Source organism: Leptolyngbya sp. PCC 6406 (assembly GCF_000332095.2).
GTDB lineage: Bacteria > Cyanobacteriota > Cyanobacteriia > Phormidesmidales > Phormidesmidaceae > PCC-6406.
This window is the reverse complement of the sequence record NZ_KI913949.1, coordinates 689,620-746,452: the sequence shown is the minus strand read 5'-3', so window position 1 is coordinate 746,452 and position 56,833 is coordinate 689,620. Positions and strand designations below refer to the sequence as shown.

Sequence of the window (56,833 nt, the reverse complement as noted above, 5' to 3'; positions counted from 1 at the left end):
GCTTGCGCCTGTTCCTTGGCCTGCCGTTCCTGTTCTCTAGCCTGCCGTTCCTGTTCCTTGGCCTGCCGTTCCTGTTCTGTATCAGTGGGCAGAAAATAACCGGACTCGTCGCACCACCGCAGCCAATGGCTGGGAATGCCCTCAAAGATGCCTTCCCAAACGCCTAACCCAACCTTTAGTCTCGGTAGCCAGATCTGGGGATTGCGGTCCTGGAGGCGCTGTTCCTGATATTGGCCACCTTCAAGCTGAAAGTATCGCAGTTGGCGGGTATGGCGGCTGTAGACCACATAGTAGGGAATGCGCAGGTACTGCTCATAGACCCAAAACTTGCTGGGTGGGCGGTCTTCTCCATCGCTGCTAGCCCTGGAGGAAAGGACAACGCCATCGGCAGCACCATCGGCAGCACCGTGAAACCGCCCTAGATCCTCAGCCTCGGTGCCGGGGGAGAGAAACTCAACGACTACGGAAGGCGCTTGCCGCTCTTGCCAGATCACATAACTACGCCGGAATTCTTGCCCATCGTAGAGACGGGGCACACCCACCGCGAGGAACCAATCGGGGCGCTTATACCAGAGGGGACGCTGAACGTCGTAGTAGAGGTTCAGGTCAGATCCGGTGAACCAATCGTCACGGCTGTAATCCCTCAGTGCCAGGGTACGGCTGAGGAGTTGGGGTTGTAAGTCGTGGTACTCGTCAGGCAATCCCGGTTCCCCTACCGTTTCACTCGGTAGATCATACATGGTGGGCAGGGTTTCCCGAGGTGAACGCGGGGGGTCGGTTTGGGGGACGGCGTGCCCGGTAATCAGCGTCTTCATGGGGGCAGGGTTAGCTGAAGCGGCGGGGGTTGAATATTGCGGCAGGGATGCGGTCATAGTGTCTCTTTGACTCGCTTGACCCTAGTTTAACTGGGATAATGATGACGCCTCTGCCCAAATTCGGGACAGGATTTGAGCTGGAACACGTTTCACGTGGTCATGAATTCCGTGGATCGCTGAAGGGATCCCTGAGTAGCCCCCTGGAGAGATTGCGTCATTATTCTCTCTACAATGGGAGCACTAACATACCGAATTTGCCTGTGCTCTCTACGACGCCTTCTGCCCTTGTGCTCCCCGACATCCCTGATCTGTTAACCGAGACCCTAGACACCCTGGATATCCCCGCCGACTGGGTGGGCATTCGGGCTGTGGTGGAACGGGGTACCCAGCGATCGCTGCGGGATGGCCTGCCCGAAACCAATCACCGCAGTTGCGATCGCGGAGCCATGGTGGAGGTACTCGTCCAGGGGCAACTGGGCTATGCCGCCACTAACAATCTGACAGTAGCAGGGCTACGCACAGCGGCAATGACCGCTCTCCAGCAAGCCCAAGCAGCGGCAAGTTGGGGGCTATATCCCTTCCCCGCCGAGGTGCGACCCCCCGTTTCTGGCATCTACTATTCCCCCGTGACCACCCCCCTGGATAGGATGACCGCAGGGGCAGTAAATGACCTCCTAACCCGCATCTGCCAGGGGCTGAAGGTATCCGACCAGATTGTCCAGGCCCAGGCCAGCATCAGTACGCGGGAAGTAGAGACCTGGCTCGTCAGCACCAAGGACAGCCACATTCACCAGCATTTTTCCTTCCTAACCTGCCACTTTGGGGCCACTGCCCAGGATGGCCCAGTGGTACAAACCCGCAGCTACAACGGTCCCAGATCTCACTGCTACCAGGGGGGCTGGGAGCACCTAGCCCAGGATGAAACCCTGTGGGCAGCAGTGAACCAGGTAGGGGAACAGGCAGTGGAACTGTTGACCGCAGCGGATTGCCCAGAAACCACCACCACCCTAGTGCTGTCGCCGGATCAGATGATGCTGCAAATCCACGAGAGCATCGGCCATCCCCTAGAGCTAGACCGCATCCTGGGGGATGAGCGCAACTATGCCGGGGGTAGCTTTGTGCAGCCGGAGGATTTCGGCACCCTCCAGTACGGCTCAGACCTGTTAAATGTCACCTTCGACCCCACAGTGGAGCAGGAATTTGCTAGCTACGCCTTCGACGACACCGGAGCGGTGGCAGAGCGCCAGTACCTGATTCGTCAGGGCAAGTTGGAGCGGGGGCTGGGCAGTCTGGAAAGTCAGACTCGCCTGGGGGTGCCGGGGGTGGCCTGTGCCCGTGCCACCTCCTGGGATCGGCCCCCCATTGACCGCATGGCCAATATCAACGTAGAACCAGGAAATCTCCCCTTTGCTGACCTGATCGCCACCATTGAGGACGGCGTCTACATGGAGGCAAATCGCTCCTGGTCCATTGACGACCAGCGTTACAAGTTCCAGTTTGGCTGCGAATACGCCCGACGCATCCGCAGGGGCCAACTGGCGGAAACCCTCCGCAATCCCAACTATCGGGCCACCACCCCCCAGTTTTGGCGCAGTTTGGTACAGGTGGGCGATCGCGATACCTGGCAAGCCTTTGGCACCCCCTTCTGTGGCAAAGGGGAACCTAATCAGATCATTCGGGTAGGCCACGGTGCCCCCGTTTGTGCCTTTGCCAATATTGAAGTCTTTGGGGGCGCAGGGTAGAGATGGATTGGGAAACAACCTTTAATCAACTGGTGGACGCCCTCTTCTCCCAACGCCAGGGGGAAGAAGCGATCAAGCTGACCCTAGTGGCAGAGGACAGTCAATTCACCCGATTTAACCAGGGACGGGTGCGGCAGACGGGCATCGTAGTCAGCGGCGAGATCACCCTGACCCTAATGGTTTCCCAGCGTACCGCTAGTGCTTCTGTGCCCTTTACCGGAGATAAGGGCACGGACTGGTCCCTATTATCGGCAACGCTGGAGGAGTTGCGTCAAGAGCTACCCACGCTCCCGATAGATCCCTATGGGGTGTTACCGGAGGGCTCTGCCGCCAGCCGGGAACTGTACCCCGGTCATCTGCTTCCAGCGGAGCAGGTGGCCCCCACCCTCATGTCCCCTCTGGCGGGATTGGATGCGGCGGGACTCTATGCGGGGGGGCGATCGCTGCGGGCCTATGCCGATTCCGAAGGCCAGCGCCACTGGTTCGAGACAGAAACCTTTACCCTGGACTATTCCCTATTCACCCCGGATGGGCAGGCGGTGAAGGGTACCTATGCGGGGCGCGACTGGGACGACAATGCCTATGCTGCCACCCTAGCGGAATCTAAAACCCTGCTGGGGCGCATGGTTCCAGGGCGCAAAACCCTGGAGCGGGGTCAGTATCGCACTTACTTGGCTCCGGCAGCGGTAGCGGAACTTGTGGGTATGCTCTCTTGGGGCGGCATTGGGGAAGGCTCCATCCGTCGAGGGGGCAGTGCCCTAGGGCGGCTCCAGCGCTGTGAACAGACCTTGTCCCCCCAAGTTCATCTAACGGAGGACTTTTCCCAAGGACAAGTCCCACGGTTTAACCAATATGGGCAACTGGCTGCGGTGATGTTGCCGTTAATCCAGTCGGGGCGCTTGGTGAATACCTTGGTTAGTGCCCGGACTGCGAAGGAATACGATATTCCCACGACCTATGCAGAAGGAGGGGAATATCTGCGATCGCCAATTTTGGCCCCCGGTACCTTGGCCACGGAGGCGATTCTAGAGATCCTAGATACGGGGCTCTATGTATCAAACCTGCACTATCTGAACTGGAGCGATCGCCCCCAAGGCCGCATCACGGGCATGACCCGCTACGCCTGTTTTTGGGTGGAGCAGGGGAAAATAATCACGCCGATTGAGAACCTGCGGTTTGATGAAAGCCTGTACAACTTCTGGGGTGACTATCTCATCGGCCTCACCCAGGAAACCACCTTTGTGCCCGCAGTGGGCAGCTATGGCTACCGTGACTTAGGCGGCACCCAGGTGCCGGGAATGCTGCTGGATCGCTTCGCCTATACGCTGTAGCGCCCCCTGCTTGCCTGACAAGAGTCCTGTGGACGAATTTTTGTCGGGATGCTGATCTACGGTGGGCGATGCCCACCCTACGCTTAAGCTTTCCTTGGCAACAACGCGTTTTTTCGTTTACCCGTTTAATAGGCCAAGGTTTCTAGGGTCTCTCTCAGATATCGCCGCACGAGCTTATCTAAGGATGGATCCTGGAGGATCTGAGGAACCTGCTCTCGACGCCAGCGCTGGAAGCCGGAGCTAGTTGCGATCGCATCCTTGAGGCTAGCCCAGATTTGGGCATCGTCTGCACCACTATGCACTGCTGCGGAGGAAGAAATGGCCATACGCTTTCCCCTAGAAATCTCCTCTAGAATAACGCAGACAATTCCCTGGCATTGTGCGAACAGCGACAGTTTGGGGAGTGGGGCAGCTACCCATCCCCCCTCAAAAATCGTTATGGTTCAGGGGAAAACCTTTGCCGTAGGAATCGAGGATCCAATTCGATGGATACCGTTGTTCTCTCCCGGATGCAGTTTGCCCTGACCGCCATCTTCCACATGCTGTGGCCGGTGCTGACCACAGGGATGGCCATCTACCTGGTCATTGTCGAGGGGATGTGGCTCAAGACCAAGAATCCTGTCTACTATCACCATGCCCGCTTTTGGGCCAAGCTCTATGTGCTGAACTTTGGCATTGGTGTCGCCTCGGGGTTGCCGATGGAGTTCCAGTTCGGCACCAACTGGGCACCGCTTTCTGAGGCTACTGGAGATTTCCTGGGCAGCATTCTGGGCTTTGAGGGAGCCATGGCCTTCATGCTGGAGGCGGGCTTTTTGGGGATTATGCTTTTTGGCTGGAACCGGGTGCCCCCGGTGATGCACTATGTGGCCACGATTATGGTGGCCTTTGGGGCTAATCTCTCTACCTTCTGGATTTTGGCGGCAAATTCTTGGCTTCAGACTCCGGCAGGGGGGGATTTCACTGCTGGCGGAAAGTTCATTGTGCGGGATTATTTTGAGGCGATCTTCAATCCCTTTATGGTGAATAGCGTGGCCCACATGTTTATGGCGACGCTGGAGACTTCGCTATTTGTCATTGGCGGCATTAGTGCCTGGTATCTGATTAACAAGCGCCATCCAGAGTTTTTCGCCACCTCGTTCAAAATTGTCTTGGCTAGCGCGATCGCAGTGGCTCCCCTGCAAATCTACATCGGCCACCTCAGTGGCGAGCAGGTGTACCACATGCAACCCACCAAGCTGGCGGCCATGGAGGCCCAGTGGGAAACGACTCCGGCGGGGGAAGCAGCGGACTGGAGTTTACTGGCCCTGCCCAATGACAAGGGGGAGACCAATACCTGGGAACTGACTATCCCTGGAGCCCTCAGCTATATCCTGGAGGTTAAGCCCACGCTCTCTACCCCCATTCAAGGACTGCGGGACTTTGCCCCAGAAGATCGGCCCCACCAGATTGGTCTGATCTACTATGCCTTTCGCTTGATGATTGGCATTGGCTTCTTTCTCACCGCATTGATGGGGATCACGGTGCTGCAATGGCTGCGGGGGAAACTGGCGGCAGATGCGATCGCAGATCAAAAGTGGTTGCTGCGAGCCTGGATTTTTTCCGCACCCCTGGGTTACCTGGCGGTGGAGTCGGGATGGATTGTCCGCTGTGTCGGACGGCAACCCTGGACCGTCTATGGCCAAATCCGCACCGTTGATGCCGCCTCCAACCTGCCCGCTGGGGATATTCTGACTTCCTTAATTGCCTTTACCGGCGTCTATCTCGTCCTATTCTTCGCCGCCCTCTACTTCGGAAGTCGCATCATTCGCCAAGGGCCGAACCTAGATTTACCCCTGCCGCTGTCGGCAACGATTGATCTCGACGCCCCACCCACCCCCCAGCCCAATCAACGTCCCGCCGAAGTTCAGCAATAATTTCACCCTCACTTGCCCCTACTAGGAATTCATTCAATAGGGGCCGAGAGATGGACAACCCCTAGCCTAAGTCAAGGGCGTTTCTGCGAGGAGGGGCTGTATAGCCCAAGGGCATTCAAGAAAAGCCTTGGCGAAGCCGGCACTGGTCGCCTAAGAGGTGATAGCGTAGAAGCCTCTTTTGGTGAGGATTTCATGGGTTGAAATAGGCTGCTTGCAGTATCCCATGGCCAATAGCCCTCCGGGCATGGCTTCGCTAGGGCCGAGGTGGTTTTCCCCAGACTGTAATGGGGGGCGACACCAGTTGAAAATCAATCGTTGCACCGCTATGTTTGGCTTTCTCTCTAATCAAACAGACCTTCTACGGTTTGGCGAAAGACAATCAGAGCGTGGGTTTCTTGAAAGGGCTTCAGCGCTTCCAGTAGCTGATCGGAAAGTTCTGAAGTAACAATGGTTTTGATTTCAATATTGGTGTTGTAACCTGCGATATCTCCCATGCGTCTACCGTGGCTCCCGGCCCCTTTAGCAGGGACAATTGTGTAGCCAGACACCTCAAGTTGGGTGAGCAGATAAATCAGCCGATCTTGCAAGACCGCTTCACCAATAATGGTGACTAGAGTGCCTTTAATCAGAGAAGATGACATATAAACCTCTAAAAGAATTGTGTTGAAACGGCCTCGGTGTATCGGTTAGGGATCTGCGGGTTAATAGTGTCCCAAGTAACCAGGTTTTCTCCCGAAGGGAGAAAGCCCGATCAGCGGGTACGTTATTTTCCTACGATTCCCTTAGTGTCAGGTCACGGGAATAGCCTGAACTTGGTCGAGGAGATGATGCAGGGTCTTGCCTTCGAGTGCTTCGGTTTCCAAGAGCTGCGTGGTGATGGTTTCCATCAGATCGCGGTTGTGTCGAATAGCCTCTAGGGCTTGCTGGTGGGCGGTTTCAACAATGTCTTTGACTTCACGATCGATGGCCTGGGCGGTTTCTTCGCTCATGGAACGGCGGGCATTGGGCATACCCTGATCAAGGAACATCGGTCGCGCCCCCTGTTGGTAGGCCAGTGGTCCCAGAACCTTGCTCATGCCGAAGGTGGTGACCATTTGTTCAGCCAGATCCGTAGCCCGCTGCAAATCATTGGAAGCCCCGGTGGTAATGCTGTTAAAGACAATTTCTTCCGCCGACCGCCCCCCCAGCAGAGTGGCAATCTGCCCCCGCAGTTCGGCTTCATCCATTAAGAACCGATCTTCTGTGGGCAGTTGCAGGGTATAGCCCAGGGCGGCCATCCCCCGCGAGACGATGGAGATTTTCTCCACTCGACCGCTCCCTGGCATCAGCGACCCAACGAGGGCATGGCCGACTTCGTGATAGGCGACGATTTTCTTTTCTTTGTCGTTGAGGACGCGGCTTTTCTTTTCCAGACCGGCCACCACCCGTTCGATGGCTTCGGAAAAGTCGGTCTGAGCCACCGCTGGCCGTCCGCTCCGAGCGGCTAGCAGGGCGGCTTCGTTCACCAAGTTGGCGAGATCAGCCCCAGCGAATCCAGGGGTGCGAGTTGCGATCGCATGTAAATCCACATCGTCTCCCAGCTTCACCTTCTGGGCGTGGATCTTAAGAATGGCCTCTCGTCCCGATAGCGCAGGGCGATCGACCAGCACTTGGCGGTCAAAACGACCAGGACGCAGTAGGGCGGGATCGAGAATTTCGGGGCGGTTGGTAGCGGCCAGCACAATCACCGTGGCATCCTCGGCGGCAAAGCCATCCATTTCTGAGAGCAACTGATTCAGCGTCTGTTCTCGCTCATCGTTGCCACCGTAGAAGCCATTGCTGCTGCGGGATTTACCAATGGCATCCAGCTCATCAATGAACACAATGCAGGGAGCCTGCTTTTTCGCCTGCTCAAACAAATCCCGTACCCGCGAAGACCCAACCCCCACAAACATTTCCACAAACTCAGAGCCAGAGATGCTGAAAAAGGGTACCCCCGCCTCCCCAGCCACAGCTTTCGCCAGCAGAGTTTTTCCTGTTCCTGGTGGCCCTACTAGCAAAACTCCCTTGGGAATGCGTGCCCCAATCTGCGTATAACGGCCTGGAGTTTTGAGGAAATCCACAATCTCCACCAACTCCGTTTTGGCTTCCTCAACGCCAGCAACATCGGCGAAGGTGGTCTTGGCCGCTTCTCCCTCGACATATACTTTGGCCTTGCTTTTACCAATAGAAAGCATTCCCTGGGGACCGCCACCCCCAGCACCACGACGGATAAAGAACTGCCAGATGCCCACGAAAATCAGCGGCGGAATCACCCAACCTAGAACATTCCCAATCCAACCATTCTTGGGTGGCGGGGCGGCGGCAAATTCCACTCCCTTTTCCTCCAGTAGTGTGGGCAGACCCAAATCGAAAATGGGCGTTGTGGAATAGACCTGCCCTAGGTCTTCGCCGCCGATTTCCGTCTCCGGCTTCAGTTGGAATTGAATCTGATTTTGTCCCACCTGGACCCGTGCCACGTCGCCTTCTTGCACCTGATGAATGAACAAGCTGTAGGGCACACCGGGAATTTGCGGGCCTAGGATGCTGGGCAGAATAAAGTTAGCGGCTAAGAATCCTATACCCAGAATCAGAAAAATATTATTGAAGGGCCGAAAACGAGGCGGGTTGGGCTTATCTTTTATCGCCATGATAATCACGTCACACAATTGCGTATCGCAAAAGTGTAACCGGGTGCTGTTTGATTACTTGGGTCGTTTGATGAACTACGACATTAAACGTTAGTTACATCTGTATCAAAGCCCGGCACTGCTCCCTAAAGGGGTGATGAGTGGCCAAAAGCCTTTGCCTAATGGGCTTCTGGCCGTTTGCGAGGAAAGCCCCTAAAAGCCTTGCCGGATAAGGCTTTTCAGGTTGTATCACCCCTTAGCAGTCCAGTGCCCAAAGCCCGCCCTGCCCCATAACTGTCCCCATACCAGGGCAATTGGTATAATGATGAACCCTCGCCAGGGCGACCGCACTACGGTATGGCATCGCGATGGTCAGAGACCGGCCCCAAGGGGCCATCGCACCCCCGATTCTGCCCATGACTCGGTTCATCCCTCAGCCCCGGTTGTAATAATCATGCCCCAATACACTGCCCTTTCCACCGCCACCGAGCTTGCCGACCTTGATGATCACCTCTCTAACCGCTTCATTGAGCTTGATCCCAGTGGCTATTTTTTGATCTACCTCGATCCGGCCCAGGGGTTGATCTGTGCCAAGCACTTCACTAACACCATTAACGACAAGGGGCTGGCCTGCGACCCAGAAACAGGGGAACCCCTGCCCTGTGGCGGCGAGGTCCAGCGCCAGCACAGCCAGCTTTACACTGGACGCACCGCCAAAGAACTCAGCATTGCCCTGTTTGAATCTTCCCCCACCTCCTGTCCAGTGAGCCGATTAGATCACGCTGCCTACCTAGGCCGAGAGTTTGTCCGGGCAGAAATCGCCCTCCTCTCCGGCCAAGACTATGTGCAGGATTAGGGTATCAACGTAGGCTGGGACAATATTGGTACCAAGGAATTTAGGAGTCAGAAGTCAAGAGTCAGGAGTCAGTACTCTCCTAGCTACTGACTTCTTCCTAGGAGATTAGTCCCGCTTTGAGTTGATACCCCAGGATTAGGCCATCTCCAGGAAAGAAAATTCCATTTTGATAAAGCTGAATGTTGCAAGGTGCCCTCTACCCCTTTTGGGGTGGAGTAGAGGGATTGTCCCGAAGGACTTGGGACAGCTTGCGACCCTGCGAATTGAACGCCCGCACCGGGATCTCGCGGATTTGGTGGCCAATCAGGGTCCAGAGGTAACCGTACTGGGGAAAGCGACGCAACAGCAGAATTTCCGCAAACACATAGAAACGGCCCTGCCGCTTGTGTTCTGGGGGATTATCTTCTGAACGCAACTGTTCGGGTTTAGGCATTTTGTGGCCGATGACCTTGCCCGCCTCAAAGAATTTCGCCTGGAGGGAAAGCCCCAGCAAGCGATCCAAGCACCAGAACGGCAGGTATCTTACTGGGCCAAAAAGCACCATTGCTTGCAGGATTTCTTGCAGTGCCGCCTGTACTAGCGTGTTTTTCCAGACTTTTTTATCAAAATTCTCCGTATGGCTACCTCGCTGATCGCGGCGGCCCCGCCAGAGAAAGGCCAAGTCAAAAGTATTGTTCAACGGTGCAATGGGAATCTCTAACAAATCTCCCTGGCTATGGCGGGATTGGGTACCCTCTCGGTAGCTACAGACTCCCATATTGGCCATGTCCGGCAACGGTTGCCAAGGAGCCTTGAGAGCTACTTCGTCGCCATAGTCCGCTTTTTTCGTACTCAGGCGCAAAACCCAACTTTCAGGAAATCGCTGAAAGTATTGGCGCGCTAGTTGCAAAATGGCGGGGGACAGATATTCGTCGCAGTTAATGGTCAAAACATAGGTGCCAGAGGCATTGAGCAGGCCCGTCAACCGCTGGATAATCTCGCCGCGAAAGGGGCTGATGAACTGCTTCAGACGCGGATCTGCTGGGGCATCGGGCTGGGCTCCTGGCGGATAGACTAGAATGAGCTCCACCTCGCCCTGGATCTTGAGAAAGGCGTCAAACCAGTCTCGGGGTACCCCTTCTCGCATGGGCACAACAATAGATAGGTAGGGCGCAACCATAAACATTTCCCCTGTCCCAGTATTGGCTTCCACGATACTGCGATGGCCCCTTGAGGTCGGTCTCTGACCATCGCGGCGTTGGCTTTAAAGTTCCCAAGAAAAGCTTCTTGGAACATTTACAGGATTAAAGCCGGATTTAATCCTATCCTTCGGCACAATAGAGCCGTTAGCCTAGAGGCCCCCTTGCTATCTCCATGAAGATTACGGCAACCCCCATTCCCGCCGTGCTGATCCTAGAGCCCCGCGTCTTCCAAGATGATCGCGGCTTCTTTCTTGAAAGCTTCAATCAGCGGGTCTTTCAAGAGACGACCCAACTAGACTACACCTTTGTCCAAGACAACCATTCCCGATCCACCCAGGGTATTTTGCGGGGACTGCACTACCAGTTAGAGCACACCCAGGGCAAGCTGGTGCGGGTAGCCAGCGGCAGCATCTATGACGTAGCGGTGGATTTACGCCGCAGTTCTCCCACTTTTGGCCAATGGGTGGGGACGGTGCTGAGCGCAGAAAATCAGCAGCAGTTGTGGGTACCCCCTGGCTTTGCCCACGGCTTCTATGTCATCTCCGATCAGGCCGATGTGCTGTACAAAACCACGGATTATTACCATCCCGCCTCCGAACGTACCCTGGCCTGGAACGATGCCCAAATCGGGATTGACTGGCCCCTGACTACCCCCCCAATCCTGTCGGCGAAGGACCAAACGGGGCTCTCTCTAGAGACGGCCCTGGAAACGGGAGAGGTATTTCCATGAGTCGGATATTGCTGCTGGGCAAAGGAGGTCAGTTGGGAGCCACCCTGTTGCCCCATCTCCAGACTTTGGGCACAGTGACCGCCCTGGGACGAGATCAGCTTGAACTATCCCAAAGCGACCAAATCGCCGCAGTGGTGGCGGACTATCAGCCAGAGGTGATCATCAATGCCGCCGCCTATACCGCTGTCGATCGGGCGGAAACGGAGGCGGAACTGGCCCAACGGGTCAATGGAGATGGCCCCGGTAAACTGGCAGCTTCAGCGGCGGCCCAGGGGGCACGACTGCTCCACATTTCCACTGACTATGTTTTTAATGGCCACCAGGGACAGCCCTGGCAAGAAGGGGATGATACCCAGCCCTTGAGTGTCTATGGCCGCACCAAGCTGGCGGGGGAGCAGGCTGTGCGGGCAGCCCTGCCAGAGGCCCACTGGATTCTCCGTACCGCCTGGGTCTATGGCACTCAGGGCCAGGGTAACTTTGTCAAAACCATGGTGCGGCTGGGACAAACACGGAAAACCTTGAGGGTGGTACAAGATCAGGTCGGTAGCCCCACTTGGGTGGAGGATTTAGCCGCAGCGGTGGTGGCTTTGGTGCGGCTGGGGGATAGGGCTCCGGCAGGTACCTACCACTACACCAACAGCGGCGTGGCCAGTTGGTATGACTTTGCGATCGCGATTTTTGAAGAAGCCCGCGCCCTGGGGCTCCCCCTAGCAGTGCAAACCGTACAACCCATCCCCACCTGTGACTATCCCACCCCCGCCCACCGCCCTGCCTACTCCGTCCTGGATTGCCAAAAAATCACCGCTCTCCTGGGTCACCCTGCCCCCCACTGGCGGGAAAGTCTGCGGATCATGCTGAAGGACTACCTACAAACACTGGCGAAAGAGGTGGGACAATGAAAGGCTTGATTCTCTCCGGGGGCAAAGGCACGCGCCTACGACCCCTCACCTACACCGGAGCTAAGCAGCTCGTACCCGTCGCCAATAAGCCCATCCTCTGGTACGGCATTGAGAGCCTAGTTAAGGCGGGCATCACCGACATCGGCATCATCGTTAGTCCCGAAACCGGCGGGGAAATCGAAGCTAGAACCGGGACAGGGGAGCAGTTTGGAGCCAAAATCACTTACATTTTGCAGGCCAGTCCCGACGGGCTAGCCCATGCTGTCAAAATTGCCCGTCCCTTTCTGCAAGCTGATCCCTTTGTCATGTACCTGGGAGACAACCTGATCCAAGACGGCCTCAAGGGCTTTGTGCAGCGATTCCAGGCCCAGGCCCTAGATGCCCTGATTTTGCTAAAACCCGTACCAAACCCCACCGCTTTTGGGGTAGCAGAGGTAGACCCCAAAGGCCGGGTGTTGCGGTTGGTGGAAAAACCCCCCATTCCCCCCTCGAACCTTGCCTTGGTAGGGGTGTACCTGTTTTCTCCCGAAATTCACACCGCCATCGACCACATTCACCCCTCAGCGCGGGGGGAACTGGAGATCACCGACGCCATCCAGCAGCTTATCGATAGCCAGCAAACCGTGGAAGCCCAAACCCTATCGGGCTGGTGGTTAGATACGGGCAAAAAAGACGACCTGTTAGAGGCCAACCGCATCATTTTGGATGAATACCTGGGGCCACCCCAGATTGAGGGCACAGTGGACGCCATCAGCCAAGTGAGTGGCCGGGTGAAAATTGGCATCGGTTCCCAACTCGTAAACTGTACCGTGCGCGGCCCAGTGGTGATTGGGGAAAACTGTCATTTGGAAAACTGCTTCGTCGGAGCCTACAGCAGCATCGCCGATGGGGTCACTCTGACGGATGTCGAGATCGACCACAGCGTTGTCCTCCAGGGAGCGCAAATTGTCGGCATTCACCAGCGCATTGTGGACAGTTTGATCGGCCAGCGGGCCAGACTCACCACCGCTCCCCAGCGGCCCAAGGCGCTACGGTTTCTAATCGGCGACGATAGCCAAATTGAGTTGACCTAGGGGGTCTTCGGTAGGGGCGCGGTCTCCGCGCCCAATGCAGGATGTTGCTGATAAGGAGAAATTGCAAGTGTCCCCATCAGGTCTGAAGCGACCATTGATAACCGGTGGAGCCGGATTTATCGGCTCTAATTTTGTCCATTACTGGCAGCAGCACCATGGCACGCCAGTCGTAGTGCTAGATGCCCTGGCCTATGCCGGGAATCGGGCCAATTTAGCCGATCTAGAGGCGGATCCAGCGGTGGCGCTCACCTTTGTCAAGGGCGACATCTGCGATCGCGCCCTTGTAGATCAGCTCCTGAAGGACCACGAGATCGACACGATTGTCCACTTTGCCGCCGAATCCCACGTAGATCGCTCAATTTTGGGACCAGCCCCCTTTATTCAGACCAACGTGGTGGGCACCTTCACCCTCCTTGATGCCTTCTATCACCATTGGGTCAGCCAGGGAAAACCCGAGCACCTGCGCTTTCACCACGTCTCCACTGATGAGGTTTACGGCAGCCTGGGAGAAAAGGATCCAGCCTTTTCTGAAACCACCCCCTACGCCCCCAATAGTCCCTACTCCGCCTCCAAGGCGGGCAGCGATCATCTGGTGCGGGCCTACCACCACACCTATGGTCTGCCCACCCTCATGACCAACTGCTCCAATAACTATGGCCCCTACCACTTCCCGGAGAAACTCATCCCCCTCACCATCGTCAACATTCTTTTAGGAAAACCCATTCCTGTCTATGGCGATGGCCAAAATGTAAGGGACTGGCTCTATGTCGAGGATCACTGTAGTGCGATCTCGGCAGTACTCCACCAAGCTTCACCGGGCTCCACCTACAACATCGGTGGCAACGCTGAGGTCAAAAACCTGGATTTAGTCGAGAATCTATGTGATCTAATGGAAGAGATGGCCCCTGATCTTCCGGTGCATCCCGTCCGATCCCTGATCACCTTTGTCCAAGACCGGGCAGGCCACGATCGCCGCTATGCCATGGATATCCGCAAGATTCAAACGGATCTCGGTTGGTCACCCCAAGTCACTTTCAAGGAAGGACTACGGCACACCGTTGCCTGGTATTTAGACCACCCCGACTGGTGGCAACCCCTCCTCACTCCAGACTATCAGGCGTTCTATGATGAGATTTATAGCTGATGGCCATGGGCCATAGAGGTTGAAATGGTGAATCTCACCGTCGCTATTTGCACCTACAACGGCGCATTACGCCTACCTGAAGTGCTAGATTGCCTGACAGCTCAAACTGTCTCCGAATTGATTTCATGGGAAATTATTGTTGTTGACAATAACCATCACTCATAGACAAAAGTGAGCTATGTCTTGCCAACTTGCATAGTCTTGCTGAACTCTCATTATCAATTCCAAGGGCAATCTGAATCATGGAAGAATCACCGAGCATTGGTGTTGTCATCCTTAACTGGAATGGCTTGTCAGATACGCTAAACTGTCTTGAGTCTGTTTATAAAAGCAATTACGAAAATTACCATATTATTGTCGTTGACAACAACTCTAACGAAGATCCAACTACGCCCATTAAAAACCAATTTCCTGAAACTATTATCATCAGAAACTCAGCCAATCTAGGTTTCTCAGGAGGATGCAATGCTGGTATTGACTACGTTATTAACCAGTCATACGACTTTGTTTTCCTGCTAAACAATGATGCTATCGTTGATCCTGAAATCTTTAGGGCTTTCATCCTAGCTAGTCAACAACACCCAGAGGGGGGAGCCTTTGGTGCTAAGATATACCGCTACGACCGCCCTGGAGTTTTACTCAATGCTGGAGGGAAATGGTCTTGGCGAGACGCTCGATACCTCAGCTTAGGCTTACATCAGGTTGATGATCATCAGACGTGGGAAGCAATTCAGGATACTGATTTCATCCCAGGCTGCTCCCTATTTATTAAAACCGAGATCATTCAAAAGATTGGTAGGCTTAATACGGATTATTTTCTCCTCTGGGAAGATCTCGAATTAGGAAAAGCAGTTCAACGCTTAAATTATCGACTTTTGATTGTGCCCCAAGCCAAAATTTGGCACAAGGAATCAGCTAGCTTTGTTGGGGGATTATGGGCTGCCCATAGGCAATACTTTGAATCCCGTAATCAACTGCTCTGGATAGAGCGTAATATTGGCTTTCCTCAAGCTCTACGTTTAACTTGGCCCCTGGCCAAGGGGCTTGTAAAACATCTAATCTATGCCTTAAACCCTGTCGGTAGCGCTCCCAGCCGCCGAAGTCATCATGCCTACCTAGCTGGGGTTCGAGATTATGCGCTACGACGTTTTGGTGACTGCCCAGCTTGGGTGCGAGAGACTCCCAAAACCTCATAAAAATACTGAATGTATTGCTCTGTAACGGTTTCCAGGGTGAATTGTTGCAAGTGCTGTGCTAAGGCATCATCGATAGGGGTGGTCAGTGAGGGGGATTCTAAAGTCTCCAGAATACTAGAGGCAATGGCATCAGGGTTTTCCACAGGTACCAATGCCCCAAATTTACCCTGACTCAAAATTTCCCTAGGCCCACTAGGGCAATCTGTTGAAACAACAGGTGTTCTTAAAGCTAGGGATTCAACTAGTACTGTTGGCAACCCTTCCCATCGAGAAGACAGCACCAAGACTGCTGCTCGAGAAATGTAGGCATAGGGATTCTGGACAAAGCCTGCAAAATGCACATGCTCAGCAACGCCAAGATCTTGTGCAAGGCGTTCGAGTGAGCCTCGTTCGGATCCGGACCCCAAAATCATGAGGCGAGCCGATCTGCTCTTGACAACCTGACTAAATGCCGTGATCAGAGTTTGAAAATCCTTTTGCAAGCCTAAACGCCCCACACCTAAAATCACAGGTGGTTCGCCCGGTTCTAGCCAAGGATGCTGCGGAGATATTGCGGCCTGAGCAAGCATCTCTGGGGTGATGACCGGATTGTAAATGACCTTAATCTGCTCAGGTGTCATGTGGGTCACCTGGGCTAAATCCATGGCAGCAGATTGGGAGACACAGATCACACCATCAGCCCAAGGATAGAACCAGCGAGCGAGCAAGGGGGAAAAGCGCTCGGCTTTACAATGCTTGGCATGGGCAGAGAGAGTATTATGTTCTGCCACAATTACCTTGGTTTTAGCCCCCGATAAACGGGTGGCCCAAATTGCAACTTCATTGGTGTAATGCAGAGCTGAAAGCAGGATCAAGGGTTGCTCTTGGCGAAGATAATTGGCCAATTTGGGCAGACCCTGGAGCAGACGAGGCGCTTTTAGGTCAATAATCCGAATACTTTCAGGGACTTCATCTAAATAAGCTCCTGCCTTGGTATTCAAAACCAAATCAACCTGAATTCCTTTTTGGAGAAGTCCCTTGGCAAGATTAAGCATTACCCGTTCTGCGCCACCACCAACCAGAAGCCTTAAATACATGGCAATCTTGAGGTTGGCCAAGTTAGGAGTAGCCCAAGCAGAGTCATCAGTGTTAGACATGGTTTAGCGCAAACTTGATATTGATAGGGCAGCGGATTCAGTCCGCCATTTTTTCCAAGGCTTCCTGGAGATGTGCCTGCATATCAGAGGGGGTGTTCATGGGTGGGGGTAGTGTTCTTTGCCGGAGATACCAGGCTTACGGAGCGGGAAATATTGAGACGATGGCATCTGGGATGTCATTTTTTTCTGTCCTTGGGTCTGAAAGGTGCTTTGCAAACCCAGGCATAGAAAATGGCACAGGAAATATAGGGGGCTAACCAAGCTACCTAGAAGCAGTAACCGTTCTCCATCCGCAATCAGGTCGTGCTGCCAGGGGGCATGGCGACAGCAGTGGCCAATGAGCTTGCGGCTATCATTCAGCCAAAACAGCGGCAGCATGGCGGCATATCGCCAGGGAGGATGGGCCAGACGGCGGGTATGGTGGCGGCTGAGGCCCGTGCGCCAGAGCAACTTATGCAGATAGGCCCGTTCTAAACGCTGGCGCGGAATATGGTGTTCGATCACCATGGCGGGGTTGTGCCAAATTTCCCAACCCCCGGCCCGCAGGTAGGAAAAGGCTTCGACATCTTCGCCCGGTAACCCTAGCCCCGTGACCCGGCCCTGGAGTGCCAGGGTCTTAGGCACTAGGGCCAACCAAGCAGCCCGCCGCACAACAGCCCCGGCCCCAGGGGGATACACCTGTTTATGAAAGCCCTCATAGTCTGGGCTACTGTAGCAGCGCAGTTGGGAACTGCCACCAATGGCCAGGAAACGACTAATGCGCTCAAAGCCCTCTGGTGGTGGAACTTCATAGCAGCCCTGAATCCGACTACCGTACACCCCTGCTTCTGGATGGGTTTGGCCAAAGTGATAGGCAGCATCAACCCAGTTCTGGGCAGGGGGATTGTCGTCGTCGAGGAAGCCCACCCACTGCCCCTGGGCGGTTTCTATCGCCCGCTGACGGGCAAAGCCTAGCCCTTGACGGGCTTCAAATTCGTACCGTAGGGGGATCTGGGTCGGCCATTCTCGTTGATAGCCTGCAACGATGTCGGCGGTCTGATCGGTACTGTTGTTGTCAACAACAATGATTTCCCAGGGACAGGGCTGGGTCAAGATCTGCGATGGCCCCTTTGGGCCGGTCGCTGACCATCGTAGTCGCTCCAATACCAATGGCAATCGCTCGGCACCGTTATAGGTGCAAATCGCCACGGTGAAATCCACGTCATCTGCCATGATCCCTCGGTGTTGATAGGATTAGCACTAAAAGTTTTTCGTCCTAAGCAGGGTAAGTTGGGGCAGCTTCATCATGACAAATACACCCGACTGATAAGGCTCAGCTTCATTCAACTTGTCACAATTTAGTATGCTGACGGATAGTAAAGGTTCACTCCCCCCCGGTCAAAAAACCTTGTTTAAACGGCCTGAGTTAGCAGCATAGGAACCGGATCAGCCGATAGACCTTTGCGTCTGAGAGCAATGACCTCGACTAAGTAAAGCCAAGGGGATAGAGGTTCCGGCGGCGACAGGTTTCAATCGCGGTTAGTAAAGCGGCATAAGCCTGACTGCCTTCGGTGGAGCGAGTGGCGTGGGGGATATATCGTCCGTCATCTGTTAGAGGCGGCTTTACCAAGGGGCCATGAATCAGGAATTCTTGGGTAAACGCTAGTATCGCCCAACGGCAACCCTCATGGGGCTTAAAAAAACTGGAACTTATCGGCCTGATGGCAAGGGGGGAGTAAACCTTTACGCCGCAGTGGTTTACTAGTTTGGCGCTATCTGTGGCAATCGCACCGTAACCAACCTTCCCTATGGAGCACGACTCCCTCAGCCAAGGCTATTTTCAAGATCGGAATGGAGATCGTGCTTCCCCTGACCCTATCTAAACCATTAATAACCTGTACTGTCCAGCGCTTTAGATAAATTCAAGATTAAACAGTCCAAAAAAGACAAGGTCGCCAGTAACCTACTGGCGACCTTGAAGAGCTAAACCTCTAGCGGAAGAGTCTAGGCTTCTTGGGTTTGACGCTTGAGCAGAGAGCCGCCACCTAAGAGACCCATGGCCACAAGACCCAGGATGGAAGCCGGCTCAGGTACGGCTGTCTTGGCCGCAACTTCAAAGGCAATACCTGTTCCTAGAGTGTCATGTACAGACAAAACAGCTTTGTCGAAATCTCCCTCAAACAGGACATAGGCATCAAAGTGGTAGTTGCCCGAGCTGTTTGCGGGTCCAACACCAGCCGCTGTCGCAATATCTGAGCCAGTGAAGACGAAACCTGTAGAAACACCACCCTTGAAGAACTCGACAACATTGTAGGTGTCAACAGATCCCCAGAAGAAGTCAAACGCACCCTTGAGGTCAAAAACTTCGATTGCGGAGGTAGCCCCTACAGGAACATTTTTCCGACTGGTAATGTTATAAGAGGTAACCTTGTCAGAATCATCCACAGTATCTGGCCCGCCGATATCGGAACCGGGAGTCAAGTAAGAGTTCTTAAGATCCCCAGCCGGGTCGATCAGCGCTCCGCCAGAAGTATTGTAGCCAGCAGCAGCTAGGTCAACACAAGTAGCGGTGGGGCACTGATAATCCAGGATACTAAAGGTAACAGCTTGAGCGGGTAGAGCGGAGAAGGCGACGGCGGCTCCAGTGGCTAGCCCAGTGAAAATGGCGAGATTTTTGATAGTCATAGCAGAAAGTACCCACAAAAAACGCTAAGGACAAAACTGATTTCGGAATCGACTGTGCAACTCAGGCAGCCGATGGTTAGTGAGGGGTCACCCCAGAAGAACACAATGCGATGCACACCCAATCCCGAATCGCTCCCATAAATTTTGTGTCAAACACATTAACCATTCGGCTGGAGCATTCATTCGGGAGCTCTACACCTACGCATCATAGTGACATCTCTATAAAGGATCTGTGAAGACGGGCTCGAAAATTAAAAAGATCAGTCAAAGATCAAAGCCTTACTCCTACAGGATCCACGGATGCGCCGCTGCTGATTACAGTATCCCTACGGTTTTATTGCGATCGCGTCATACCCTGCTGCTCCCTGAACCCTCCGTAAAAGTCCTGCCCCGGCTGTGGGCCACTAGCAGAAATCTTACGGAGAAACATGGGCTGATCTGACGAGAGTCAGAGGGTTTCTAGCAGGGGATCAATTTAGTGAGGAATAATCTCGGCCCTGGGCAAGTAGGCTTCCCGTTCGAGGTAGGGCCAATGCACTAGCACCAATGCCAACGGAGAACCGATGCTGCTTTCACCCAGAGGAGAGATAGCCAGCCCCAAAGATTAAACTCCGCTTCAATAAGAGTGGTTCGATAGCACTTCGGGTCCGAGGCAAGTCCTTAGGGAGGCTACGCCAAGGACCATCGCGGTGGGAATGTCCAAGACCCAGTATGGATCAGAGCCAGTATGGATCAGAGATAGTCTACCCTGAAAGCTTGCCCTCAAAGGTAGGGTGTGAGCCAACTTGGCAATACCGGGTTGGTGGGTAGTGGAACTGCCCCACAGTTTTGACCACGGCACGAATCCCGACAAAACCGATCCCGACAAATTCGGTCACAATGGACATATAGTAAGCGTGATCAGCAGGTGGGGATTGGCCATAGCAACTGAGCCCGTTCAACAGTCTTGGGGAGGCGCGATCGCAGTTCCCGCCCAAGAGTTCTCCCTCACCCCACTGTCAGTCCAATCAGGACAGCTACCCCAGGGGCTCCGGGGCAGCCTTTATCGCAATGGACCGGGACGTCTAGAACGCCAAGGCAGGCGCGTGGCCCACTGGTTTGATGGCGATGGAGCCGTACTAGCAGTCCATTTTGCCGGGGGAGAAGCCACCGCCACCTATCGCTATGTGCGCTCCGCTGGCTATGTGGCCGAAGAAGCCGCCGATCAGTTCCTATACAACGGCTACGGTAGCCTGGCCCCTGGCCCCCTCTGGCAACGCCTCAATACCCAGCTCAAAAATGCGGCTAACACCGCCGTCCTAGCCCTGCCGGACCGAGTCTTGGCCCTATGGGAAGGAGGCTGGCCCCATCGCCTCGACTTAGATACCTTGGCTACAGAGGGTATTGATGCCCTGGGGCAACTCGCCGCCAACGAACCTTACTCGGCCCATCCCAAGCGCCATCCGACCACAGGGGATATCTTCAACTTTGGACTGGTGGCAGGGGCTAATGCCACCCTGAATCTCTACCGCAGCGGAGTTAATGGGAATATTCTCCAGAAACAGGCTTTGCCCCTGAACGGCATTCCCCTCATCCATGACTTTGTACTAGCCGATCGCTATCTGGTCTTTTGTGTGCCCCCAGTACGATTGAATGCCTTGCCTGCGGTTTTGGGCTTGAAGAGCTTTAGCGATGCCCTGATGTGGCAACCCCGGCAGGGTACCCAACTGATTGTGATCGAGGCAGACACCCTAGAAGTCGTGAGTTGGGGTGAGACAGAACCCTGGTTTCAGTGGCACTTTGGCAAAGGCTACGTAGATGAATTTGGGGATATTGTGCTGGAGGTCGTGCGATACCCCGACTTTGCCACCAACCAATACTTGAAAGAAGTTGCCCAGGGGCACATCCAAACCTCGGCGGCAGGTCATCTGTGGCGACTCCGGATCAACCCCCAAGCGGGAACTGTTCAGGAACAGAGCTGCCTAGTTAACCAGTCCTGCGAGTTCCCCTCCCAGGGTGGGGGAGTTGATATCGCGCAGACCCCCACCTACCTTGCTATCCATCGGCCTGAACCTGCGAGCCCCCAAGGTGAACTGTTCGGCGCGATCGCTCGTTTTGATCCCCACTCCGAAACCCTTACGATTGCTGATGCTGGCCCTGGACGATATCCTGCGGAACCCCTATACGTTGCCGCTGATGATGGGGGGGGTTGGGTGTTGACCGTTGTTTACGATGGGACCGAACACCGCAGTGAAGTCTGGATCTACGACAGCGAACAACTAGAAGCCCCACCCCTATGCCGATTGGCGCTTCCCAGCGTTATTCCTCCGAGTTTCCACGGCACCTGGCATCCTAGAACCTAAAAAGACCTGGTTAGAAGCCTTTCGCAAGGGTTCCGCTTTCTGATAGCTTACTAGAGAGACTCGTCGGCTAAAGTGGCCCTGTAGCCGCCAAGCCGGAGGCCGCTGTGTTGGGAGAATAAAATAAATGCTGTTGATTCTATTCCAGTTATCGTTGTTTGCGCTGGTGCTTTTGTCCTTCTTGATGGTGGTGGGGGTACCTGTAGCCTATGCCTCCCCCCAAAATTGGGATCAATCTAAGCGATTGATTTTACTGGGCTCCGTTGTTTGGGGTGCTCTCGTCGTCGTGGTTGGCGGCTTGAACTATCTGGTGGCCTAATCCAGTCCATTTTCACATTTTGGGCTACGACCATATCCAGAACGGGGATTGATCTGGAATTCTTTTACAGTATTCCATCTGCAAAATCATCCCAGGGGTCGATTAGGTTTGCTGCTCTAGGGGTTTTATCCCTAGATCTGTTGATGAACATGCTGGACAATTCCTGAGCTGGAACACTCTTAGGCTGAAATCGCTGAACTGAATTTATGACTGTTTTTGAAGGAACCTTTGTCCAGGGCAAACCCTTGAGGATTGCCCTGGTTATTGGTCGTTTTAACGATCTGGTGGTAGAAAAGCTGTTGGCAGGTTGCCAAGACTGTCTCAAGCGCCACGGCATCAATGTTGATCCCCATGGAGATCAGGTGGACTATGCCTGGGTGCCTGGTAGTTTTGAGATTGCCATGGTGGCTCGACAATTGGCCCTCAGTGGGCGTTATCACGCCATTATTTGCTTGGGAGCCGTCATTCGAGGACAGACTCCCCACTTTGACTATGTGGCGGGGGAGGTGTCTAAAGGGGTGGCCGCCGCCAGTTTTCAAACGGGGGTTCCGGTTATCTTTGGGGTGCTGACGACGGACTCGATGCAGCAGGCGTTAGAGCGGGCTGGCATCAAGAGCAATCTAGGCTGGAACTATGCCATGAGTGCTCTGGAGATGGCAAGTTTGATGGGGCAAATCCACGAATTATCTTCACCTGGATCCTCCAAAAGCTTCTCGGCTGGCTCTGGGGATACCGCCCTACCGGCGTCCACTTTTCCCGTGGTAGCAAAGCCTTCGGCCTAACTCTAGCCGTGAAAGTCGTTGACAAAGTCACCATTTTTTGTGAGACTGGTGACAGTCAAAAATGACACAAGCGGGTATAGCTCAGTGGTAGAGCGTCACCTTGCCAAGGTGAATGTCGCGCGTTCGAATCGCGTTACCCGCTTTTTTAGAAAAACGGCTGGAACAGCGTTAGGATTGCTTCAAACTGTCCTTGGCTTGGCTGGGCATTCTGTGCGTTCTCGACGAAATCATAAGATTGACTTGCAAGCAGAGTATCCTTGCCCCTGTCGGCGGCGAGGTCGCCTGGTTCCCATTACGCTAACGGAGGCGTTTGGTTGCGATCGCTGCCAACAAATTTTTGTGGTTAAGGAATCGGGCCATCTCTTAGAGCAGCTCTCTACCCATTACCCCTACAAGCGGGTGTGGTATTGGACGGGGCAACAGTGGCGTTTAGACCGCTCCCGCTTGAGCCGTCAAATGCTACCTATGGTGTTAGTGCTGGTCTGTGTGGGGCTGTTTGTGCTTCTGCTAGCAGTCCTAGAGCCACCGACCACCATGGCGATGGCTCTACGGTTATTGATGGTGGCAGCGGTGCTATTGCTTTTTGTGGGGGTCTTTTGGCTGGCCTATCGCCGCTGAGACATTCTGCCACTATGGCTGCCCCCACCGCCTTCGATGTCTGAGCGCCTTTGGTTTCTTAGGTAATAGGTTTGATGCCCGACGATGTCATGATTTCTGTACAGTCCTTGGCCGATTTGGCAGAGGTGGTTCGACAGGGACGATGGGCAGCCCAGGGTGCTCCCTTTATGGCCCGTCAGGCAACCCTCTCCCGCCTAGCAACTGCCCTAGATGAAGCCCAAGATGACATCTTGGAAGCGAATACGCTTGACCTAGAAGCCAGTTTAGAAATGGCGGTACCGGAGTTGGTTCTGGACTGGCTGAGACTGACACCAGATCGCCTCCACACGGCTACCGCTACTCTTCGGCGGCTAGCAGCGCTGGATATCCCTGCCCCTCTCCTGGGGGGGTGGGGCATGGCTGGAACGCCCTATGGTTTAGATCGGGTCGCCCAACGGCAGTGGGTTCCCCTAGGGGTGATTGCCCTTGTCTATGAGGCGTTACCGGAACTGGCAGTGATCGCGGCGGGGCTTTGTCTGCACACGGGCAATAGTCTCTTGCTTAAGGGGGGAAATGAGGCCAGCCAGACTAATCTAACGATCGCAACTGTATTTCACACTGTCTTGGCGGAGAGTTCTCTGCACCCTGGGCTGATCCAGGCGATTTCCGCCCGTGAGGGGGAATCAGCCCGCCGCTGGCTGATGCAAAGCCCAGATTTGGATTTACTCATTCCCTATGGTCGCCCTAGCTTGGTACAGCAGGTGTGTCGAGAGGCCCAGGCCCCAGTGCTGGCTCCTGCCCTAGGCAACTGTTATCTCTACTGGTCCGTTTCAGGGCAGGTTAAAACTGTAGCGACGATGGTGATCGAGAGCCATCGCGGCAGTCCTGACCCAGTGAACTGTGTGGAAAAGGTATTGATCGATGACCAAGTGCCACAGGTTGCGATCGCGGAACTCCAGCATCTATTGCAGACAACATTGACAGTCAAGGTCTTGGAACCGGGTACGACACCGACCACCATGGGAGATGAGAGCTGGAAACACACCTCCCTACAGCGCACGGTATGGCTGTGCCGGGTACCGGATATGAGCACTGCGATCGCCTGGATTAACCGCTATAGCAGCGGTCATGCCGACAGTATCGCCACCGAATCCTATGAAGACAGCTACCAGTTTGCCCAGGGCTTACGCAGTGCCACTGTCTATATCAATGAGTCGCCTCGCTTTATCCGTAACCCAGCCCAGTCCGGGGCCATTGCTCTGGGTATGGCAGCTCAACACGGTCCCTATCGAGGTCGCATTACCCGTGAAGCATTTCTCGCACCGAAAAGCGTTATCCAAGGGCTATCTAGCCGCCTCTGATCCTTAGGCAGTAGCGCTAAGGAAGGGTATCAACTCAAAGCGGGACCAATCTCCTGGGGAGGAGTTAGGAGTTAGGAGCCAGAATCTAGGAGATTACTGGATTCTGACTCCTGACTCCTGAATTCCTCGGAGCCCATATTGTCTCGGCTTACGTTGACACCCCTAGAGAGGACTAAGCATCGCTAGCCAGCTTGATTTTAGAGGCAAGCCCCAGAGCCTTCAGTAGGCGGATGTGCATCCAAGTCAGATCAATTTCCCACCATTGCAACCCATGGCGGGCAGAATGTTGAAAGGCGTGGTGGTTATTGTGCCAACCTTCACCGTAGGTAAGCACGGCAACCCACCAGCAGTTCGTGGAGGCATCGTCGGTCTCATGGCTGCGGTAGCCAAACTTGTGGGTGGCGCTGTTGACCAACCAGGTGCAGTGGTACACCACAACAAGGCGAACGAAAATCCCCCACACCACAAAGGGCCAGCCCCCCATCAAATAAAGGCCGATCGCTAGGGGCAGTTGCATGGGCAGGAAGTAGCGATTACAGAACTGATACACTGGATCGCTGCTGATGTCTCGGGTAAAGCGATATACTTCCGCCTGGGAAGGGACTTCATGGAAAATCCAGCCCATGTGGCTCCACCAGAAGCCTCGCCCCGAGTTGTGATGATCGGCCTCTTGATCTGAAAAGCGATGGTGATGACGATGCAACCCCACCCACTCGATGGGGCCATGCTGGCAAGCCAAGCTGCCGCAGATCACAAAAAAGTACTCTAGCCACTTGGGCACTTGAAAACTGCGGTGGGCAATCAGGCGATGCCACCCCAAAGTAATGCCAAGACAGCCTGTGATCCAGTGGAGGGCAAGGGCAATGCCCACGGCCCCCCAGGTGGTATTACCTGGAATCAGGGCCAATAGGGTAAGGGCGTGGATCAGCACCATAAAGACCGCTGTCGGCCAGTTGATGCGGGGTTGGACGTTGGGAGTTGCAACAGTCATTCGAGAACGTCTCAGATTATGAACAAGTGAATGTTAATCCGCGAGAAAATAAACCCGCAGGGACTTTAACGCGAACTAAACCGGGATGGGACAATTGAAAACGCTAGAGCTTTCAAATCCGGAATTATTCCAAATTTTTTATGGAATCGACGCTCAGGTCAAGAAAAACCTGAGTCGAGTGCTGGCTGCCTTTCGAGAACACCGGGTGGGCAGCCACCACTTTGCCAGTGTCTCTGGCTATGGTCACGATGATCTGGGACGAGACACCCTAGATCAGGTGTTTGCCTCGGTGATGGAGGCAGAGGCTGCCGCCGTACGAGTTCAGTTTGTCTCGGGAACCCATGCGATCACCTGTGCCCTGTTTGGGGTTCTGCGTCCAGGGGACGAGCTGTTGGCGGTGGCAGGGAATCCCTATGACACCTTAGAGGAAGTTATTGGACTCCGGGGCCAAGGTCAGGGTTCCCTTATAGAGTTTGGCATTACCTATCGAGTCTTGCCGCTGGCGGCAACGGGACAGGTGGATTGGAATGGGCTGATGACGGCGGTGAGCGATCGCACCCGAATGGTACTGATCCAGCGATCCTGCGGCTATAGCTGGCGAACCAGCCTGACCATTGCGGAAATTGAGAACATCGTGGCTTTGGTGAAGCAGCAAAATCCTGGGACGGTCTGCTTTGTGGACAACTGCTACGGCGAGTTTGTGGAAACTCAGGAGCCTACGGCTGTGGGGGCAGATCTAATGGCCGGATCATTGATTAAGAATCCGGGGGGCACCATTGCCCCGGCGGGGGGCTATGTAGCAGGACGGGCGGATTTGGTCGCTGCTGCCACTTGCCGCCTGACAGCACCTGGCATAGGGGCCAGTGGAGGCTCCAGCCTACAACAAAATCGTTTGCTCTACCAGGGACTGTTTCTCGCCCCCCAGATGGTGGGAGAAGCCATGAAGGGTAATTATCTGATCGCCACCACCTTGGCGAATCTGGGATACCCTGTCAAGCCCGCCCCCGATGCCCCTCAGCGGGACGTAATCCAGGCAATAGAACTGGGCAGTGCTGACAAGCTTATTGCCTTTTGTAAGGCTATCCAGCGCCATTCTCCCATTGACGCCTATGTTGAACCTGTGCCTGCTGGAATGCCCGGTTATGACAGTGAGTTAGTTATGGCTGGAGGAACGTTTATAGACGGTAGCACTTCAGAGCTATCGGCGGATGGCCCCTTGCGAGAGCCCTACATTGCCTATTGCCAGGGAGGCACCCACTGGACCCATGTCGCGATCGCACTAGAGGCTGCCATCGAGGCCATTGGCCCAGCGAATTAGGTAGTTCCTCACCTCACCCCCTATCGGCGGGTTTCGCAAAATCGCTGATAGGCGTGGGTGGGGTGATAGAGGTGACAGTAGTCCACGATGCCCTTGAGCAGCCGCCAGGAAAATACCTGCTCTTGGACATAGGGCCGCCAGTGCTGCTTGAGACTACGATGGGCCTGCCGTAGGCGATAGGAGGGAATCGCTACGGAGACATGGTGGGGAATGTGGACGTTAATGTCATGACACAGCATCTCAATCCAGCGGGGATAGGTACAGTGGACGGTACCCGCCAGTTGGGCTTGGGCAGCCTGCCAAGACTCTGCGGGATGAAACTGAATATCCATGCTGGTATGGTGCACCAGGGTGAAGGTGCTCATCCAAAAGTGATACACCAGCCAAGGCATCAACCAGAATTTCACCAAGCCCCACAGACCCGTGGTGGCAATCAGGGTGGGGAAGGCAATAGCAGCAAAGACTAGGACGACCACTACAGAGGTTTTCACCTTGGCGCGATCGCGGGGGGCGACATTCCCAGGCGCAAAGTGCATCCCGGCCCAGTGAATGATCGAGGCCATCCACCAAAGTCGGCTGCGAAAGGCCCGATAGCTAGAGCTAATAGCGATGGGAGCCTGTAAATAGTCATGGATATCCCAGGGATGCCAAGCATTGTCCACAGCGTACTTATTGGTATGGACGTGGTGGTGGTCATGCAAGAGCCGCCAGCTATGGAAGGGATATATCAGGGGCAGCATGAAAAAATGCCCTACCCAATCATTAACCCATCGCTTCTTGGCAAAGGAACGGTGTCCACAGTCATGGGCAATCACAAACCAGCCCGTAAGTGCCGTACCTGTAAAAATCCAGGCCAAAGGTAGTAGCCATAGGGGAGACACTGCGATTGCCCAATAGCCCAAGGCCGCTGCCCCTAGACTGATCCCCACCGCCCGCCATGCTAAGCGCCAGTCCTTTTCAAAGCATTGATCCGGAAGGGTTTGAATAATGTCTCTAATCTGAATATCGCTGAGGGAACTTGGAAATCCATCGGAAGCTGGTTTTTCAGTCGTAACAGTCATGGACAGAGCTAGTCTCCTGCAATATCTCAAACAGCAGCTTCTTTTATGCGTATGGTGGTAGGCCGATGGTGGAAAGCCTGGAACTCAGGACTATCGCCCATTAGCCCCTCGACGGAAATCCGCGTAGCCAATTCTGCCCAACCCTGGGGTTGAGACCGCCAAAGTCCGCTGTACCTCTGAAATGAGAGTAGGTTTACAAACCTTTAGATTCTACTACGGTGTGGGGGGATGGGTAGACATGGCTCAGAGATGGGGATCGATAGTCACCTGATCCACCGCCGTGATGAATAGGCCATCCTATTGAAGTTATTCCCCTTGAAGTCATTCCCCTAACTGCCCCTCCCCCTAGGACGTGTGAACAATTAACGGGGAAACCCTTGTGAGGTAGGCATGACCAGGCCCGCCCTACGGCATCAAGCCAGGGGCTGTAACCGCCCCATAACCAGGAATCTGGCTTGGATTGTCCACAGCCCCTAGTCGTCACCCAGCGAGGGAAGGAGCCGAACATCCTGATAGGATCGGGAAGCCATTGCATATTAGGATCACTATGTTGACCATTGCACTCCCCAAGGGGGCGCTGCTCAAGGACGGTATTCGGCTGTTTCAGGCGATTGGATTGGATTTCAGCGCTTTTCTTGATCCTGCAAATCGGCAACTTCAGATATCCGATCCCAGGGGTCAGGCCCAGGCATTGCTGGTGCGGACTCAAGACGTTCCCGTGTACGTGGAGTATGGGCAGGCACAGTTGGGCATTGTCGGCTACGACGTGCTCAAGGAAAAGCAACCCGCAGTGGCTCAACTGGCGGATCTGGGATTTGGCAATTGCCGGATGTCGGTGGCGGTAAAGGCAACGAGCCCCTATCGATCAGCCTTGGACCTTCCTCCCCATAGCCGGGTAGCTTCTAAGTTTGTCAACTGCGCTCGGGACTATTTCCAAGGGTTGGACCTACCCGTAGACATCGTGCCCCTCTATGGCTCGGTGGAGTTGGGACCCATCACGGGGATGTCGGAGGCTATCGTAGACTTGGTATCCACTGGGCGCACTCTCCAGGAAAACAATCTGGTGGAGCTAGAGGTGCTCTACCAAAGCACTGCCCGCCTGATCGCCCACCCTATCAGCTATCGGATCAATGCAGATCAGATGAATGAGTGGATCGATAAGCTGAGGCAGGAGGCCCTAGCGATCGCGTAACTCCCCTGAGTGTTGGGAGGGCTTGGGAGCGTTCCATAACGCTCCCAAGCACCTAATATCCCTAGTGCTCAGTCCATTCATGATCGGCAGGGGACCGAAATCCTGAAGTTTAGTTGGGGTTAAAAAATTTCAAGGATCTTCGACCCGTCAAAATTTTCCTAACGGAACACTAGCCTATACCAAGTCCAGCTCGAAATCTGGAGTTTCCCCACCGGGAAAATTTCACTTCTGGACTTGGGCCAGGTTTAGTCTCCCTAGTTAGACAGAACTCATTTAGGACTACTCCATGACCGCTGTAACCGCTTCAATACCTGCTGCGGAGCGCCAAAGTGACTGGCGACTATTTTTGCGGCTGTGGCCCTATATTCGGGCACAACGGCGGGAGCTGTGGCTCCCGTTTGTCTTGCTGGTGCCCCTATCTCTGGCCAACGCGGCGCAGCCGATTTTGATTGGACAGGCCATCTCCCTGATTCGGGCAGAGCCCGTGGCGTGGTTTCTGGAGGGTCGAAGCCTTCAGGGCGGGTTGAATTTCCTGGTGGGTCTGCTTTTGGCAACAGTGGCGGTCCGGTTGGCTCTAGACGGGTGGCAAAGCTACTTGGTTCAGCGGGTGGGGCAGCGAATCACGGCGAATATTCGCAATGATCTGTTTCACCATGTCACCGCCTTAGCCATGCGATTCTTTGACCACACCCCCGTGGGCAGGCTGATCACGCGCCTAACCAGTGATGTAGATGCCCTGGGGGATGTCTTTTCTACGGGGGCAGTGGGCATTTTTAGCGATCTGTTTTCCATCGGCGTGATCGCGGTGACGATGCTGTTTTTGCAGTGGCAACTAGCGTTGCTGTTGTTGACTATGCTGGTTCCCGTAACCTGGCTGATTGTGTATTTTCAGCAGCAGTATCGCAAGGCCAACTATCGAGCACGGGAAAAGCTATCGGAGCTGAATGCCAATCTCCAGGAGAATATCACTGGTATCAATGTGGTGCAGATCTTTCGGCGGGAACGCTTCAACTCGGAGCGCTTCCGTGCTGTAAATCAGCAGTATATTCGGGCGGTGGATAAGACGATCTTCTACGATTCAGCGGTCTCCGCTACGTTGGAGTGGGTGGCCCTAGCTGCGATCGCAGCAGTTCTCTGGCTGGGGGGGGTTCTGGTGATGCAGGATGCTCTCACCTTTGGCACCCTGGCATCATTTATTTTGTTTGCCCAGCGTTTATTTGATCCCCTGCGGCAATTTGCCGATAAGTTCACCTCAATCCAGGCAGGATTTACCGCCGTAGAGCGGATTACCGATCTGTTTAGCGTGGCAGTAGAAATTCAGGATCCAAAAGGTGCGATGGTCAAAGACCATCCCAAATGGGCTATCGCAGCCAGTTCAGGTTCGCCCAGTCCAACCCCCAGGGCTCTAGGGGGCGATGGTCAACCCCCCATTCCTAATGACCAGCAGGTTACCCCCCGTGCGGCTGAAATTCGCTTTCGTGACGTTTGGTTTGGCTACAAATCCGACGAGTATGTGCTCAAACGATTAGACTTTACCATTCGTCCCGGCGAGAAGGTTGCCCTCGTCGGCCCCACAGGAGCCGGAAAAAGCTCCATTATTCGCCTGCTGTGCCGCCTCTATGACGTAAGCCAAGGGGATATTCTGCTGGATGGGGTCAGTATTCGCGATCTTCCCCAGGCGGAACTGCGGCGACGAATGGCAGTGATCTTGCAAGACGGCTTTCTATTTGCGGGGGATGTCAAGAGCAACATCACCCTAGGCGAACATTATTCCCTAGCCGCCGTTCAGGACGCCGCTGCCCGCACCAATGTAGATGGCCTCATTGAGGCATTGCCCCAGGGCTACAACACGATGTTAAGAGAGCGGGGGACAAACCTGTCCGGAGGCCAGAAGCAACTCCTAGCCTTTGCCCGTGCCGCCATTCGCAACCCCAGCATTTTGATTCTGGACGAAGCAACCGCGAACTTGGATGTGGGCACCGAGGCACTGATTCAGGAAGCTCTAGAACGCCTACTGGAAAATCGCACCGCCATCATCATCGCCCACCGTCTCTCCACGATTCGCAACGTAGACCGAATTCTGGTGCTGAAGCAGGGAGAACTGGTGGAACAGGGCAGCCACGACCACCTGCTAGCCCAGGGAGGACTTTATGCCAGTCTTTACAAGCTGCAAATGCTGGAGGCATAGGCGTCACAGTCCACAGAACTAGTACACCTAGGCTGAAATAGGCTTACTATTCTGTCGCACCAGCCCAACATTATTCCGGTCCCCTCTTCCCTTGGGAGAGGGCTAGGGTGAGGGGCCGAGGTGTGCACGATAGAACGGTTAGAGTATTTACGCCGCCCAGTACTAGGGATTTTCAAGCACCTTCTGCTAGAAACCTCAGTCAACGGAGAGAGAGGGATTCGAACCCTCGTTAGACGGTTAGCCTAAACAGCATTTCCAGTGCTGCGCCTTCAACCACTCGGCCATCTCTCCAATTCAAGGGGGAGATTGAAGCAATGCCAATCTCGCCACAGTTTCCTATACTACCTGAAATGGGACGCTGAATGGTGCCAGACATCCATCTTTCTAGCCATCTTCCGGCAAGAAAATGACCCGCCGCCTCACCGGAAAGGCAGCAGTTTGCAGTTACAGCGGGAGTCCTGTGAGAGCATAGATCTACGAGCACTCTGCTGCGCCCAACCATCCCATACCCCCGTTAGCCTTGGCATGACCCGTTCCCACACTGTTCGCATCCACGATCGCCAGCGGCACCACCACTACACCGTTGAGGTCCCTGAAAATCGCTACATTCTGCAATCCGCAGAAAATCAAGGGGTAAACCTGCCCTTTGCCTGCCGCAATGGAGCCTGTACCACGTGTGCGGTGCGGGTTCTCTCCGGGGAACTGTACCAACCCGAAGCTATGGGCCTATCGCCGGATCTGCGCGATCGCGGCTACGCCCTGCTCTGCGTCAGCTACCCCCGCTCCGATGTAGACGTAGAGACCCAAGACGAGGACGAAGTTTACGAACTTCAGTTTGGTCGTTACTTTGGCAAAGGGAAAGTCCGGTTCGGGTTGCCCCTAGAGGATGATTAAGTCCTTGGATCTATGGGTATCTCAGCGCTTCTAGCCAAAGTTTGCGAGATCTTCGGAATCACCAAGATCTTCAAAACCATAGCGGTATTCATCTCAATTCACTACGCCCAAGGTAAGGGCGCACGACTGTGCGCCCTCAGGGATGTACGCAATTCAACTGCATGTCACTCTATTTCTAAAATCATCGATCAGATCCGGCCATCTCCCAGTTGGGTCATTGGGCTTGGGGTTGGATTCAGTCTCCTCCTAGGGAATAGTCTCCAAGCCCAGCCCCCAGGCATGCCCGCTACCGTAGATCGGGTCCAGAGTGGACAAACCTTAGAACTGCTCTATCCATTACCAATAAATAGCGCCTTGACAGTGGACAAAATTCGCCTCAGTGCCATAACCGCCCCAGACCTGAAGCAAGAACCCTGGGGGCCAGAGGCGCGGAACTGCCTGCGGGACCAGGTGCAGCGGCAAGTTGTCCGCATTGAGCCAGCCTCCGCCAACGCCGATAGCTACGGTCGTCTTTGGGCTAATGTCTGGTGGGGCGATCGCCTCATAAACGAGACCCTCCTTGAAGCGGGCTGTGTCTTTTTGGATGAAGCCGCCCTTGCCCACCATCCTCACCGAGAAAAGCTGATCTACGCCCAAGAGCGAGCACGAATCCTCGGGTTGGGGGTGTGGAATCCAGCTCAACCCCTGCGCCAAAGTCCTGACGACTTTCGCCGATCCACCGCTGTGGCCCCGGCCTCAGAACCCTAGGCCAAACCCTGAAACGACAGAATTGACTGTCGGAATCTATAGGTATTTCTGTTCCCTTTTACCTAGCCCGCCCATGCCCACGATGCCCGCACTGTTCTCCCCATTGGTTATCCCATGCCTGCAATGACAGATTTATCCCCCCAGCATCTCCAGCAGTACCTCGACATCGCTACAGAGGCCGCCTTGACCGGAGGGGCCATTCTCCAACGCTACTGGGGCAAATTAAAGAGCATTGAGCAAAAGGGCCGATCTGGAGATCTGGTCACAGAAGCGGATAAAGCCTCGGAAGCAGCAGTGCTGGCGGTCATGCAACGACACTTGCCCGAGCACGCGATTTTAGCGGAAGAATCTGGACAGATGGGGAATCGCGAGAATACCTATCTGTGGGCCATTGATCCCCTCGATGGCACCACAAATTATGCCCATCAGTATCCCTTCTCTGCGGTATCCATTGGATTGTTGGTGGCGGGCAAACCCACCGTCGGCGTGGTCTACGACCCCTTTCATCAGGATCTATTTCGGGCTGCTACGGGACTGGGAGCAACCCTGAACCGGGAGCCGATTCAGGTTTCCCGCACTAAGCGTTTGGAGGAGAGCCTATTGGTCACAGGATTTGCCTACGACCGCCGGGAAACCCTGGATAATAACTACGCTGAATTTTGCCACTTCACCCACCTGACTCGGGGAGTTCGGCGAGGCGGGTCGGCGGCCTTGGATTTAGCCTATGTGGCCTGTGGCCGTTTAGATGGCTACTGGGAGCGAGGACTAGCGCCCTGGGATCTAGCAGCGGGGGCAGTGCTTGTTGAGGAGGCAGGGGGGCGGGTAACGGCCTATGATGAAGGCACTTTTGATTTGTTTTCGGGGCGAATTCTGGCCAGCAATGGTTCCCTCCACCGTCCTATGAGTCAGGTGCTGGGGCAGGTCAAGCCTTGGGCGGGCTTCAAAGGGATCACGCTTCAGGATTAAGCCTGAGATCTCACTTCCCCCATCAACGTTCACCGGCAATTCCCAGCAAAATTCCAGTCAAGTTCCAGAAAACCTATTCGATGCGATGTAGGTTAATGTCTCTCCGAAATTGAATGGGAGACAAAATGGTATCGCCTGAACAGTATCTCTGAGGGATGCAACGAGTATGCTGGGGTCAAGTAAAGTGAAGACATTCATCCAGATGGCTGGGGGAGATCACACATAGTCATGAATATCGATCAAGGGCTCTTTAAGTTTGATTTCACTGACTATCACGCCATCTTGGGCGTCCCCCTAGAGGCGGATGCCAAGCAAATTCGCAAGCGTTATCTCAAAATTGCTCGGAAACTGCACCCTGACAGTCTCAGTGGAGCCACTGTCGATGAAAAGCAGCAGGCCAGTGAGTTTCTCTCCAAAATGGTGAACCCGGCCTATGAGAAACTGACCCAGGAAAAAGAAGCAACAGAATACCGGATTGTCCTAAAAATGCGAGGCCAACAGCTCAGCAAACAACCCGAGGCGCTCCAGCTTCAGTTTGCCCCAGCCCAGGAACTGGTGGGCTCCAAAAATAGTAATGTAGACAGCGTCTACAACAGCAGTCTCCAGCCCCTCGCAGATGAACAGTACGCCTCGTTAGAGCAGGTGCTGTCCATTACTGGTCAAATTAGCGAACTTAATTTGGCCTACCTTGTGCGCACTGCTGGCGCAGGTGGTGCCCCTACTGCCGCTCCCAGTGCGGCTCCTGCTGCCGCCAATAACGACAGTACGGCTCCCACCTCCGCTGCTACGCCAGCATCGGCTCCAACGTCTCCCCGCCAGCATCGCGCCTCAATTATTGAGCGCTATCTCAACCGGGCGAAAGAATTTGAGGCGAAGAATGACTTTTCTCGGGGCATTCTCGAAATGCGGGAGGCGATTCAGTCTCACCCCAACAATGCGGAGTGCCATAGCTATTTGGCTAATTTATACCTTAAGGCGGGGCAGACCACCATGGCTCGAATCCATATCAAGCGGGCTTTAGAGATTAATCCCAACGATAATCTTGCTAAGCTGCTGGAACCCCGAGTGGGTAAGTCTACTGCTAAAAGTGCCGAAGGTGACAAGGCTAAAGGCGGTGGTCTGTTTGGTTTATTCGGTGGTAAGCGAAAGTAATTCTAATTAAGATGACCTATCATCCCCCCTCCGGTGCTCGCGACCTGCTGCCTCTAGATGTCGCTCAAAAATATTGGATTGAAGATCGCCTAGAGCACCTGTTTCAGCGGTGGGGCTACCACCGCATCATCACCCCTACGGTGGAGAGCTTGGATACCCTGATGGCGGGGGGGGCCATTGATCGATCTACGGTGATTCAGCTCCAGGGGTCGGGTTGCCAATCCCAGGGGCTGCGACCGGAGTTGACGGCCTCTGTGGCCCGAGCGGCGGTGACGCGGATGGCGGAGGTGAGTTACCCCCAGCGGCTTTATTACACTGCGAATGTGTTTCGACGGGCGCAGCAGGGAAGTCGGGGAGAACAGCAGGAGTCTTACCAAGCAGGGGTGGAATTGCTGGGCACGGGAGGTTCCTTGGCGGATGCTGAGGTGCTTTTGGTGGTGTTGGACTGTATCGAGCACCTGAAACTTCAGGGATGTCATGTCATTCTGGGCAATGCGGGGCTGACGCGATCGCTGTTGGATATTTTCCCGCCGACGGTGCGAGGGACGGTGCGGGATGCGATCGCAGGTTTGGACCGAGTCCGGTTAGAAACCTTGGCCTTGGATGAGACCCTGCGCCAGCGGGCCTTGGCTCTGATGGATTTGCGGGGGCAGCCCCGAGATGTCCTTCAGGCCGTTAGCCAGCTTGATCTGGAGCCGGAGCAGTGGGCGATCGTGGGCCACCTCAAGTCCCTAATTGAAGTGATCGAGAGCGCCACTGATGGACCGCCGCTGATCCTGGATTTAAGCTTGATTCAGCCCTTTGACTACTACACAGGTATGGTGTTTGAGGTAGTGGCAGATACCCCCCAAGGACGGCAGGTGGTGGGGCAGGGAGGACGCTATGACAACCTTCTGGGGGTCTTCCATCCCCAGGGCCATAGCTATCCCGGTATTGGCTTTGTCTTCAGCATTGAGGGATTGCACCAGGCGCTACTGCCCATGGGTCATTTGCCGGAGGCTACTCCCGCCAGTGAGTGGCTGGTGGTGCCGATCCGGGCTGGTGCTGCCGTCGCTGCCTTTACCTATGCCCAAAAAATTCGGGAGGGGGCGAATCTGGTACGGGTAGAACTGTACCTGGAGCCCGATACAGACCGGGCAGTCATTCGCGATCGCGCCCAGGATCGCCGCATTCGCCACATTGCCTGGATTGCCGAGGACGGAACCCCAGAGATTGAAACTGTAAACTAAGGTTGCGGGCTGTAGAGCTTTGTCTAGCAATGCCCGCAACCTATGGTTTTGGAGGAACTCTGTGGCTCACACCATCGTGACAAATGTTTGTGAAGGGGTGGCGGATTGTGTAGATGCTTGCCCAGTGGCCTGTATCCACGAAGGTCCAGGCAAAAATGAAAAGGGTACCGATTGGTACTGGATTGACTTCTCAACCTGTATCGACTGTGGCATCTGCTTTCAGGTCTGCCCCGTAGAGGGGGCGATCCTACCGGAGGAGCAGCCAGAACTGCAACAGACCCCCGCTTAATTCCCAGACTGCGGGACAGACTCCAAGGGCAGCGGGGGCCGGAACGCCAGGTAGGCGGCGGCCCCCACCAGCGGGACTGCCATAACCAGAGCCAAGATGCTGGGACTTTTCCAGCTTCGCCGCGCCATGTCATCCGCCAGCAAGCAGGGGACCAGCAACCACAGAGCGCAAAAATCCAGGCTCATGACATGGATAAAGCGACTGGTCCGCCATTGCCCTACAAAATCGGCCCAGTCTCCAGCATACAAACCATAGGCCATGAGTCCTGCTGCTCCCAAGGTCAGAAAAACTCCCAGCCAGCGAGACTCCAGCAATTTGAGGAGGCGTGATGGCCCTTGGTCCCCAGATCTAAGCCCTGCGGCTGAAAAGGTAGGATTAGGCGACCGCAATACCAAGTAAGGCAGCAGCAGAAAAGCCCCCAGTCCAAAGGATCCCACCACAAAGGGCCAAGCGGGTACTCGTTGTCCATGGCCATCTACCAACGCCAAACCGGCATACACCAAGGGCCAGATCCCCATGAGATTAAACAGGACCACAATCGCTGGATTGATACCGTCCCAGTCTCCCCCCGCCAGTCTCTGAATCAAGGCCAGAGTATCAGGCTGTTCCGGTGGGGCAAACCCAAAGGAATAGATTATGAAGCTGATCCAGAGAAGGCTTAAGCCCAGGGGTCTCATCATCTTGGTCTGCTAAGCCTCTACTAAGTTTTTCGCTGTTTTATCAATCAAGATAACGGAAGCCTCTGCCCTGGAAGACCACCGACTAGTCTAGGGATAACGCTCCCCAGCTAGGTGCTGAGCATCGGATGAAACCCATTCCTGGGGATCCGGTCAGTGCCATGGCTGGGGGGCAGAACTTTAGGATCAATCCTGCGTCCTGCGGGGTGATCACGGTGTCTAACCTTATCAATCCTTGTTTAGATCCCTTTTACGATCCGACCTGCCCGCCTCGAAAAGCATATTCGCCCTAGGGCTGCATACCATGATCGAGCTGAGGCAATGTTATTAACTGTTCTATTCAGAGGGTCATGGATTTGGTTCTTTCCACAACCCGACAATGCACTCCCAGTCTGGCACTCAGTCTCCCTACTATGAACGCCAGCTATTTTCTAGAGATGTACGAAGCCGGGTATCGCGATTTTGCCGGTATCCATCTCAATAGTGTGAATTTAAGCCAGCGCATTCTGGTGGCAGTGGACCTAGCCGAGGCCAGCCTCGTGGGTGCAGACCTAGCTCGTGCCTTTTTGACTAAGGCTAATCTGTATCGGGCGAACCTTCACCGCGCCAACCTCAGCTTTACCAAGCTAAGTGATGTCAATTTGCGGCAGAGTGACCTGAGTAAGGCCGATCTGCGAAGCACCTTTATGGTCAAGGCCCACCTCGAAGGGGCTAACCTGAGCGGAGCCAACCTGGGCCAAGCCAACCTACGGGGGGCCAATCTAGAGGGGGCCAACCTCTGCGGCGCTAATCTCCAAGGAGCCAACCTACGGGGGGCTAACCTGAGTCAGGCAAATCTGTCTTGGGCGAATCTGAGCGGAAGTCGTATGGGGGGCGTGGCGCTGGACCGCACCCAACTGGCTGATGTCACCCTAGAGGGAGCCTACCTCAATGGGGTAGACCTACGGGGGATGGACTTGAGCGGGGTTAACCTGAGCCAAGCCCGCTTGAATGGGGCCAAATTGGATCTGGTTAACTTGACGGGAGCTAACCTGAGTCAGGCGACCCTGCGACGGGCCAGCCTCCAGCAGGCAAATTTGACCGGGACCATCCTTACTGGCGCTGTGTTGTGGCACGCCGATATGCAGGGTGTGAACCTCACCCGAGCTGATCTAAGTCAGGCCAATTTGGCCGGAGCCCTCCTCCAAGCCACGTCTATCACCGGGGCAGAGTTTACCGATGCCATCCTGCCGGAGGAGTCCCGTAATGGTCTCTATGCCCTAGCCACGGGGGAGACCCTCTGGAGTCATCGCCTCACCCGTGAAACCTTGGATCGATCTCAATTTGTTAACCAGCTTGTGTTCTAGGGGCGGGCTCGCCATGATGAACTCTGGAGCCGAATCTGACTACGGTATTGTGTTGGTCACCATTGATTCTCAGGCCCAAGCCCGTGCGATCGCGACGGCGGTGATCAACGCTCGCCTCGCCGCCTGCGTCAACATGTTTCCCATTCACTCGGTCTATACCTGGCAAGGTATGGTGCAGGAAGAGGAGGAATGGCAGTTGGTGATTAAAACCAATCTGGCCTACTATCCGGCTCTAGAAGCCAAAATTCACAGCCTCCACCCCTACGATCTGCCGGAAATCATCGCCCTACCTATTGTCCAGGGAGCATCAGCTTATCTGGCCTGGATTGGCAGACAGGTAGATGGCCTGTCCCCGCAAGCCATCCCGTCCGCCTCAGCCCCCCTCGACCTATCCGATTGAGGTGAAACCAGGGTGGAGCCGACCTAAGGGACTCGCAGGAAAATAGTGTGCCCGCTGATCCCTAACTATCTTCCGTGTCGATCAAGACGGGCTCTTGGTAGAGGAGGACGGTGAAGGTAACCGTGGATCCTAGCCCCTCGCCCATACTAATAAACTTCACCACGCCCCCCATCGCTTCCACGAGCTTCTGGGAGATCGCTAACCCCAAGCCAGTTCCACCATACTGACGGGTTCGTTCGCCATCCACTTGGCTGAAGGTTTGAAACAGACGATCCTGCTTTTCGAGGGAAACGCCGATTCCCGTGTCCTCTACACTAATTTTCACGGTTCCGGGCCATTCCTGGTTTTGGAAGGTGACTTTCTGGAGCTTCACTTCAGCGCTGATGGTCACACTGCCCTCGTGGGTGAACTTGATGGCGTTGCCCACCAAGTTCAAAATTACCTGGAGGAGTCGCTGGTAGTTGCCCTGCAAGATAATCTCATCGCGGGTAGGCGGAAAGGAGATCTCAAAGGCGAGGCCCTTGCGCTCAGCTTGGGGACGGGTAAAGTTTTCGACGGCCTGTAGGAGTTCCCTCAGATTGAGAGGCACCATGTCAATCTGCATCTTGCCCGCTTCGATTTTGGCAATGTCGAGGACATCGTTGATCAGATTCAGCAGGTGCAGGGCGGAGTTGTGGGCTTCATCCAGGAATTCCTTTTGCTCCTCAGGGTCGTCGGCCATGCCGTCTAGAATCAGGCGCAGGAAGCCGATCATGCCATTCAGGGGCGTCCGTAGCTCGTGGGAGGTATTAGCTAGGAACTCACTTTTCAGGCGGGAGGCTTCCTCTGCTTGACGACGGGCCTCCTCTAGTTCCTCGTGTTTTTGGCGCAGGCTGTCGTTAACGGCCTGGAGCTCCTCCGTTAGAGACTGACTCTCGCTAAACAGGGAGGCATGGGCGATCGCAGTGCCCACTTGGTCTGCTAATTCGCTAACCAGATCTAACTCCTCCGAGCTCCAGGCCGCATCATCCGCTAGGTGCATGATGATTAGGGCATTGGGCTGCTCCTGGTAGCGGGTGGCCACGACCAGCATGATCCGCCCCCCCTCTTCATCCACCGTTGTATCCCAGACTTCCACCATGGGTTGGGGGGTGGTGAGCGCTTTACGCATACAAGGATGATGGGCCAAGGGTAAGGATCGTCCCTGCCAGCTCGATAGATGGGGCTGGCAGTATTCCGCTACCACCGTCAGGTCCGTGGCCCCTGGTTGGTAGGGGCAAATCAACCCGCGATCGACGGCAAAAAGGTTCCCTAGGCCATCCACGGTTTGCTGCCAAATGGTGTCTAAATCTAGGGTGCGACGGATATTCCAGGTGATTTGGGTGAGCTTGCGGTTGTAGTTCTGGGGGGTAGCCTCAGCAGCAATATCCGGATTCGATGTGACTTGATGTATGGTCATGATCCCCATGCCGGGTCGGGGGGCGGGGGGGGGTAGGGGATAGAGGTGTAGGGATCCCTGGAGGCGGTAGGCATCTAACACCAGTTCACAGGGGTCAAGGGTGGGGGTTTCTCTCTGCCAGAGCAGGGCCAGGATCCGCTCTAGGGGCTCCCGTTCCGATTCCGCTACCAGGTCTGACAGGTCTTTCCCTAGAAACTGGCTGAGGCTGAGATCACAGTGTTCTGCTAGGGGCCAACCCAGGCTGGCAATGCGGCCCTGGGAGGTCAGGGTAAAAACCAGGTCTGGGTTGCCCTGGGGTTGGAACAATTCACCGCCAATAGGGAGGTCGCACCTCGCCGCAGGGGCGTCTTCGGGAAATAGAGGTGAAGGGGTAGAGACGGTCATAGCCCAATTCTGACGGCATTGAGACAGGCATATCCACCCAAAGAATACCCCGCCGCCCTAGCCACGTCAGGGAAAATCAGGGAGAAAGCCAGAGCTTTAGCAAAAACTTTACCCTAGGGCGTGTTTCAGAGTCTTGGGTGTGGAGGTTTCCATGGGGTGGAAACTGTACGCCATGGAAACCTCGGCCCTCGTTGGCAGTTCCCGTTAAAATGCATGAAGGCCCGATGGGAGAGGACAGCCCAAATTTATGACCGACGTACCCGTTTCGCGCATTCGCAATTTCTGCATCATTGCCCATATTGATCATGGCAAGTCTACCCTGGCCGACCGCCTGCTTCAGACAACTGGGACGGTGAGCGATCGCGATATGAAGGCGCAGTTTCTAGACACAATGGATCTAGAGCGGGAACGGGGCATCACCATCAAGCTCCAAGCGGCGCGGATGAATTACACCGCTCGGGATGGAAAGGATTACGTTCTGAATCTGATCGATACTCCTGGACACGTGGATTTCTCCTACGAGGTGTCGCGATCGCTGTTGGCCTGCGAAGGGGCGCTGCTGGTGGTGGATGCCTCCCAGGGGGTTGAGGCTCAGACCTTGGCGAATGTGTATTTGGCCCTAGAGCACGACCTAGAAATTATTCCCGTCCTGAACAAAATTGACTTACCGGGGGCTGATCCCGATCGCATCAAGCAGGAAATCGAAGACATTATCGGTTTGGACTGTAGCGATGCCATCCTGGCCTCTGCAAAAGAAGGTATTGGGGTAGAGGAGATTTTAGAGGCGATTGTCTACTTGGTGCCGCCGCCCCAGGAAAATCTAGAGAAACCTCTCCGGGCACTCATTTTTGACAGCTACTACGATTCCTACCGGGGGGTGATTGTGTACTTCCGGGTGATGGATGGCACCCTGCGACGGGGGGATAAGGTGCGGCTGATGGTCTCTGGCAAGGAGTACGAAATTGATGAGCTGGGGGTGTTATCTCCTCAGCAAGTGCCAGTGGAGGCACTTCATGCTGGAGAGGTGGGTTACCTCTCTGCTTCGATTAAGGCGGTGGAGGATGCCCGTGTGGGGGATACCATGACCCTGGTCAAGGATCCCGCCAAGGAGCCCCTACCGGGCTATGTGGAGGCTAAGCCCATGGTGTTCTGTGGCCTATTTCCCACGGACGCCGATCAGTTTGAAGACCTGCGGGAGGCGTTGGAACGGCTGCGTCTGAGTGATGCAGCTCTGCAATATGAGCCAGAAACCTCCAGTGCTATGGGGTTTGGCTTCCGCTGTGGCTTTTTGGGTCTCTTACACATGGAGATCGTGCAGGAGCGCCTGGAGCGGGAATACAACCTGGATTTGATCACCACCGCTCCCTCTGTGATCTATGAGGTGACGCTCATCGACGGCACCCTCGTTCACATCGACAATCCCAGCACACTACCGTTGCCCCAGGAGCGGGAGAGCATTGCTGAGCCCTATGTGCGGGTGGATATGATTACGCCAGAGGAGTTTGTGGGGGCGCTGATGGAACTGTGCCAGGGCCGTCGTGGGGATTTCAAGGATATGAAGTACTTGGCCCAGGGACGGACTTCCCTCATCTATGAATTGCCTCTGGCGGAGGTGGTGACGGATTTCTTTGATCAGCTCAAGTCGCGATCGCGAGGTTACGCCAGCATGGAGTACCACCTGATCGACTACCGGGCAAATCCCTTGGTGCGTTTGGACGTGCTAATCAACGGTGAGCCCGCTGACCCGCTGGCCACCATCGTCCACCGCGACAAAGCCTACTACGTGGGTAAGGCGCTGGTGGAAAAGCTGAAGGAACTGATCCCCCGTCACCAGTTCAAAATTCCGCTCCAGGCCGCCATCGGCAGCCGCATCATCGCCAGCGAAAGCATTCCCGCCCTCCGCAAGGATGTGCTGTCGAAGTGCTATGGCGGCGACATTTCCCGGAAGAAAAAGCTGCTGCAAAAGCAGGCGAAGGGGAAAAAACGCCTGAAGGCGATCGGCACGGTAGATGTGCCCCAGGAAGCCTTTATGGCAGTCCTGAAGCTAACGTAACCCATCCCCCCAATACCCCCATCACCCCAATACCCCCATCACCCCAATACCCCATCACCCACACACACCCCCACTCCGCTCAGGGCAAGCAAGGGATTACCACTACAGCAAATGCTGAAATTTAGGATCCTTCCCCAGGGTTTGGACTACCTTTTTGATGTCCTGGGTGCGGTCCTTGTGGACCACTAGGGTGGCTTTACCATCCCGGACGATCACCACATCTTCTAGACCAATGGTGACAACGACTTCCTCTTCATCACTGGCATAGATCACACAATCCTGGGTGTCGAGGCCCAGATGTTGGGCCAGGGCTACATTGGGCTGATCCGGCATTTTCATCAGACGCTCGACAGCGTTCCAATCTCCAAGGTCATCCCAGCCAAAGGTGGCGGGCATGACACAGGCGCGCTGGGTTTTTTCCATCACCGCGTAGTCAATGCTGAGCTTTGACAGTGAGGCGTAGGCGTCATCTCCCCGTTGGCGCAGGGCGGTGATTAGGTCTGGGGCATGACGGTCCAACTCCGCCAGCATCACCGCTGCCGGGAAGATAAACATGCCGCTGTTCCAGCTAAAGCGACCGCTAGCGACAAAGGCTTGGGCGGTGGCTGCGTCGGGCTTTTCGGTAAACCGAGCTACTTGGTAGCCCCTGAGGCCCTGAAAGTCGCCTACGAGGTCGCCCTGTTCAATGTAACCGTAGCCCGTGGCTCCGTAGGTGGGGCTGATGCCTAGGGTTGCGATCGCACCTTGGGTCGTGGCCAATTCCGCCGCCGCCGTTAGGGTAGCCCGATAGGCTGCCTCATCTTCAATCCAATGATCGGCGGGGAAAAATCCGATCATGGCATCCTCTCCATGGCGCTTGGCGATTTCCAGGGTGGCCCAGGCTACCGCTGGAGCCGTGTCCCGCCCCTGCGGCTCCACCAGCAGATTGGCTTCGGGCAGGTCGGGAAGTTGCGATCGCACCCCCGCCGCCAGATGGGAGGCCGTGACCACCCATAGGGATTGCCAACTATCGGCCACAGATAACAGACGCTTGGCAGTCCCTTGCAGTAAACTGTTACCGCTTCCGTCTAGGCTGAGGAACTGTTTAGGATGGTGTAGGCGGCTAACCGGCCAAAATCGCTCCCCTTTTCCTCCAGCCAAAATAACTGGGATGATTTTTTCCACCATAGGGAGCCTACTCCAGTACGTCATTGTCGAATTTGCCGGATTCATCCTAGCCTTTAGCTCAGCATTGCAGGCTATAATCTGCCGTAATATTGATTAACAAACCGTTATGATCTGGCCGCGATTCCGATCGTTGCGGATACTCGCTTCCCCTGTCTGTAGAAAGCTCCTGGGTTTCCCCCACCGTTCTGCCTCCTGCGGTACCCGAAGAGGCTGCTCCTGTCTGTATGTGAGGATGTGCAAGAACCCATGACGATACCGTCACTGGAACAGCCGAAGATCGAAATCGAATCCGCCCCCACCCCTGAGTCCCCCTCCGTTCCTGGGCGACCCCAAAATTCGGATACCGCAATTGTCCCTCTGCCCCAGTCTCGCTCTAGATCTCCCCTCAAGCGCTGGAGTCATAGAATTGCCTGGACCCTCCTCTTCACCGGAACCGCTCTATCAGCGGCGGTTGCAGGAGCCCTAATTGCTACCACCACCCCCCTACCAGGTTGGTTAGTAGGCGAATCTTCGGAGCCGCTGAGTCTAGTGGACCTGTGGCAGTCGGGATTTCGCTATCGAGTCACCCGCCCGGTTAACATTCTGCTCTTAGGGGTTGACGAGGTGCCCGACGCAACTCCGGGCTCGGAGGAGGTGTTCTCTGGGCGTACCGATACGATGCTGTTGGCCCGCTTTAATCCTGACAAGAGCACCCTCAGCGTTCTCTCCATTCCCAGAGATACCCGAGTCGAAGTCCCTGGAGATGGCATCGCCAAGATCAACCACGCCAACATCGTGGGTGGTCCTGAGAAGGTTGCCGAAACAATTCAGTCAAACCTAGGGCCAGTAGCCATCGACCGCTATGTCCGGGTCAACACCGAAGGTGTACGGGAACTCATTGACCTAATTGGTGGGGTAGAGGTGTACGTGCCCCAACCCATGGTCTATGAAGACAAAACCCAGGGGCTTTACATCAATCTTCAGCCAGGATGGCAAACGCTGAATGGAGACCAAGCAGAGCAGTTTGCTCGGTTTCGCTCCGATGGACAAGGCGATATTGGCCGAGTTCAGCGCCAGCAAATCCTGCTCCAGGCGCTGCGAGAACGGCTGATGAGCCCGAGGGTGATTCCCCAATTGCCCCAGATGATCCGGGTCATGCTGCGGTATATAGACACCAACCTCAGCCTAGAAGAAATTCTGGCCTTGGCCAATTTCTCGATGGAGTTAGGGGGAACGGACAACCTGCGGATGGTGATGCTGCCGGGACGCTTCAGCACCCCAGAGGAATACATCGCCAGCTACTGGCTCATCGATCCCCAAGCTAGCCAGCAGGTTATGAATGAGTTTTTCCAGCTCGATACGGTCGCTCTGCTCTCCAATACCGAGTCTCGGGCTGTTTCCCAGCTCCGCATTGCGGTGCAAAACGCCAGTGATGTCACCAACTCTGCCCAAGCAGTGGCGCGTACTCTGCGGCAACAGGGATTTTCCAATGTCTATGTGGTACCTGCTTGGTCTGGCACGGTGCGCCGAACCGAGGTGATTGCCCAGCGGGGCGACTTGAATAGTGCCCAGGTGGTGCAGTCAGTGCTGGGTACTGGCTCTGTGGTGTCGAACTCCACTGGAGACTTACAATCAGACCTGACAATTCGGGTTGGGGAAGACTGGTCCGAGACCGATAGAACGGGGATGATTCGTTAGGCTAAGAGATGTGCTGAGACTTAGCCCAGGTATTCCAGGCATTTCTCAATTCCGTGATCACCACTACTCCTTTAACAGCCCTCAGGGTTAATTTGCCATGACAGCATCGGATTCTGAGCAGCACTCAATTCCAGAAGCACCCATTTCCCCTGAGCCTAGCGTCAGCCCAGAAGAGACCCCAGCGTCTCCTGTTGGCGCTGGTACAGAGACGGAAACGACCCCTGGTTTTGGCTGGACCGCCTACGCTGAGCGTATCAATGGCCGCTTTGCTATGGTGGGGTTCATTGCCCTGCTCGTTTTAGAATTCTTTACCCGCCAAGACTTTTTCACTTGGCTGGGGCTCTAGTGGTCTGTCAAGACTCAAACTTAGGATTATCCCTGATTTGGATTTGTAGCGCGGCCATCCTACGGTGCATTGCTTCGCGAATGCACCCTACGAACGCGATGTGCAACTAAGCCAGGGTAGAAATTAGGCGACAATCAAATCCTCAAATTGCAGCCATGGTCTGCCATACAGCCGATTGAGATAGATGATGACGGTATGGGCGAGAATCTTCCGCGCCAAGCGACTTGTCAAATGCCAAAGGTCACGGGTCAAGATGCGTTCGATGTCAAACCAATGACACAAATGGCCGACCACCGTTTCCACCAGTTGACGATGTCGGCTGACTGTGCGGTTAAAGAGCGGGTCGTAATGGTGCATGTTGGCGCGCAGTGGCGTTAACAAAGTTAATCCCTGGACGGCAAGGTCCGTCGTCAGGTGTTGGCGGATATAGCCTTTGTCGCCCAGTAGAAGCCCTTGCAGTCCGACCACCAGTTCGGGAACCACATCGCGTTCATCCACATGGGCAGGAGTCACTTCTAAGCCCAAAATGATGCCCTGAGCATTGATCAACAAGTGCCCTCGGAAGCCATAAAACGTGCCCAATTTGGTAGCGGAACTGCCAAAGCTCGCCAGACCCTCAAACACCTTGGCTTGGGGCGCTCGCTTGAACCCACAGACGGGTATTGGAAAGCCATCAATGCGATATAAATCCCCCTGCTGCGCAGCCAGCTCTTGCAGCAGTTGTTGGTGCAGCAATTGTTTGTAACGCCAAAGATTGGCCGCTTGACGGGCGAAGGTGCTGCGATGCCCTAAACCGGGAAACCACGCTCGCCAATGCCGCCGAAAGTAGCTCCAGATGGCGGTATCGCTATGATGTCCTAAAAATTCCCCAACCATTTCGAGGGTAAGCACCTCACTATCACTCAAACCGGGAGCAAACCCTTTGCTGCGGGGAGGATAGCGTCTTAGTAAAGCTTCTAAATGAGTTTCAACGGTCATAAAGATAGCGATGATAAACTCTTCGATATCAAACATGGTCTCACTTCCTTAAGATTGCTAGAACCCTTCATAGCTAAGGTTTCTAGAGGTGAGACCTTTTCTCAATCGTTAGTTGCACATCGCGTTACGAGAAACCTACAACTTGAGCTTGACGCTGCACTAGGACTCTGCCAGCTCAAAGTTAAGGTTTCCAGGGTCATAAACCCGCTCAAAGGATTGGGCAGGACCACAAGTGTTGGGATCCTCTAGGGTAGCCCCCAACTCAAAATGTAAATGTCGGGTATCACTGCGGCCCGTATTCCCCATTTCGCCAAGGTGGTCTCCTGCCTCAACGTAATCCCCTACCCGAACGGGAATCACCCTGGGTGCGAGGTGAGCATAGCGGGTAAAGAGCCCTTCGCCGTGATCGATCACCACATGATTACCCCAGCCTGCGCCACACTCCCGGTGTTGGCGATTGGGGCCAAACATGCGGGATTGGGGGCAGCCATTTCGGATATAGGCTATTCGCCCCGCTGCTGCCGCCACGACCGGCACCACGGGCACATTGGGATCTGTATGGGCATAGTCAATGCCCTCATGCCCCGCTGGTAATCCAGGTGAGCCTGAAAAGGGGGCTGTATAGAGGGATTCGGTGGGAAGCACCCAAGTTAGCCGCTCACTGCTCTTCGGACTGCCTCCATCCACGACCTGGATTGGCGCATATTCCTGATCCTCAGACACAAATTCCCTACAGAGTACTCCCGGTAAGGTGAAATTGGTTGGGGTGGCCTCCACGGGCGCAGCAATAATTGGCTTGATGGGGGAGCTGCCGACCTCAGGGGTTGTTTTTCCATTCTGGGCTAGGGCAGTAGCAGGGCTCACCCTGGTTGCCAAGGTGTTGGGATGGGTTTTACGCTGGAGGCGACTATCCCAAGGCTGACCGTCATCCAGTGCGCGATGGCGCTGGGTTCGGGAGAAATGGGTGTGGAAGTCCTGTCCCTGGAGGGATCGGTGATGGCGATCGCGATGGACTTCTACGGCCTGCCCTGTTTCGACCCCGATGGGGAACTCCAGTCCCATCTTCTCTGCCATGGGCAACAGACTGGACAGTAGCACTAGGCAAACTGATAGAATCCAAAGCCCCTGATAGGTGCGTAGAAATCTCATGGATAGCTTCACCCTTTTCCTGTAATCTCCTGTAGACGTTTTTGCCATCGCCGGACGAGGGGAGAGTGAACCGGCCTAATAGCCTGATTTTTAGGGCTAGAGGGGCGAAGACAAAAACTGAGCAGATTATCAGGGCTATCCCTCAATAAATACCGTCTCGTGGCAGACAATTCTCTGTCAGGAAAACGCTGTAGGGTGGTTGCCCGGTGGCTGATATTGGGCTGGTGGTGGGGTGTTATTTAATGGCACACCCCCTAAGACAAGACTGGGAGCCCCTTGGCTGTGACAGGGAGCCCTCAGGGCGGTGCTGGTGTCTGAAGCCAAGGGGCCAACGCTATAGTATGGCGGAGCATCAATAGGTCGGTGGCAGTTGAGTCCTAGCCGATAGTCGGAACCGATAGTCGGAATCGGATCACATGATGATAATGACGATGACGGGATGGCAGTTAAGGCGGTGGGTTGGCCTTTGGGGGATCGGCGCGGTGGCTCTTGCCGCCTGTGGTGGTCCCAATGGAGAGGGTTCCCTGTCAGGGAATGGAGCGGGCGAAGTTAATGGGGCGGCGGCAATTCCTGGTCCACCACCGCCGCCGGAGACCGCCTTTATTGGCCTGTTGTCACCGGAGCAAACCGCTGAGCTGCGGACGTTGGGGGTGCCGGTGGTGGTGCCGACGGCTATTCCTGAGGGGTTTGGGGTGGCGGCGGTGACGGTTGAGGGTCAGGGCAGAGGCGGTCCGGGGGAAGGGGGCTACCGCATCTTGTACCGGGATGAAGCGGATCGCTGCTTTGTGGTGGAATACACGACGGGGGGAATTGGCGGGACGCCGGAGACCGAATATCGCTTGCCCCTGCGTCCGCCCCAATTTCCTGAGGTGGATTATGGGCTCAACTATGGCCCCTACCGGGATCCGGATTTGCGATCGCAGTTCCCAGAATCTGACCTGACCAGTGATTGGTTAGTGAGTGATCAGGGCGCTTACCGTCTAGCGGGAGCTGCCTATATCAACGACATCCTCACCCCGGTCACCCCCTGTCAAGATGTTGAGCCAGAAACTGCGATCGCAATCATTGAATCCTTTACGGAACTCAGCGAAGAGATTGGGGGTGATTGAGGGATGGGATTGATAATGACTATGCCAAGCTATTGCAACCCTCAGGCTTGAAGATGCGCTTTGCCGATGCTGGATGGATTGCCAGCATCGACGCTGGGCGACGCGGGCGAACAACTAACTCACCACCACAGTTAGGGCAATGGCCACCGAGTGTACTCTCAGCACAGGAAGCACAGAATGTACACTCATAGGTACAAATACGTGCCTCAACTGAGTCGGGTGGAAGGTCTTTGTCGCAACATTCACAATTTGGCCGTAACTCTAGCATATGGCCTCCTTTAGTGAGGAAAAACACTACATCGGACGCTCGTGGTTGACCCAAAGCTGGACAGATGGCCGTTGCCACTGGTGCCGTGCATAAGCGACAAGTCTTTCAGGAACCGGGTCACCGTTTAGAACGAGCCGGTTGAGCATGAGGGCAAGGTCGGTGTCCGCGATGCACCATTCACCGAACAGATTTAGGGCGTTGGTCGGAAGCAATGCGCTGGCCGCAGCAAAGAGCTTTTCCGCTGATGCCCTCGCCTCAGCAGAAAGCGGTGCCTCGGTGGGCTTATAGAAGACGACCTCTGTGGAGCGCTCCTCTCTGATGGGTATGAGGTCACTGCGTAACCAGGCTTGAATTTGCCGCGCTCTAGCGCGATCGCGGGGCTCACGAGGATAGACGGGCGGTTCTGGAAACAACTCATCGAGGTACTCGGAGATGGCTGACGACTCAGAAAGACTGAAGTCGTCGTGAACGAGGGTCGGAACCCGTTGCGTCAGTGACACTGCTGCGAAGCTTGCCTTGTGGTTCTCTTGCGCCGCGAGATTCAGCGTCTTGAGATCGCAGGGCAGTCCTTTCTCGCGCAAGGTCACGAACACAGACATTGCGTAGGGGCTCGAAAACTGAGCATCAACGTAGAGAATAAAGCTTGACGAGGACAATGGGTGCTCCTGGGAATGGTCAACTCTGTACTCAGTATCAAAAGTGATGGATAAGTCTGGCTCTAGGGGTGTTATCGGTCACTTTTGGCAGATAGGTCTGAGATTGGCGTTATTATACGCCAGCTTTAGAGGTTATTTGCAGCCTTACAGCCGCTCAACCGGAATGTTAGACTCGCCTTAGCATTAGACTAACTTTGTTCACATTACAGGTCCGTATGTTTATGAAAATGGAGAAGAAAATAGAAAAGATAGTATCCAGTATGAATCTTGGCTCTGAGGTTGATGTAGAAGAGTGCTGGACAGGTGGTATTCAAAAACAAAAGGTAATGGTTTTTAGCGAGGGCTTTGTTGTCATAGAGCCTTTTTTCCATGACTTTCAATGGACAAGGAAAATTCGTGGCCATAGATACGACAGCATAACTTCGTTTACAGCTCGTTTCCGTTCAGTAGAACCTACATATGGTTATTTTTCTCATAAGTTAGAGTGGCATGGCTCGTTCACCCAACCATTGAAAGACTACTTTTTCACATCTGAGAAATTTGAATCTCCATCAAAGAAACTACTAAGAAAGTTAAGTAAACTTATTGCCGACAAACACTGGGATACAATTAAGCTAGACCTTATGGAAGGCAGGGAAATAATCTTCGGTTACTCATTTGATGGCGACTATAAGATTAGTAAGTTTAGTATTGGAAAATATAGCTTGGATCGAACAAAGGAAGTTCGCTTAACAGTGGACTCAGTTGATGACAGCGATTCTTGTTTGTTACTGCAAATTTTCATTCATCCAGAGGATTATAAGAATCAATTGCGGAGTGAAATAGAGAATATACAAGGAAGATATCTCACAGAGAGTGAGTTGCTAAAGCTTGGAAAACAGGAAGACTATCCTGTAATGGTATGGCATGTCGAACGTATTCATAATCCCCAGTTATTGTTCAAGTGCTTGGACTTCTTGAATTTACCGATTGCAACTGATAAAGAAACCAAAGATCTTGTTGAGATATTAAAATAAACTTGCGTCTAACCCGTGTACTGCACCCGACTGGATGCGAAATTACTCATAGGGTGTACTCTGATTATATCAGAACTGCAAGAGCCAGAGGATGAGGTCTTTGGCTGTTTGTCGATTGCAAAAACCGACTTACTGTGATTCTTTGTTTCGTCTAGAGACAATCAACAAAATGAATTTGAGTGAGCCACCAATAATTGCGCCAAGAGGTGCAAGAATAGTTGGTCCAGCGAGGGCAATGCCTAATCCCTGCCCTCTATAAGCTGGATCTTTAATAATAAAAACAACAGACAAAAGGAAAAGACTATACATGCCTGAAGCAATAGTCGCTCCTGCTATTGACCACTTAAGTATCCGATAAAATACGTCTCTAAATCTCCTGCGCATCACTAGCGCTCCTAGACCAGCCACCAGCAGGCAACTAGGTAAGCCGCTCATTATTGTTGTGGACAGAAGTGCGAAGAGTATGAAAAAAAAACTCAATGATCATTGGCGATACCCATTTATTTACTAGTCAGATGAGAACGATCGCACCCTCGGCAGTAGGTTGGGTTGACGCAGAGAACCCAATCCACTGCTAGTTTCCGCTGATTTCTACTAATGTCTCGCCAGCAGCTAAGAGTTCTAAAGCTCTCGGTAACGTCTCGCTCAGAATTTCGCGCAATCTAGCATTAGAGGTATTGCCACAAGTTAACCAAATAATTTGTGGCGGCGCACCTAGGCGCTCCACCAAATCTACAAAGTCGCTGTCTTTAGTCATGACAATAGCTGTTTGAGTCTTAGCCGTCTCAAAAATTTCAGCATCTTCAGCATCTCTTAGCCCAAGATCACGCAAGGCTATTGCTTCAACCCCAAATGTGCTGGTAATCCAAGTTGCTATTGCCGGAGACAAGTGTGCATCTACCCAGATTGTCATGCCACTAAAACTGGGTGGTTGAGTTTCCGCGAAGCATACAGAAGTGATGCCTTCAGATCATCTGCTTCAAGATCAGGCATTTCCTCTAAAATCTCTTCTGCACTAAGACCTGCTGCAAACAGATCCAGCACATCTGACACTCGGATTCGCATCCCTCGGATACAGGGGCGACCACCGCATTGTTTGGGATTAATAGTAATTCTTTCAAGTAAGGTTGGCATAGAGAATATCTCAGTAGTTGTCTTCCTTTAGTATGAACGAGGTTTGCCCAATCGACTTCCATGACGAGAATCGGATGAATGATACCTGACAATATTGCCTTGACTATCAAAGCTTATATAAAGTGAGGATAGTCAATTCGATGGATATTTATCGGCTTCGCGGATCATCAACTGTCCACGCTTTATGACTTTTTTTTAATTCGTTACTAGTAGATTGCCAACCGCTCATACTTTGTCCTCTATAGGCAAGCTCAGATTTTTAGCTTCAATAGGAACGAATCAATGCTTTTAACCGAAAGAGTGCCCAGAATTGCAGGCTAACGTTGCCCATCACCCACCGTAAAGAATTGTTAGTATCGCACCGATCTACTTTTGGTGCTCGGTGTGCATGGGCGCTGTAAACCTGTTAGCACCTTTAAGAGATAGAGATGTCAGACTACTCTCTAAGGTAATTAATCTTAATTGAGGGATCAAATCCGGCATCTATTAAAGTCTTTTTCCACTCTACAAGCTTCATATGGAGAATAATGGAATTTATATCTGAGAGTTTTTCAATTGGCGTCTGCCGTTTCAGAATCATCCACAAGCAAATCCCCTTTATCTCTACAAACTCATCGTTTATTGTGATGCAATCAGCATTATTTTGAAGTATCTTAACAGTATTTATAGCTTGATCGATAACATATGACAGTTTCTGTGGAGTGCCTTTTTTTACGAAATATAAAACGCCATCTTTGTACAGATCCATCTTCTCGACTCTGTAACGACCATCTAAACTTTGTAGGTCTCTATCGTAATTTAGATATCCATCACTTTCACGATCTTGATTGAACTGAGGCTCATCAATTCCAGGATTTACATCAAAAGTAGACTCATAATCAAGTTGGATTTTATTGACTTCTTCTTCCAAAAATTCCACGTAAGATTGATTGAACTTGTGCCATCTTCCGTCAATGAGGCAATAACGCTCATCTTCTTCAATAAAATCCAGATAAAATTTGAGTGTTTTTGTATGATCGCGTCCATATTCATTGTGGACTTTCACTTTTAAGTTATTTATTTCCTCTTCAAGATTTATGCCATTATCCCTTAAGAAAGTAATTAAAGATTCTAAATTCAGTTCATTCAAGCGAACGGCCTCGTCACTTCCTCCCTTTAGGTAAAGACTGTATTCATAGCTATCTGCAAAAATAAAATCCACCCCAGACATAGTAAATTCTTCAATATTGATGCCTGGATCTTCTGGAGTCCTTAGAATTGCTCTAGCCAAAATCCTGTCTAGACGTTGAATTGTACGGTTATTTTTGACAATATCTACTTTTGGTAGCCTTACTCTAATTGGTTGTCTGAGAACATCTTCTATGTTATTTATAAAGGTTGGAATCTCTAAAGGTTGTTTTGCTATATTTAGATGCACGGATTTTCCGAAGCTAACCATTTTTCCCCATGTAGCTGAATCGATAGTTTTGCCCTTTATGTAATGCATTGACTCTCCACTATCGAATGTTATTTGACTACCTTGCTGGTATGTAGTAATCATTTTGCTTCTGGCACTTTTGTAATATTTTGAGTTTTTGATTTTAAGGTCGTTTTCATCAATTATTCTCTCTGCCAAATTCAACCCAAACTCCGAATCGCAAAATTGGCTTAAGTAAAAATGTGCTTTACCTAAACTGATTGCATAACAAACTTCATTTCCTGAAATAAGAAGGACTCCAAAATGCATTAAATTTTTTGGGGTCTCTATATCTCCTAAGAATTCCTGGTATGTCTCAGTCCACCAGATATCGATCTCGTCAGGCTCACTAGAAAAGAAAAATTTCATTTGGAAGCCTTCAATTTCTTGCTTCCCTATCTGCTCCAATCCTGACAATCTCAGTTTTTCGAGTAGATCCTCTTCCTGATCTTTGGGAACTCTATAAAGATTGTATTTAGGCATGATTTGAAGTAAAAATATATTGCTAGAGTTCTATATCAAGGCACTGTTGGCAGTTGTACATAGACCTCTAGCGAACTCAATTCCGGCTTGAAATTCAGGTGATCGTCAAGTAGCAATCGCTTGCCGAAATCAAATCAGCTAACTATGTATTAAGTGTCAACAGTGACGGATAAGTCTAAGATTGAGGGTTTATCGGTCACTGTTGACAGACAAGTCCGATATTGCCGATATTGTACGTCAACTTTGATGGATAAGTCCGGTGTTGGAGGTGTTGTCCGTTACCCGTTGTGTTTACTCGCCATGAGGTTAGGCAGATTTTGGCGCACCTAGATGGTGTGCATCACCTTTTGGCGAGCCTCCTATACGGAACAGGAATGCGGTTGACGGAATCCCTGAGGTTATGGCACGTCCCTAGGTTTCTAGGGTTTGGTAGTCATCGCCGACCCAGGGCAGCTTGACCAAATCCTCGAAGGTGGTTTGTCGTTCCTGCTCCAATTCAGCAATGCGACGCTTCTCGGCGTAGACCTGATTTTGGTAGTGAGTCTGCTGCTCTGGCGTCACCGTGTCATCCGCGTCACTCCAGAGCTGAAGGAAATGGCGGTAGCGCTTTTCGCAATGGGCTTTTTCGATGCAGGCGGCGGCGGCGCGGATGACCAAAGGAGCACGGACCACATCCCGACAGCTCTTTTCATCTAGGTAAAACAGGTGTTGGGTTTGGGCAAGGCGGGCGGATTCGGCTGCGCGATCGCGCAGCCAACTGACCAAGGAGGGGGCTTCCTCCGTAGGTTGCCAAGCACTTAACTCCCGCCACAGGGCGCGATGGTGGGAATAGCTGAACTGGAGATCCCGTTTTTCCAGCATTTCCAGCACCGTCTCGCGATGCTGGGGAGCGTGGATGCAGAGGCACAGCAACACCGCCTCCGCCTCCTCTAGGGTGCTGGTGGTGTTAAAGGCCAGGGGAGCACGGCTAGGAGTGCCCTCGGGAGTGCGGCGGCGGCGGCGCACCTGCACCATCAGGTTTTCCGCCAGCAGGGGCATGAGGCGGGCGTCGCCGTGGCTGAACAGTTCCGCACATTGGCGGACATAGTGGGTGCGGGTATCGGCGTTGGCAATCTCGCTCAGGAGTTGCACCACATCCTGGGATGCCTGTTGGAATTGGTCCGCTTGCCGCAGATCGCGATCGCTGAGGAGTTTTTGCAGTTGCCAGTCGATCCACAGCGGGGCACTGTCAATGAGCGCCTGGTATTCCCCGGCAGTATGGAGTTTCAGATATTCGTCGGGATCCTTGCCATCGGGGATGTTCAGGATGCGTAGCTTGACATCGCCCCGGTAGGCCATTTCCTCCGCTTCGCCAATGGCCCGCTCCGCCGCCTTGACCCCGGCGGCGTCGGCGTCAAAGTTGAGCACCACCTGCTTAGATTCGGTGTAGCGCAGGATTTGGCGCACCTGAGCCGCATTCAGGGCCGTGCCCAGGGCCGCTACTGAATTGGGAATCCCCGCCGCATGGAGGGCGATTACGTCGAAGTAGCCCTCTACCACAATGGCCTGATCTGCCTTTGCGATCGCACCTCGCGCTTTATCCAACCCAAATAGAGTTTGACCCTTATCAAACAGTTCCGTCTCCGGCGAGTTCAGGTACTTGGGCTTATCCTCATCCGTTAGTGCCCGTCCCCCAAAGCCGATGATCCGCCCTCGGGCATCGTGGATGGGGATCATCAATCGATTCCGAAAGCGATCGTAGTGGCCACTGCCCTGCTGCCGGGGCACGATCAGCCCCGCCTGCTCCACCAGCAACACCGGGTAGCGCTTCTGGTCCACCAGATAGCCGTAGAGGGTCTGCCAGCCACCGGGGGCAAACCCCAGTTGGAACTGCTGGATGGTGTCTTCGTTGAAACCGCGATCGCGCTGAAGATAGGTGAGGGCTTCCTGACCATCGGGCTGACGCAGGGCATATTCGTAGAACTTGGCGGTCACCGCCAGAATCTCGAACAACTGCTCTCGTAGGGTAATCTGCTGCTGAAACTCCTGACGCTTCTCGGGCTCCAGGGTTTGTACAGGCACCTGGTAGCGCTTGGCCAGGTCCAGCACCACTTCGCTAAAGGAGCGCTTACCCAACTCCATCAGAAATTTGAAGGCATTCCCCCCCGCCCCGCAGGAAAAGCAATAGTAGAACTGCTTGCTAGGGCTGACGCTAAAGCTGGGGGACTTGTCCTCGTGGAACGGACACAGCCCCACGTAATCCTTGCCCTGCTTTTTCAGCACCACCTGGTCAGAAACGATGTCTACAATGTCGGCGCGATCGCGCACCGCCTCGATAGTTTCTGGGTGTAGACGGGGGGGGGG

Annotated in this window: 53 protein-coding genes and 2 tRNA genes (1 of these 55 cut by a window edge); 32 read left to right on the top strand and 23 right to left on the bottom strand. The window is 54.0% G+C overall.

The window, feature by feature from the left end:
• Positions 1–872 carry the 5' portion of a Uma2 family endonuclease gene (locus LEP6406_RS0203435; protein WP_008318815.1) on the bottom strand. The gene continues 103 nt to the left of window position 1, outside the view, so 872 of the gene's 975 nt are visible here — the first part of the coding sequence; its start codon is at positions 870–872; the stop codon falls past the left edge of the window.
• 203 nt (positions 873–1,075) lie between these two features.
• On the opposite strand from LEP6406_RS0203435, the gene LEP6406_RS0203430 reads away from it, so the two are divergent.
• A complete protein-coding gene (locus LEP6406_RS0203430) occupies positions 1,076–2,557 on the top strand; it encodes a TldD/PmbA family protein (RefSeq protein WP_263971122.1) in 1,482 nt (493 codons plus the stop codon).
• A gap of 2 nt (positions 2,558–2,559) precedes the next feature.
• On the top strand, positions 2,560–3,888 hold the full coding sequence (locus LEP6406_RS0203425; protein WP_008318819.1) for a TldD/PmbA family protein: 1,329 nt from the start codon (positions 2,560–2,562) through the stop codon (positions 3,886–3,888).
• A gap of 125 nt (positions 3,889–4,013) precedes the next feature.
• On the opposite strand, the gene LEP6406_RS0203420 is transcribed toward LEP6406_RS0203425, so the two are convergent.
• A complete protein-coding gene (locus LEP6406_RS0203420) occupies positions 4,014–4,214 on the bottom strand; it encodes a hypothetical protein (RefSeq protein WP_008318821.1) in 201 nt (66 codons plus the stop codon).
• Positions 4,215–4,373: 159 nt separating this feature from the next.
• Here LEP6406_RS0203420 and LEP6406_RS0203415 point away from each other — a divergent pair, with 159 nt between their 5' ends.
• On the top strand, positions 4,374–5,801 hold the full coding sequence (locus LEP6406_RS0203415; protein WP_008318822.1) for a cytochrome ubiquinol oxidase subunit I: 1,428 nt from the start codon (positions 4,374–4,376) through the stop codon (positions 5,799–5,801).
• Between the two features lie 341 nt (positions 5,802–6,142).
• Here the strand turns inward: LEP6406_RS0203415 and LEP6406_RS0203410 are convergent, their stop codons facing one another.
• Positions 6,143–6,442, bottom strand: a complete 300-nt coding sequence (locus tag LEP6406_RS0203410) for a P-II family nitrogen regulator (RefSeq protein WP_008318824.1) — start codon at positions 6,440–6,442, stop codon at positions 6,143–6,145.
• Between the two features lie 147 nt (positions 6,443–6,589).
• Positions 6,590–8,470, bottom strand: a complete 1,881-nt coding sequence (gene ftsH / locus LEP6406_RS0203405; RefSeq protein WP_008318826.1) for an ATP-dependent zinc metalloprotease FtsH — start codon at positions 8,468–8,470, stop codon at positions 6,590–6,592.
• A 301-nt stretch (positions 8,471–8,771) separates the two neighbouring features.
• Between ftsH and LEP6406_RS0203400 the strand changes: the two genes are divergently transcribed.
• Complete coding sequence (locus LEP6406_RS0203400; protein ID WP_008318828.1) at positions 8,772–9,305, top strand: DUF4346 domain-containing protein; 534 nt, start codon at positions 8,772–8,774, stop codon at positions 9,303–9,305.
• 196 nt (positions 9,306–9,501) lie between these two features.
• Here LEP6406_RS0203400 and LEP6406_RS0203395 read toward each other — a convergent pair whose 3' ends face one another.
• Entirely contained in the window at positions 9,502–10,464 is a 963-nt protein-coding gene (locus tag LEP6406_RS0203395; RefSeq protein ID WP_036029144.1) for a hypothetical protein, read from the bottom strand.
• Between the two features lie 194 nt (positions 10,465–10,658).
• Here LEP6406_RS0203395 and rfbC point away from each other — a divergent pair, with 194 nt between their 5' ends.
• The 6 genes from rfbC to LEP6406_RS0203370 all read left to right on the top strand — a co-directional run bounded on the left by rfbC (position 10,659) and on the right by LEP6406_RS0203370 (position 15,528).
• A complete protein-coding gene (rfbC, locus tag LEP6406_RS0203390; protein WP_008318832.1) occupies positions 10,659–11,216 on the top strand; it encodes a dTDP-4-dehydrorhamnose 3,5-epimerase in 558 nt (185 codons plus the stop codon).
• The gene (rfbD, locus tag LEP6406_RS0203385) at positions 11,213–12,115 is read left to right on the top strand and encodes a dTDP-4-dehydrorhamnose reductase (RefSeq protein WP_008318834.1); all 903 of its coding nucleotides are present in this window, start codon (positions 11,213–11,215) and stop codon (positions 12,113–12,115) included. Before rfbC ends, rfbD begins: the two co-directional genes overlap by 4 nt.
• Positions 12,112–13,188, top strand: a complete 1,077-nt coding sequence (locus LEP6406_RS0203380) for a glucose-1-phosphate thymidylyltransferase (RefSeq protein WP_008318836.1) — start codon at positions 12,112–12,114, stop codon at positions 13,186–13,188. The genes rfbD and LEP6406_RS0203380 overlap by 4 nt, the downstream gene beginning before the upstream one ends.
• Before the next feature lie 34 nt (positions 13,189–13,222).
• Positions 13,223–14,332 carry a dTDP-glucose 4,6-dehydratase gene (gene rfbB, locus LEP6406_RS0203375; RefSeq protein ID WP_008318839.1) on the top strand — a complete coding sequence of 370 codons (1,110 nt, stop codon included), beginning with the start codon at positions 13,223–13,225 and terminating at the stop codon, positions 14,330–14,332.
• A gap of 24 nt (positions 14,333–14,356) precedes the next feature.
• The gene (locus LEP6406_RS35575; RefSeq protein ID WP_008318840.1) at positions 14,357–14,497 is read left to right on the top strand and encodes a glycosyltransferase family 2 protein; all 141 of its coding nucleotides are present in this window, start codon (positions 14,357–14,359) and stop codon (positions 14,495–14,497) included.
• A gap of 77 nt (positions 14,498–14,574) precedes the next feature.
• A complete protein-coding gene (locus LEP6406_RS0203370) occupies positions 14,575–15,528 on the top strand; it encodes a glycosyltransferase family 2 protein (protein ID WP_008318842.1) in 954 nt (317 codons plus the stop codon).
• Here LEP6406_RS0203370 and LEP6406_RS0203365 read toward each other — a convergent pair.
• The 3 genes from LEP6406_RS0203365 to LEP6406_RS29920 form a co-directional block, all read right to left on the bottom strand.
• Positions 15,465–16,664, bottom strand: coding sequence for a glycosyltransferase (locus LEP6406_RS0203365; protein ID WP_008318844.1), 1,200 nt, complete (start codon positions 16,662–16,664; stop codon positions 15,465–15,467). The genes LEP6406_RS0203370 and LEP6406_RS0203365 overlap by 64 nt on opposite strands.
• Positions 16,665–16,760: 96 nt before the next feature.
• The gene (gene hpsE, locus LEP6406_RS26415; RefSeq protein ID WP_008318846.1) at positions 16,761–17,876 is read right to left on the bottom strand and encodes a hormogonium polysaccharide biosynthesis glycosyltransferase HpsE; all 1,116 of its coding nucleotides are present in this window, start codon (positions 17,874–17,876) and stop codon (positions 16,761–16,763) included.
• Between the two features lie 771 nt (positions 17,877–18,647).
• The gene (locus LEP6406_RS29920; RefSeq protein WP_008318848.1) at positions 18,648–19,328 is read right to left on the bottom strand and encodes a PEP-CTERM sorting domain-containing protein; all 681 of its coding nucleotides are present in this window, start codon (positions 19,326–19,328) and stop codon (positions 18,648–18,650) included.
• Positions 19,329–20,242: 914 nt separating this feature from the next.
• Here LEP6406_RS29920 and LEP6406_RS0203350 point away from each other — a divergent pair.
• The 6 genes from LEP6406_RS0203350 to LEP6406_RS0203325 all read left to right on the top strand — a co-directional run bounded on the left by LEP6406_RS0203350 (position 20,243) and on the right by LEP6406_RS0203325 (position 24,726).
• Positions 20,243–21,670 (top strand): carotenoid oxygenase family protein, encoded by a 1,428-nt coding sequence (locus tag LEP6406_RS0203350; protein ID WP_027268806.1) that lies wholly within the window; start codon positions 20,243–20,245, stop codon positions 21,668–21,670.
• Between the two features lie 124 nt (positions 21,671–21,794).
• The gene (gene psbZ, locus LEP6406_RS0203345; protein WP_008318851.1) at positions 21,795–21,986 is read left to right on the top strand and encodes a photosystem II reaction center protein PsbZ; all 192 of its coding nucleotides are present in this window, start codon (positions 21,795–21,797) and stop codon (positions 21,984–21,986) included.
• Between the two features lie 206 nt (positions 21,987–22,192).
• Entirely contained in the window at positions 22,193–22,768 is a 576-nt protein-coding gene (gene ribH, locus LEP6406_RS0203340) for a 6,7-dimethyl-8-ribityllumazine synthase (protein WP_008318853.1), read from the top strand.
• 70 nt (positions 22,769–22,838) lie between these two features.
• Positions 22,839–22,910: transfer RNA gene (locus tag LEP6406_RS0203335), tRNA-Gly, on the top strand.
• Between the two features lie 68 nt (positions 22,911–22,978).
• A complete protein-coding gene (locus LEP6406_RS0203330; protein WP_027268804.1) occupies positions 22,979–23,386 on the top strand; it encodes a hypothetical protein in 408 nt (135 codons plus the stop codon).
• Between the two features lie 74 nt (positions 23,387–23,460).
• Entirely contained in the window at positions 23,461–24,726 is a 1,266-nt protein-coding gene (locus LEP6406_RS0203325) for an aldehyde dehydrogenase family protein (RefSeq protein ID WP_008318855.1), read from the top strand.
• Between the two features lie 172 nt (positions 24,727–24,898).
• On the opposite strand, the gene LEP6406_RS0203320 is transcribed toward LEP6406_RS0203325, so the two are convergent.
• Positions 24,899–25,717, bottom strand: coding sequence for an acyl-CoA desaturase (locus LEP6406_RS0203320; RefSeq protein WP_008318856.1), 819 nt, complete (start codon positions 25,715–25,717; stop codon positions 24,899–24,901).
• A gap of 85 nt (positions 25,718–25,802) precedes the next feature.
• Here LEP6406_RS0203320 and LEP6406_RS0203315 point away from each other — a divergent pair, with 85 nt between their 5' ends.
• On the top strand, positions 25,803–27,035 hold the full coding sequence (locus LEP6406_RS0203315) for a methionine gamma-lyase family protein (RefSeq protein ID WP_008318858.1): 1,233 nt from the start codon (positions 25,803–25,805) through the stop codon (positions 27,033–27,035).
• A gap of 20 nt (positions 27,036–27,055) precedes the next feature.
• On the opposite strand, the gene LEP6406_RS0203310 is transcribed toward LEP6406_RS0203315, so the two are convergent.
• Entirely contained in the window at positions 27,056–28,096 is a 1,041-nt protein-coding gene (locus LEP6406_RS0203310; RefSeq protein ID WP_008318861.1) for a fatty acid desaturase, read from the bottom strand.
• Positions 28,097–28,643: 547 nt separating this feature from the next.
• On the opposite strand from LEP6406_RS0203310, the gene hisG reads away from it, so the two are divergent.
• A complete protein-coding gene (gene hisG / locus LEP6406_RS0203305; protein WP_008318864.1) occupies positions 28,644–29,288 on the top strand; it encodes an ATP phosphoribosyltransferase in 645 nt (214 codons plus the stop codon).
• A 286-nt stretch (positions 29,289–29,574) separates the two neighbouring features.
• Positions 29,575–31,476: an ABC transporter ATP-binding protein gene (locus LEP6406_RS0203300; RefSeq protein WP_008318866.1), complete on the top strand. Its 1,902-nt coding sequence runs from the start codon at positions 29,575–29,577 to the stop codon at positions 31,474–31,476.
• 203 nt (positions 31,477–31,679) lie between these two features.
• On the opposite strand, the gene LEP6406_RS0203295 is transcribed toward LEP6406_RS0203300, so the two are convergent.
• Positions 31,680–31,767: transfer RNA gene (locus LEP6406_RS0203295), tRNA-Ser, on the bottom strand.
• 234 nt (positions 31,768–32,001) lie between these two features.
• On the opposite strand from LEP6406_RS0203295, the gene LEP6406_RS0203290 reads away from it, so the two are divergent.
• From LEP6406_RS0203290 to LEP6406_RS0203265, 6 genes are all read left to right on the top strand, one after another.
• The gene (locus LEP6406_RS0203290) at positions 32,002–32,370 is read left to right on the top strand and encodes a 2Fe-2S iron-sulfur cluster-binding protein (protein ID WP_008318869.1); all 369 of its coding nucleotides are present in this window, start codon (positions 32,002–32,004) and stop codon (positions 32,368–32,370) included.
• A 279-nt stretch (positions 32,371–32,649) separates the two neighbouring features.
• A complete protein-coding gene (locus tag LEP6406_RS33290; RefSeq protein WP_162160843.1) occupies positions 32,650–33,117 on the top strand; it encodes a thermonuclease family protein in 468 nt (155 codons plus the stop codon).
• 114 nt (positions 33,118–33,231) lie between these two features.
• Positions 33,232–34,083: an inositol monophosphatase family protein gene (locus tag LEP6406_RS0203280; RefSeq protein ID WP_263971121.1), complete on the top strand. Its 852-nt coding sequence runs from the start codon at positions 33,232–33,234 to the stop codon at positions 34,081–34,083.
• Positions 34,084–34,311: 228 nt separating this feature from the next.
• Positions 34,312–35,235, top strand: coding sequence for a J domain-containing protein (locus LEP6406_RS0203275; protein ID WP_008318874.1), 924 nt, complete (start codon positions 34,312–34,314; stop codon positions 35,233–35,235).
• Positions 35,236–35,246: 11 nt separating this feature from the next.
• Complete coding sequence (locus LEP6406_RS0203270) at positions 35,247–36,464, top strand: ATP phosphoribosyltransferase regulatory subunit (RefSeq protein WP_008318876.1); 1,218 nt, start codon at positions 35,247–35,249, stop codon at positions 36,462–36,464.
• A gap of 61 nt (positions 36,465–36,525) precedes the next feature.
• Positions 36,526–36,753 carry an indolepyruvate ferredoxin oxidoreductase subunit alpha gene (locus LEP6406_RS0203265; RefSeq protein WP_008318878.1) on the top strand — a complete coding sequence of 76 codons (228 nt, stop codon included), beginning with the start codon at positions 36,526–36,528 and terminating at the stop codon, positions 36,751–36,753.
• Here LEP6406_RS0203265 and LEP6406_RS0203260 read toward each other — a convergent pair.
• On the bottom strand, positions 36,750–37,433 hold the full coding sequence (locus LEP6406_RS0203260) for a hypothetical protein (protein WP_008318880.1): 684 nt from the start codon (positions 37,431–37,433) through the stop codon (positions 36,750–36,752). The genes LEP6406_RS0203265 and LEP6406_RS0203260 overlap by 4 nt on opposite strands.
• Before the next feature lie 410 nt (positions 37,434–37,843).
• Here LEP6406_RS0203260 and LEP6406_RS0203255 point away from each other — a divergent pair, with 410 nt between their 5' ends.
• Together LEP6406_RS0203255 and cutA are read left to right on the top strand one after the other, a co-directional pair.
• Positions 37,844–38,776, top strand: coding sequence for a pentapeptide repeat-containing protein (locus LEP6406_RS0203255; RefSeq protein ID WP_036028125.1), 933 nt, complete (start codon positions 37,844–37,846; stop codon positions 38,774–38,776).
• Positions 38,777–38,789: 13 nt separating this feature from the next.
• Positions 38,790–39,176 carry a divalent-cation tolerance protein CutA gene (gene cutA, locus LEP6406_RS0203250; RefSeq protein WP_008318884.1) on the top strand — a complete coding sequence of 129 codons (387 nt, stop codon included), beginning with the start codon at positions 38,790–38,792 and terminating at the stop codon, positions 39,174–39,176.
• Between the two features lie 61 nt (positions 39,177–39,237).
• Here the strand turns inward: cutA and LEP6406_RS26405 are convergent, their stop codons facing one another.
• Positions 39,238–40,998: an ATP-binding protein gene (locus LEP6406_RS26405; RefSeq protein ID WP_008318886.1), complete on the bottom strand. Its 1,761-nt coding sequence runs from the start codon at positions 40,996–40,998 to the stop codon at positions 39,238–39,240.
• A gap of 247 nt (positions 40,999–41,245) precedes the next feature.
• Here LEP6406_RS26405 and lepA point away from each other — a divergent pair, with 247 nt between their 5' ends.
• Complete coding sequence (gene lepA, locus LEP6406_RS0203240) at positions 41,246–43,051, top strand: translation elongation factor 4 (protein WP_008318888.1); 1,806 nt, start codon at positions 41,246–41,248, stop codon at positions 43,049–43,051.
• A gap of 102 nt (positions 43,052–43,153) precedes the next feature.
• Here the strand turns inward: lepA and LEP6406_RS0203235 are convergent, their stop codons facing one another.
• On the bottom strand, positions 43,154–44,218 hold the full coding sequence (locus LEP6406_RS0203235; RefSeq protein WP_008318890.1) for a mannose-1-phosphate guanylyltransferase: 1,065 nt from the start codon (positions 44,216–44,218) through the stop codon (positions 43,154–43,156).
• 246 nt (positions 44,219–44,464) lie between these two features.
• Here LEP6406_RS0203235 and LEP6406_RS0203230 point away from each other — a divergent pair, with 246 nt between their 5' ends.
• Both LEP6406_RS0203230 and LEP6406_RS34655 read left to right on the top strand, forming a co-directional pair.
• Positions 44,465–45,895, top strand: a complete 1,431-nt coding sequence (locus tag LEP6406_RS0203230) for an LCP family protein (RefSeq protein ID WP_008318892.1) — start codon at positions 44,465–44,467, stop codon at positions 45,893–45,895.
• A gap of 97 nt (positions 45,896–45,992) precedes the next feature.
• Positions 45,993–46,241, top strand: coding sequence for a chlorophyll a/b-binding protein (locus tag LEP6406_RS34655; RefSeq protein WP_008318894.1), 249 nt, complete (start codon positions 45,993–45,995; stop codon positions 46,239–46,241).
• 123 nt (positions 46,242–46,364) lie between these two features.
• Here LEP6406_RS34655 and LEP6406_RS0203220 read toward each other — a convergent pair whose 3' ends face one another.
• Both LEP6406_RS0203220 and LEP6406_RS0203215 read right to left on the bottom strand, forming a co-directional pair.
• The gene (locus LEP6406_RS0203220; protein ID WP_008318896.1) at positions 46,365–47,255 is read right to left on the bottom strand and encodes an IS982 family transposase; all 891 of its coding nucleotides are present in this window, start codon (positions 47,253–47,255) and stop codon (positions 46,365–46,367) included.
• A 123-nt stretch (positions 47,256–47,378) separates the two neighbouring features.
• A complete protein-coding gene (locus LEP6406_RS0203215) occupies positions 47,379–48,368 on the bottom strand; it encodes a M23 family metallopeptidase (RefSeq protein WP_008318899.1) in 990 nt (329 codons plus the stop codon).
• Between the two features lie 416 nt (positions 48,369–48,784).
• Between LEP6406_RS0203215 and LEP6406_RS29915 the strand changes: the two genes are divergently transcribed.
• Complete coding sequence (locus LEP6406_RS29915; RefSeq protein ID WP_008318901.1) at positions 48,785–49,477, top strand: hypothetical protein; 693 nt, start codon at positions 48,785–48,787, stop codon at positions 49,475–49,477.
• A 19-nt stretch (positions 49,478–49,496) separates the two neighbouring features.
• On the opposite strand, the gene LEP6406_RS35570 is transcribed toward LEP6406_RS29915, so the two are convergent.
• Both LEP6406_RS35570 and yfcF read right to left on the bottom strand, forming a co-directional pair.
• Positions 49,497–49,745, bottom strand: a complete 249-nt coding sequence (locus tag LEP6406_RS35570; protein WP_071992192.1) for a DUF1272 domain-containing protein — start codon at positions 49,743–49,745, stop codon at positions 49,497–49,499.
• A 26-nt stretch (positions 49,746–49,771) separates the two neighbouring features.
• A complete protein-coding gene (yfcF, locus tag LEP6406_RS0203205; RefSeq protein ID WP_008318902.1) occupies positions 49,772–50,401 on the bottom strand; it encodes a glutathione transferase in 630 nt (209 codons plus the stop codon).
• A gap of 221 nt (positions 50,402–50,622) precedes the next feature.
• Between yfcF and LEP6406_RS0203200 the strand changes: the two genes are divergently transcribed.
• Positions 50,623–51,417 carry a hypothetical protein gene (locus LEP6406_RS0203200; protein WP_155834619.1) on the top strand — a complete coding sequence of 265 codons (795 nt, stop codon included), beginning with the start codon at positions 50,623–50,625 and terminating at the stop codon, positions 51,415–51,417.
• Positions 51,418–51,546: 129 nt separating this feature from the next.
• Here LEP6406_RS0203200 and LEP6406_RS32585 read toward each other — a convergent pair whose 3' ends face one another.
• The 5 genes from LEP6406_RS32585 to dnaG all read right to left on the bottom strand — a co-directional run.
• Positions 51,547–51,852 carry a hypothetical protein gene (locus LEP6406_RS32585; protein ID WP_155834618.1) on the bottom strand — a complete coding sequence of 102 codons (306 nt, stop codon included), beginning with the start codon at positions 51,850–51,852 and terminating at the stop codon, positions 51,547–51,549.
• Positions 51,853–51,991: 139 nt separating this feature from the next.
• Positions 51,992–52,330, bottom strand: a complete 339-nt coding sequence (locus tag LEP6406_RS0203195) for a DUF5615 family PIN-like protein (RefSeq protein ID WP_008318906.1) — start codon at positions 52,328–52,330, stop codon at positions 51,992–51,994.
• On the bottom strand, positions 52,327–52,551 hold the full coding sequence (locus LEP6406_RS30850) for a DUF433 domain-containing protein (RefSeq protein WP_008318908.1): 225 nt from the start codon (positions 52,549–52,551) through the stop codon (positions 52,327–52,329). Before LEP6406_RS30850 ends, LEP6406_RS0203195 begins: the two co-directional genes overlap by 4 nt.
• 436 nt (positions 52,552–52,987) lie before the next feature.
• The gene (locus tag LEP6406_RS0203185; protein WP_008318910.1) at positions 52,988–54,490 is read right to left on the bottom strand and encodes a DUF6119 family protein; all 1,503 of its coding nucleotides are present in this window, start codon (positions 54,488–54,490) and stop codon (positions 52,988–52,990) included.
• Between the two features lie 411 nt (positions 54,491–54,901).
• Positions 54,902–56,833 (bottom strand): DNA primase (gene dnaG, locus LEP6406_RS0203180; RefSeq protein WP_027268799.1); only part of this gene is annotated, 1,932 nt, incomplete at its 5' end.

Coding starts and splice junctions, on each gene's coding strand:
- LEP6406_RS0203425 (WP_008318819.1), top strand. CDS start 2,560: ATGGATTGGGAAACAACCTTTAATCAACTGGTGGACGCCCTCTTCTCC.
- LEP6406_RS0203420 (WP_008318821.1), bottom strand. CDS start 4,214: ATGGCCATTTCTTCCTCCGCAGCAGTGCATAGTGGTGCAGACGATGCC.
- LEP6406_RS0203415 (WP_008318822.1), top strand. CDS start 4,374: ATGGATACCGTTGTTCTCTCCCGGATGCAGTTTGCCCTGACCGCCATC.
- LEP6406_RS0203410 (WP_008318824.1), bottom strand. CDS start 6,442: ATGTCATCTTCTCTGATTAAAGGCACTCTAGTCACCATTATTGGTGAA.
- ftsH (WP_008318826.1), bottom strand. CDS start 8,470: ATGGCGATAAAAGATAAGCCCAACCCGCCTCGTTTTCGGCCCTTCAAT.
- LEP6406_RS0203400 (WP_008318828.1), top strand. CDS start 8,772: ATGATGAACCCTCGCCAGGGCGACCGCACTACGGTATGGCATCGCGAT.
- LEP6406_RS0203395 (WP_036029144.1), bottom strand. CDS start 10,464: ATGGTTGCGCCCTACCTATCTATTGTTGTGCCCATGCGAGAAGGGGTA.
- rfbC (WP_008318832.1), top strand. CDS start 10,659: ATGAAGATTACGGCAACCCCCATTCCCGCCGTGCTGATCCTAGAGCCC.
- rfbD (WP_008318834.1), top strand. CDS start 11,213: ATGAGTCGGATATTGCTGCTGGGCAAAGGAGGTCAGTTGGGAGCCACC.
- LEP6406_RS0203380 (WP_008318836.1), top strand. CDS start 12,112: ATGAAAGGCTTGATTCTCTCCGGGGGCAAAGGCACGCGCCTACGACCC.
- rfbB (WP_008318839.1), top strand. CDS start 13,223: ATGCAGGATGTTGCTGATAAGGAGAAATTGCAAGTGTCCCCATCAGGT.
- LEP6406_RS35575 (WP_008318840.1), top strand. CDS start 14,357: ATGGTGAATCTCACCGTCGCTATTTGCACCTACAACGGCGCATTACGC.
- LEP6406_RS0203370 (WP_008318842.1), top strand. CDS start 14,575: ATGGAAGAATCACCGAGCATTGGTGTTGTCATCCTTAACTGGAATGGC.
- LEP6406_RS0203365 (WP_008318844.1), bottom strand. CDS start 16,664: ATGTCTAACACTGATGACTCTGCTTGGGCTACTCCTAACTTGGCCAAC.
- hpsE (WP_008318846.1), bottom strand. CDS start 17,876: ATGGCAGATGACGTGGATTTCACCGTGGCGATTTGCACCTATAACGGT.
- LEP6406_RS29920 (WP_008318848.1), bottom strand. CDS start 19,328: ATGACTATCAAAAATCTCGCCATTTTCACTGGGCTAGCCACTGGAGCC.
- psbZ (WP_008318851.1), top strand. CDS start 21,795: ATGCTGTTGATTCTATTCCAGTTATCGTTGTTTGCGCTGGTGCTTTTG.
- ribH (WP_008318853.1), top strand. CDS start 22,193: ATGACTGTTTTTGAAGGAACCTTTGTCCAGGGCAAACCCTTGAGGATT.
- LEP6406_RS0203325 (WP_008318855.1), top strand. CDS start 23,461: ATGCCCGACGATGTCATGATTTCTGTACAGTCCTTGGCCGATTTGGCA.
- LEP6406_RS0203320 (WP_008318856.1), bottom strand. CDS start 25,717: ATGACTGTTGCAACTCCCAACGTCCAACCCCGCATCAACTGGCCGACA.
- LEP6406_RS0203315 (WP_008318858.1), top strand. CDS start 25,803: ATGGGACAATTGAAAACGCTAGAGCTTTCAAATCCGGAATTATTCCAA.
- LEP6406_RS0203310 (WP_008318861.1), bottom strand. CDS start 28,096: ATGACTGTTACGACTGAAAAACCAGCTTCCGATGGATTTCCAAGTTCC.
- hisG (WP_008318864.1), top strand. CDS start 28,644: ATGTTGACCATTGCACTCCCCAAGGGGGCGCTGCTCAAGGACGGTATT.
- LEP6406_RS0203300 (WP_008318866.1), top strand. CDS start 29,575: ATGACCGCTGTAACCGCTTCAATACCTGCTGCGGAGCGCCAAAGTGAC.
- LEP6406_RS0203290 (WP_008318869.1), top strand. CDS start 32,002: ATGACCCGTTCCCACACTGTTCGCATCCACGATCGCCAGCGGCACCAC.
- LEP6406_RS33290 (WP_162160843.1), top strand. CDS start 32,650: ATGCCCGCTACCGTAGATCGGGTCCAGAGTGGACAAACCTTAGAACTG.
- LEP6406_RS0203280 (WP_263971121.1), top strand. CDS start 33,232: ATGCCTGCAATGACAGATTTATCCCCCCAGCATCTCCAGCAGTACCTC.
- LEP6406_RS0203275 (WP_008318874.1), top strand. CDS start 34,312: ATGAATATCGATCAAGGGCTCTTTAAGTTTGATTTCACTGACTATCAC.
- LEP6406_RS0203270 (WP_008318876.1), top strand. CDS start 35,247: ATGACCTATCATCCCCCCTCCGGTGCTCGCGACCTGCTGCCTCTAGAT.
- LEP6406_RS0203260 (WP_008318880.1), bottom strand. CDS start 37,433: ATGATGAGACCCCTGGGCTTAAGCCTTCTCTGGATCAGCTTCATAATC.
- LEP6406_RS0203255 (WP_036028125.1), top strand. CDS start 37,844: ATGAACGCCAGCTATTTTCTAGAGATGTACGAAGCCGGGTATCGCGAT.
- cutA (WP_008318884.1), top strand. CDS start 38,790: ATGATGAACTCTGGAGCCGAATCTGACTACGGTATTGTGTTGGTCACC.
- LEP6406_RS26405 (WP_008318886.1), bottom strand. CDS start 40,998: ATGACCGTCTCTACCCCTTCACCTCTATTTCCCGAAGACGCCCCTGCG.
- lepA (WP_008318888.1), top strand. CDS start 41,246: ATGACCGACGTACCCGTTTCGCGCATTCGCAATTTCTGCATCATTGCC.
- LEP6406_RS0203235 (WP_008318890.1), bottom strand. CDS start 44,218: ATGGTGGAAAAAATCATCCCAGTTATTTTGGCTGGAGGAAAAGGGGAG.
- LEP6406_RS0203230 (WP_008318892.1), top strand. CDS start 44,465: ATGACGATACCGTCACTGGAACAGCCGAAGATCGAAATCGAATCCGCC.
- LEP6406_RS34655 (WP_008318894.1), top strand. CDS start 45,993: ATGACAGCATCGGATTCTGAGCAGCACTCAATTCCAGAAGCACCCATT.
- LEP6406_RS0203220 (WP_008318896.1), bottom strand. CDS start 47,255: ATGTTTGATATCGAAGAGTTTATCATCGCTATCTTTATGACCGTTGAA.
- LEP6406_RS0203215 (WP_008318899.1), bottom strand. CDS start 48,368: ATGAGATTTCTACGCACCTATCAGGGGCTTTGGATTCTATCAGTTTGC.
- LEP6406_RS29915 (WP_008318901.1), top strand. CDS start 48,785: ATGATGATAATGACGATGACGGGATGGCAGTTAAGGCGGTGGGTTGGC.
- LEP6406_RS35570 (WP_071992192.1), bottom strand. CDS start 49,745: ATGCTAGAGTTACGGCCAAATTGTGAATGTTGCGACAAAGACCTTCCA.
- LEP6406_RS0203200 (WP_155834619.1), top strand. CDS start 50,623: ATGAAAATGGAGAAGAAAATAGAAAAGATAGTATCCAGTATGAATCTT.
- LEP6406_RS32585 (WP_155834618.1), bottom strand. CDS start 51,852: ATGAGCGGCTTACCTAGTTGCCTGCTGGTGGCTGGTCTAGGAGCGCTA.
- LEP6406_RS0203195 (WP_008318906.1), bottom strand. CDS start 52,330: ATGACAATCTGGGTAGATGCACACTTGTCTCCGGCAATAGCAACTTGG.
- LEP6406_RS30850 (WP_008318908.1), bottom strand. CDS start 52,551: ATGCCAACCTTACTTGAAAGAATTACTATTAATCCCAAACAATGCGGT.
- LEP6406_RS0203185 (WP_008318910.1), bottom strand. CDS start 54,490: ATGCCTAAATACAATCTTTATAGAGTTCCCAAAGATCAGGAAGAGGAT.